We start from the raw sequence: 57,671 nt of genomic DNA on the forward strand, positions 1-57,671 counted from the left end.
TTATATTCCCCTGCTAAAATAGCTTCTTTTATATAATTTGCAACAATACCACTTAAATTCTCACGATTATTTATATATTTTTTTGCTAGCATAATCGTCCTCCTAATCTTACTCTATATCTTAATTAAATTAAATATTTACCCTCTTTTGTATATTTATTTAACAAACTAATATTTATTATTATACTCATAATTCTTAATTTGTATTTATTATACCACTATGATTGTCGACAATCAACAACTATTTTTAAATTTATTAATTTTTCTAATACCTAAGTAATAAACTCCCACTATTTATGAAAGTAGTGGGAGTTTATTACTAATCTGACCAGTCTATAGAATAGTCAAATCTTGATATTATATAAATTTATTAGCCTTTTCTGTAGAAAAATAAATCCATTAAAATAATTATATATTTCAATTAAGTATCTTAATCTTCTATATTTATATCCCAAAAATCAATTATATTTCTGCAGACTTAAAACCCTTACCTTTGACTTCTACCACATCTGTTATTGTAAAAAATGCTTTTGGGTCTACTTCGTTTACTATTTCCTTTAATTTAGCAATTTCTCTGGATGTAAGAGTACAGTAGATAATATCCTTATTTTCTTGAGTATATCCACCTTGCCCCTTTAAAAAAGTAACACCTCTATGTAATTGTTCTATAATAGCAATAGATAATTCCTTGGATTTTTCTGATATTATTACTACATTTTTTTGTATATTAAATCCTGTTTGAACTTTATCTAGTATTTGATATCCCATATACATAGATATTAAAGTATACATTGCGGATTTATATCCAAACAATAAGGAGGACAAAGTTATTATAACTGTATTAAACATCATCAATCCCGTTCCAATGTTTACATTAAGTTTTCTTTTTAAAATAGAAGCTACAACATCAAAGCCACCTTGACAAGTCCCATGTCTAAACATTAATCCCATCCCAAGTCCATTTAATACTGCTCCAAAAATTGATGCTAGAAGTATATCTTCTATTACAAAATATCGTGCAAAATCTTTAGTTATAGTAAGCCAAGATGAAAAGACAAGCATGGATATAAATGCATAGGTAATAAACTTTTTATCTAACATTCTAACACCTATTACAAATATAGGAAGATTTATTAAAAATACAGTTAAACCAGTAGTTATACCTGTCAGATATTGAGTCATTATGGCAATGCCTCCAACACCACCACTTAATAATCCACTTGGAACAAAAAATACGTTAAACGCCAAAGAACATAATAAGTTCCCAATTATTATAAAAAATATTTTAGTAAATATCTCTTTAATTCCTCCTAATGTTGATTGTCCAGTTTTATTAATATCCATTTCTTGACTCCTTTTATAATATTTTAATGATAAATGTATACCCAAATAATACTTTCTTATATACAAATTATATTAGTAATATCAAAATAAAAATCAACTTATTAAAATAAGAAGATTTTTATTTTATACTTAATTTAAGTTTCTAATATAATCTGTGGCTTCTTTAGATATCTGTAAGATTATCTTTATCCATTTGTCTTTATTTTCCTTTGTGAATCTTGATTTTGGTCCTGAAATAGAAATACATGCAATAATTTCATTATTTATTCCAAATATAGGTGCTCCAATACAACTAACTCCTAACTCCCTTTCTTCATCATCCAAGCCATATCCTTGTTTCTTTATGATATCCATTTCTTCCATTAATTTATCTTTATCTGTAATAGTCTTATTAGTATATTTTGTTAATTCAATGCTATTTAATATATGTTCCTGCTTTGCTTTAGGTTGATATGTTAATAAAATCTTACCAGAACCAGTGCAGTGTAATGGTGCAGAAGCTCCTATTTTGGTAAACATCTTCAATAATCTGCTGCTCTCTTCTTGAGCAATATAAACTATCTGATTATTATCTAAAATAGTTAAATTAGAAGTTTCTCCTGTTAACTCCTTTAATTTTCTTAAATAAGGTTTAAGTAATAAAGAAATATTATTTTGTCCATAGGCTAACATACCAATTTGCCATAATTTCAAACTCAATTTAAACTTTTTAGTGGTCTCATTTTGTTCAACAATATTACATTCCTTTAAAGTATTTAATAAATGATATGTTGCACTAACCCCATAGTTTAATGCTTCGCTTATTTCAGTAACACCTAATTCTCTATCGGATAATGCAATATGTTCTATAACATCAAAGGTCTTAATAACCGACTTTATTATTTTCTTTTGTTTTTCATCTGCCTCATTGTTCATATAAACCCTCCCATTGTTTATAGTTTATATATTTCTATTTAATAATTTACTTATAGTAAACTATTATACCATTTAACACAATTCTTTACCATATCAATCTTTATTCCATATCACCTTCTTAAAACAATAATAATTTACTTTAATATAATTTCTATAAAAAAGGTCATAAATATTTCATTATTTTTGTTATGAAATATTTATGACCTTTTTTATATATTTGAAATTAAATTAGAAATTATTTTATTTCTCATCATAAATTTATTAATCTTTTAACTATTAATTCCAAGTTTAAACGTGTATAAATATAGATAAAATCCAAATTACTTCCATCACTACTAAGCTACCCAAAGATCACACACTAACACATTATTATTTATATAAATATATACCAGATATATTAAACACTAATATATCTGGTATATATAAATTTTATTTTAATCCATTAATTCCTTTAATAATGTTGTTACTCCAACTCCAAGCTTAGTCTTTTTATCTATTTTATATAATGTTCTCTCTATTGCAGCAATAGCACTTACCATATCATGAGTATCTATGTTACCCATGTGTCCTAGTCTAAACATCTTTCCTGCATATGCAGCTAACCCTCCAGCTACTACTGCTCCTTCTTCTGCTAATATCTTTCTAAATTCTACATCATCTATTCCTTCAGGATAAATAGCATTTGATAATGTAACAGCTCTACATTCTTTATCTGCTAGTATTGTAAAACCCATAGCTTCTAGAGCACTTTGCATTGCCCTGGCATTTTTTCTATGTCTTTCATATCTATTTTCTATTCCTTCTTCTTTTATTATCCTTACTGATTCTTTAAGTGCCCATATCATATTTACTGCTGGAGTTGCAAAATATTTTGAAGGATCATTCATAATTGGAAGCCATTTATCAAAATCAATATAATATTCTGGAATTCTTCCAAGAGATTTTCTTCTTTCCATAGCTTTAGGACTTGCCCATACTACAGCAAGACCTGGAGCCACTCCAAAAGCTTTTTGTGATCCAGTTAAAAGAATGTCTATATTCATCTCGTCTATATATTCTGGCTCAGCTGCAGTAGCACAAACTCCGTCTACAATATAGATTACTTCTGGGAACTTTTTAAGCATTTCACCGATTTCTTTTATTGGAGCACAAACTCCTGTTGATGTATCTACATGAGTTACTGTAATAGCATTATATTTTTTTTCATTTAATTTAGCTTCAATATCTTTAACAGGTACAATTTTGCCCCACTCACTGCTTATAACATCTACGTTTATACCCTTTCTTTCAGCAAGGTCAATAAACCTATCTCCAAAGAATCCATTTGATACAATAAGTAAATTATCTCCTGATTTTAAAGTATTGGCTATTCCCATTTCCATTGCCATAGTTCCTGTCCCTGCAACAACGAAAACCTCTCCTTCTGTTTTCCATAGAGTTTTAAGGTCATCAATAAGCCCTTTAAAATCTTTTATAAAATTAGGATCTCCAAAGGCAACGGTTTCTCTGCCCATTTGATCCTGTATTGATCTTACTACAGGTGTAGGTCCTGGAATCATTACTAATTTACGATTTTTCAATTTAACTCCTCCTCTTTTTACTATTGTTAATTAATATTTTACCATGTTAAATATAATAAAGCAATGTCTTAATCCATTAATGCAAAAAATATTTATGCGACCATTTTATCTGTTATTAATTAAGTTTCTTAAATGTTAAAAAGATACTTTTCCTTTTAGTAATAAACACTATTAAGAAAAGTATCTTTTTTAATTTATTTCTACTTTATATTTGCTAATGCTTCAAGAAATGCTTCCACATCTTCTTTATATACATATCCCATAGTCCCTACTCTAAACATATCGTCAGCAATAGGATCTAATCCTCCATTAACTGTAATACCTTGTTCTCCTAAAGCCTGAACTATTGCCTTAGCTTTTCCTGGAGCATATACTGCAGTTAATGTTTTAGAAGCATATTTCTCATCTTTTGGAAATATATTATATCCAAGTTCTCTAATTCCTTCTATTATTCTCATTGTATTTTCAGTATGTCTTTTATATACATTATCTAATCCTTCTTCAAATATCATCTTTAAAGCTTCATCTACTGCAAATACATTATATACTGCTGGAGTATTTGGAGTTTGATTTTTCTCTTGGAATGCCTTTGCTTTCTTTAAATCAAAATAAAATTTTGGAATATTAGAATTTTCTACTGCTTTCCAAGCCTTCTCATTTAAAGATATAAATGATAAACCAGCTGGCACCATAAGTGCCTTTTGAGAACTAGATAGAACTACGTCTATATTCCATTCATCCATTCTCATCTCTAGTCCACCTGCACCACTTACAGAGTCTGTTATTAACAATACACTACTATCTTTTAAAGCCTTTCCAAATGCTTCTAAATCATTAGTTACTCCTGTTGCACTTTCATTATGAATTACAAATACACCTTTTGTATTAGGAGTTATATGATCCATTACCTTTTTAACATCTGCTGCTTCTCCTAATTCAAATTCTACTCTAATTACTTTTAACTGATATGCTTCTGCCATATTAGCAAATTGTCTACTGAAAGTTCCTAAAACTGGCACTACTACTTCATCTCCAAAGGAAAAACAGTTCTGTATAGCTGCCTCCATTGCTCCTGTTCCTGATGATGTTAATATATAAACTTCATTCTCTGTTTTAAAAAGTTTTTTCAATCCTTCCCTTACTCTTTTATGAATTTCGCAATATTCCTTAGATCTATGGGATATGGACTTTCTATTCATTGCATTTAAAACCCTTTCTGGAACCGCCGTTGGTCCTACCATCATTGATACTTCTTTTTTCATATTTTTTCCTCCTTTTACTATTGGTAAATTATATTTACTATTGTTAAATTCATTGTATCCCTTTCTAAGAATAATGTCAATGTATAAAATAAAAAAGATCTTCCTATTCTCATAAGAAAATCTTTTTATCATCTAATATTTATTCTTCATTCCACCAATTTACCTTCCCTAATAGCGGAATATCTTTGGACTTAAATATAGGATTTTTCCCTTCTTTCAACTGTTCAATATAATCTTTTAATACTGCAAATGTTATAGGGGATAATTTGGCTATTACCAGTAAGTTAATAACGGCTAAAACACCCATAAACACATCAGCTGTATCCCATACTAAGGAGAAACTGCCTATTGATCCAAAGAATACCATGACCAAAGCTAATATTCTATAACCCATTAAAAATAATGGATTTGTATCTAAGAATTCAATATTTGTTTCTCCATAATAATAATTTCCAATTATTGAACTATAAGCAAATAAGAATACACAGATTGCAATAAATGTACTGCCCCAAGAACCTACTTGAGAAGCTACAGCGGCTTGAGTAATTTGCACTCCTTTGAGTCCAGATGTATTTTCAAGAACTCCCGATAACAATATAGTAAATGCCGTAGCACTACATACCAAAATTGTATCTACAAAGACTCCAAGGCTTTGTATAAATCCTTGTTTTACTGGATGTGATGTATCTGCTGTTGCTGCTGCATTTGGAACACTACCCATCCCTGCTTCATTTGAAAACAATCCTCTTCTAACACCATTCATTATTGTTATACCTAGTGTACCTCCTGCTACTTGCGTAATTCCAAAAGCATTTTCAAATATTAACTTAAACATATGTGGAACTAAAGTTATATTTTTTATCATAATAAATACAGCAACACCTATATAAAGAGTGGCCATAATAGGTACTATTGTTGCAGATACTGAAGCTATTCTTTTGACACCACCAAATATTATATATCCAGTAATAATCACTAAAATAATTCCAGTAGTGAATTCTTTAATACCAAAAGCTTCACTAAATGCTCCTGCTATGGTATTGGATTGAACAGTATTAAATACAAATCCAAATGTTATTGTAATTAATACTGAAAAAATTACTCCAAGCCATCTTTTATTCAGGCCTTGCTCAATATAATATGCTGGCCCTCCCCTAAAAGTATCCCCATCTTTTACTTTATAAATTTGACCCAAAGTACTTTCAACTAAACTTGAACCTGCACCAATTAAAGCAATAATCCACATCCAAAACACTGCACCAGGTCCACCCGTTGCTATGGCAATGGCAACACCAGCAATATTTCCAGTTCCTATTCTTGAAGCTGCTGATATACAAAATGCTTGAAAGGAAGAAATCCCTTTTTTTCCGTCCCTTATCTCTGTTTCTTCAGTTAACAATTTAATACTATGACCTAATAGTGTAAATTGAACAAATTTACTTTTAAATGTAAAATACAATCCTAATCCAATTAATAAAACTATTAAAATATAAGAATAAAGCCAGTTGTTTAAAAGTGAAACAATATTTTCCATAATCTGTAACATAATATACCTCCTTAAATGATGTTTTTATTTTGTTCTCTTGCAATAATTATTAGCATTATATTGAACATTGCCTTATTATACTATGGTTTATTAATAATTGCAATAAGTTTATTTGATTTTTTGCAAGATTTTTATATTTTAATTCTTTTATTATATTATACTGAATATTCACTCTTTTATTCTGTCATCTGACCCCTTTCACAATAAAAGAAGAGAGAAACTCTCTCTTCTTTTATACCCAGGTAGCACATATAGTTTTATACATTTTAAAAAATATATTTACTGTGTCTATTTCTTCCTCTGATTTGTTTAATAGTTTATTTAAATCACTCCAATACAATTCTTCAATATCTATTCTATTCATCTTGAATATCTCCATATTCCATATTTACTTCCTCTTCCATTTCTATTACATCTTCCATCTCAGTTTTATCCACATTATCATTATTGTTTATGCTTCTCCATTCTTTATATATATTTAATTCTTCTGAAGTCTTCTTTATTACATATGCAATTACAGCTAAATCATCAATAAATCCTCCTACTAAGAAATCTGGTATTATATCCAGTGGATTTACTAAATATAACAAAGATATTATTATCATTATCATAGAGCCTTGAGATATTTCCTTATAATCACCTTTCATCCAATCCTTTATTAGGTCTATGAAAAGTTTTATATCATCCCAAATTTCCATCAAGGTTTTATTATTCTCAATTTTTTCTTTCACCGCATTTAATAAATTTTTCAATCTACTTTTATCAAAATAGATAGTATTAGCCTTTGCCTCTAAACTCCTTAAAATTTTTTCAACATCTATTTTCATTTTAAGCCTCCATCTTTTATTGTTATAATATTTTATCCATTATGGTATATAAATTATACCCTTTTATATTTTATTCAATTTGAAATTCATGGTTTTATTTATATAGGCATTTGCAAATGTCTATATAAATAAAACCACTCTGGTAATGGATAACATGATATGCTCCTGTCAAGTAGACAGTGGAAATAATAAAAACTTTATGCACCAACCATTTCATTATGATTGGCGTATATTTAATCAGCCAATTCTTCTATACTCCCACTTTCTTTGTATTCATTTAGTTCTTCTTCAAGTTTAATATTTAATAATTTGAGAAGCTCGTCTCTATTTACCTTCTCAACTATTGCTTGTTTTCCTGCTTTTTCAATTATCTCTGGTATTCTATCTCTTATTAATTTATTGTATTCTATAGTCTTCATATCTCCTAATCTACCTCTCTTTATTCTATTACGACTATTACAATATAATATCAAAAAATTCCAATTCTTTTCCTTATTTGTTCCTTATTTCATATACCTATGCTCACAAAAATACAAAAAACTAGGTTACTCAACCTAGTTTTTAATAAATTTTTCTAACTCTCTAATAAATTTCATATTATCTTTTCCATCTATATATTCTACTGGTACGTCTATGATTTTTAAATTTATTCCTTTCTTTTATGCCAAGACTAATAATTCTTCCATAAGTATACCCTTTATTCCATTGATACTGCAAGTTGGGCTTTCATTGATACCCATTAGTCCTACTATTTCATAATTATTATCTAGATACTCCCTCATCACATTTATGGTGTCTATAGATATATTTTTACAGAGAGTCCTATATTCTAGACTATCATATTGCTTCTTATCCATTGGTTCTCTTTTAATTCCCAAATGTATATATTCAGGACAAGGGAGTTGAATGAGAAATGAAAACAACTTTTTTACTTCTTTCCATCTATCTTATCCTTTCAGTATATCTTTTTGGAAGCCTTTGAATTAATAGTGCGACTATTAAACAACTTACTATCTTATCGATAAAATTGCTTGTAATTCTAGGAATAAAGGCAGCAGTAAAAATTTTTTGTCCTGATTGAACTAACCAAGTAAATATAACATCATTAAAGTCACCTGTAATACCTCCATATACATATGTAGCTATTGGTGTTCCAATTAAAGGTGCTACTACTGCAAGTACCAATCCAGTTATAACTGCTACTTTAAAATTAAATTTCCATTTTCTAGCCACTAAACCTACAATAATTCCAACTACTATATTGACTAATGCAAATGGAATGATTTTTGGTCCTGATATAATTCCTTGAATTACATTAGTCAGTCCTCCAGCCAATGCTCCATACCATGGTCCAAATATAGCTGCAGTAAATATTGTTCCTATGGTATCAAGATATAATAAAGGAATATTAATTATTCCAGCTACTGTCCCAAGTACTATATTTAGAGCTATCCCAAGTCCTGAAAAAATCAATGCATATGTACTATTTCTTTGATCCATAAATCCATCCTCCTACCATAATTTTGATAAATAAATTATAGTATATAGGGAACTTATTGTATAATTGATTATTGCTATAAATAAAATCACTCTATAGATAAAGTTTATATGATTGTTAGTATATTCTATTTACACATATAATACCCTTCTAAATCCAATGCATAAAATTCTTCTATATGAATTAAAAGCTCTCCTATTTCTTATTCATTTCTTATTTCTTATATCATAATATGAATTTACTTCTATATGTTATATAATAATAAGTAAAATAACGATTTTGGAGGCTGATAAAATATGACTAAATTTAAAGAGATTAGACCTGAAGAATTTAACTATAACCCATTTAAATTAATTGGCGAAAACTGGATGCTAATTACTGCAGAAAAAGATGGAAAAGCTAATACAATGACTGCTTCCTGGGGTGGTTTAGGAGTTATGTGGAATAAAAACGTGGCATATATAGTTATTCGTCCACAGCGGTATACTAAGGAGTTTATAGATAGTGCTGATTCATTCTCATTGACCTTCTTTAATGATAGTTATAAAGAAATACTATCTTATCTTGGAACAAAATCTGGTCGAGATGAAGATAAGATTAAAAAATCTAATCTTACAGTTGTACATAATGATAATACTCCTTATTTTGAAGAAGCAAGTATAGCGATTTTCTGTAAGAAATTATTTGCTCAGGAGTATAAGCCTGAGTCCTTCATTGACCTAGAGATTAATAAGAAATGTTATCCTAATTCTGATTATCACACATTATATATTGGAGAAGTAACTAAGATACTGGTACTAAAAAACTAGGTTATTCAACCTAGTTTTTAATAAATTCTTCTAACTCTCTAATAAATTTCTTATTATCTTTTCCATCTATATGTTCCAACGATACGTCTATGGTCTTTAAATTTATTCCCCTTTATAAGGATCTGCTATTTTACCTGCCTTAAGTTCTTCAATAGTTTCATTTACTTTATCTTTTAATTCTTCTTTTACATCTTTACCCCATTGCATATCAAGTACATCATCTGCCCAACCTAAGGAAGCACCAACTGGCTTTAATTCACCATTCACCAACTGCTCAACAGTGTTTTTAAATAATCCTGGTGTATTATAGGTAACAGATGAAATAACAGTATCTGGTGCTATATCATTCTGTGGAGAAATATATCCAACTGCCTTTACACCCTTTGATTTTGCCGCCTCTATTGAACCTAGACCAACTTGATTAGCACTACAAAATATAACGTCTGCTCCTGCTTCTGCCATTGCAAGAGCTGTTTCTTTACCTTTTTGTATATCTTCCCAAGAATTAACAAAGGTCTTTGTAACTTTAATTGAAGGATCAATTTCATGAGCTGCAACTTCAAATGCATCTAATGTACCAGCTATAACTGGAAATGGAAATGATCCTATAGCTCCTAATTGTTTACTTTCTGTATTCATAGCTGCAATTATACCTGCTATATATCCGCCTTCCCACTCTCTAACTCCTATACCACCAACATTTGGTTCTTGTCCCTCTTCGCTATTTATTACCATATAAAAAGTATTTGGAAATTGAGGTCCAACTTTCTTTGCTGCATCAAAGAATTGCGTTCCATGAGCAAATACCAAATCATATCCTTTTGTTCCATAATCTGTAAATACAGCTTCGAAGTCAGCTTGTTGTACAGATTCAATATACTCCATCTTTATACCCAAATCCTTTTCTACCAATTGTAATCCCTCATAAGCCGTAGCATTCCAGCCTTGGTCATTTATGGGTCCTGGTAATAATAATACTATTTTATAATCTTTTTTTTCATCTACTGAAGTAGAATCTCCAGCTGGTGTAGTTACTTCCCCTGAATTAGTAGTTGTTTCATTGTTTTCCTTTGATGAACATCCTCCTAATAAAGTAACTGTTAATACAAAAATTAGGAATAATGCTAAACTTCTTTTCTTTATAAACATTTTTATTCCTCCTTTAATTTTATATACTTTTAATTATAACTATGGATGATGATTTCTAATATTCACCCCCTTAAAATTCCACTAATTACTTTTCATATGGCCTTCCAAGAGCATTTGGAGATGTAGTACGTCCAACAATTCCTGTAACCGCCACTACAGTAAGTAAATATGGAAACATTAAAAGAAATTGATATGGGATATTAAGTCCTGACATTTGTATTCTTATTTGAAGTGCATCAGCAATCCCAAATATCAGTGATGCCATCAGTACTCCCTTAGGATTCCATTTCCCAAATATTACAGCAGCAACTGCTATAAATCCTCTTCCTGACACCATATTATCTACAAACATATTAAACTGTCCGAGGGATAAAAAGCATCCGCCAAGTCCTGCTAATGCTCCAGATACCAAGACACATATTGTTCTAACCTTATTGACTGGTATACCTACAGTGTCTGCTGCCATAGGATGCTCTCCAACTGTTCTAATACTAAGTCCAACAGATGTTTTATAGAAAATATAGTATGATATTGGTACTAATAAAAATGCTATATATACAAGTACAGTTTGCTTAAAAAATATTTCACCTATTATAGGTATATTTGAAAGTATTGGAATATTTATAGGTTCAAAAGCCTTTACAGTTATAGGTACAGTAGTTATGCCAAATAATGCCCTATAAAAAAAACTAGTAAGACCTACTGCCAATAAATTTATTGCAACTCCACTTACTATTTGATTTATTTTAATTTTTACTGTTATCAAAGCAAATATGGCAGATATGAAAATTCCACTTACTATGGCAACAAGAGCTCCAATCCAGTAACTCCCTGTAAAATAAGAACCTACTACTCCTGCAAAAGCTCCAACTAGCATTATGCCTTCTAGTCCTATGTTAACTACTCCTGACCTTTCTGAATACATTCCTCCTAATGCTGCAAATAGTATTGGAACTGAAAGTCTAATGGATGCAGATAAAAGAGCAATAATAAATGTCATATTTAATATATCTTTCATTAATCTAACACCCTTTCTTTAGAATTTAAAATCAGTTCAATCTTGGGTTTTAGCACATTTCCTGCAAGTACAAGTATGATTATCAAAGCTTGAATTACACTTACTATATTTGCAGGAACTCCAACTCCTCTTTGCATTGAATTAGCACCTGTTTGAAGCATACCAAGAAGTATGGATGATATAACTACTCCTACAGGATTTGCACTGCCCAAGAGTGCCGCTGCTATTCCATCAAAACCAACATTTTTAGAAAAATTATCAAGAAGTCTATGATGAATTCCGTTTATCTCAGTAAATCCAGCTATTCCTGCTAAAGCACCGCTTATAGCTAAGGAAATGATTATATTCTTTTTAATATTAATACCAGAATATTCTGCCCCATGAGGGTTATGCCCCACAGCCCTAAGTCTATATCCAAAGGGAGTTTTCCATAAAACAATATATACTATAACTGATATTAATATAGCTATAATAAATCCTATATGTAACCTAGTATTAGAAACAACATATGGAAGAAAGGCATTTTCTCCAATTAAATCCGTTTGTGGATAAAATCCACTTGACTCCCTAAGAGGCTTATCCACTAAATAACTTATGAGATATAATGCCACATAATTAAACATTATGGTGATAATTATTTCAGATGATCCAAATATTCCCTTAAGTATCCCTGGTATCATTCCCCATATTCCACCTGCTATTATTGATGCCAATAAGCAAAGTGGTATAGTAATAAATGGACTAAGATGGCCAGTCTTTAACCCTACAAATACTGCTGCCATAGCACCTGCAAACATTTGACCTTCACCACCAATATTAAACAGTCCAGTTCTAAAGGCAAAAGTAAAGGAAAGACCCGTTAATATAATAGGTGTAGCCTTCACAAAAATTTCTGCAATATTATAGATATTTGTAAAGTTCCCAAATATTAAGTATTTGTAAGCCTCTAGGGGATTTACCTCTATAAAAAGTAATAATACGCTTCCTATTAGCAATGCTAATAATACAGATACCATTGGTATTATAATTGTTAAAAGTTTGTTTTTATTAAATACCTTATTTAAAACTCTATTTTTATAATGATCCTCAGCATTATTCATGGCATTTCCTCCTAATTTGAAAATATTTAATTAGCTCCCGCCATCATCAATCCTATTGTGCTTTCTTCAAAATCCTTTTTATCCATTTGTCCTACTATGCTGCCTTTATAAATTACAGCAATCTTATCAGATAATAAATTAATCTCTGAAAGTTCTGTAGAAATAAGCAGTACTGCAGTTCCTTGTTCTTTGGCATTTATAATTTGTTGATGAATAAATTCTGATGCACCTATATCAACTCCCCTAGTAGGCTGTACAGCAATTAACAATTTAGGAAGTTTATCAATTTCTCTCGCAACAACTATCTTCTGTTGATTTCCTCCAGATAGTTTTCTAGCCTCCGCATTTCTACTTGAAGTTTTAATTGAATATTTTGAAATCATAGTATCTGCATGTTTATTTATTGAATTAAAATCAAAAAAAACTTTCTTTCTAAATGGATGTTTATAATAATCCTTTAAGATTAGGTTTTCACTAACTGAGAAATCTAATATTAATCCTCTTTTATGTCTATCTTCAGGAATATAGCCTACTCCTTTTTTTATTATTTCTGAAATGGTTTTACCTTTTATATCTTCTCCATTCAATAATATACTACCTGTAGCACCTTCCATTAATCCAACTATCACTTCCGCCAACTCTCTCTGCCCATTTCCATCCACTCCAGCAATACCTAAAACTTGCCCCGAACACACTCTTAAATTTATATTATCTAAGACTTTTATTCCTTTTTCCACCTCATAAGATAAATTTTTTATTTCAAGAACAGGCTCTCCCGGACAACAATTTTCATCTTGTTCCATAGCTGAAAGTTCTCTTCCTATCATAAATTTTGCAAGTTCAAGTTCATTTGTTTCCTCAGTACAAATTGTCTTTGTTATTCTACCATCTCTCAATACTGTAACTCTATCGCATACAAACATTACTTCTTTTAATTTATGGGTAATTAGTATTATAGACATACCATCATCTGCCATCTTTCTTAAGGTGGTAAATAGCTCTTCTGTTTCCTGAGGTGTTAATACTGCTGTAGGCTCATCCATTATAAGTAATTTTGCCCCCCTATATAAAGCTTTAACAATTTCAACCCGTTGTTGTTCTCCAACTGAAAGATCTGAAACCTTTGCATCTAAAGATATTTCCATACCATATCTTACAGCAATATCATTTATTTCTTTTTTAAGATTTTCTTCTTTGATTATAAAACCTTTTTCCTTCCCCATCCCCATAACAATGTTTTCTAATACTGTATGAACAGGTACTAACATAAAATGCTGATGTATCATGCCTATTCCTAAATCAATAGCATCTTTGGAAGATTTCAAATTAATCTTTTTATCCTCAAAAAATATCTCACCTTTATCTGGCTGATATAACCCATATAATACATTCATTAATGTAGATTTTCCTGCTCCATTCTCTCCCAAAAGAGAGTGTATCTCACCTTTTTTCACTTCAAAATTAACATCCTCATTAGCCACTAATGTACCAAAATATTTTGATATCGAGCACATTCTTAAGATTGTATTCATCTTATCCCTCCTATCCTACATTAAGTTATTATTCTATATGAATAAATTCTCTAAAACATTAAAATATCCTTTGTTATATTTATACAAAACTCAAGTTGAAAATTCAAAAAATTTAGATTATATTTTATATATTAATTATAGCAAAAAATAAGTACCATTTTTAATCAATAAAAATGGTACTTATTTGCCAAAATATTATTATACTAATAATGGCTGAATTTGCTTACCCTGTAATGCTTCTATTATAGTTGGCACTATCTTATCATAATGTGCAATCAATGAATTTGCTTTTTTAGAAGGATCATCTTGCCCAAATGGAACAAAATATACATTTTTTTTATCTAATAATATACCTAGATTTTTTGCATTTCCACTTAATCCATCATTTGTGGAAATTGCAACTACAACAGGTTTATTATTTCTTAAATGAGCTTTCCATGCCATAGATACTGGTGTATCAGTAATGGCATTTGCTAATTTTGCAATTGTATTTCCTGTACAAGGTGCTATAACCAGTATATCAAGGTATCCTTTTGGTCCTATAGGTTCTGCATCTTGTATTGTCGCTATTATTTCCTTCCCTGTTACTTTTATTATTTTTTCTTTCCATTCTTCAGCCAAGCCAAATCTAGTATCAAAATCATTAGCATTATAGGACATAATCGGATATACATCTGCTCCTTCATTAACTAATCTCTCTATTTCAACCAAAATAGTTTCAAATGTACAAAATGAACCTGTAATAGCTATACCTACTTTTATTCCATTCAATAACATATCTACTCCTCCAATTCCCCAATAATATTATAAATAGTATCTTTCATAATTCTTGCTGCAGTCATAGGTGCCACTTTTCCAGGCAACCCTAATGCCCAAACAGTATTTATACCTAGTTCTTCAGCCCTTTTAAAATCTACTCCTCCAGGTATAGATGCAAGGTCTACAACTAAACATTCTTTATTTAGTTTTAATAACATTTCTTCATTTAAAATCATAGATGGTATAGTATTAAATACTACATTCATTTCTTGAAGATAATCTTTCATTTCACTTAAATGTATTGGATTATATCCATAGGTACTAACCCAAGCTAAATCAGAATAATTCCTTGCCTCTATATATACATTAGCACCTATTCCTTGAAGCATTTTAGCTAAAATCTTTCCTATTCTTCCAAATCCCAATATCATAATATTTGATCCATGAATGGTAATTTCCATTTTTTCCATGGCTACTTGAATTGCACCTTCTGCTGTAGGAATTGCATTTAATACTGCCATTTCCTCTCTTTTAAGAAAATCTACAGTATCAATATTATAGTGCTTTGCAATATTAGATATTTCATTGGATATTTTACCTCCTATAAATACCTGATTTGAATTCATTTTATTAAATATTTCTTCTATTTTTATTTCTTTTGAATATAAAGGTGTATTTAATAAGATATTATCCTTAGAACACGGCAATGGTCCTATAACTATATTTGACTTTTCAATAGCTAAATCTAGGTTTTCACTTATTTTTAACCCATCAACCTTTAAATTATCGAAACCAAATAAATCAATATGGTTCCCATCTTCTTGAAGCAAATTCGCTAATTTAACACTTCTCTCATCTCCGCCTAATACTGATATTCTCATAACTTCCCCCCTATGCCAAATAAGATATTAAGTAATATATATTATGTATTTAGGTAATTAAAGTGCTTGTATAACCCTGTAAAAAAGCAATAATTAAAGAGCGTTTATGAATCTAGATTCACAAACGCTCTTTAATTATTGTTCTTGATTATCTGTATCTAAAGAAAAAGTTTTAAAATCTGCAGCTAATCCTTTAGCACTTGCCAAAACCGTTTATTTTATTAAATATCTATATATTTTTACGATTTAACAAAGACTTAGATGGTAATAATGCCTTTTTATTAAAATGTTGCCCTTTAAGAGTTTTAATAAACTGATTATTTGCTGGAGGATTTTTTTCATTTTCCAGTAGAGATTTATATCTAAAAAATATGCTTCCCTTCACTTCATCATATAAACTGTTAAACTTAAGTTGATTAGATATTTCTTCAGGATTTTTCCAACTTAAATTTTTGTTGTTTATATCTGCCTTTCTATAATTAGCATGTCCTATATATAAATTAACATCAGTGTCACGTACTACATCAGCCCACCAATTGACTAATTCTCCATAAGGTGCTGCTTTCTCATCAAAAGTCCAATAAATTTGTGGAGCTATATAATCAATCCAATTATTTTTAACCCATTTTCTAGTATCTGCAAATTGGTCATCATAAGAAGCCCTAGATGTTTTAGGTGTTTGAGAACCTATTCCTTCTATACTTCCCTCTGGATGAAACTCTTTATGACCCCATATTCCAAATGGACTGATACCAAATTGTACAGATTTTTCATTCTTAATATTATAAGATTCTATAGAATTGTGAATAGTTTCTACAAGCTTGTCCACATTATTTCTTCTCCACTCATCTCTATTTTTAAATCCAGTACCATATTTCTTAAATGAATTCTCCTCTTCTTTTGCATACCAACTATTACCTTTTTTAAAAGGATAAAAGTAATCATCAAAATGAACTGCATCTATATCATAGTTTTCCACTACTTCCATTACACTATCATTGATATGTTTAATTACTTCTGGTTCTCCTGGATTTAATTGTAGCTTACCATTAAAACTAAAAACATATTGGGGATTTTGTCTTGCCCAGTTATTAGGAGCTAAATCTGATAATTTCTCAACTCCAGTTGTTACTCTATATGGATTAAACCAAGCATGAAACTCCATTCCACGTTTGTGAGTTTCCTCTATCATCCACTTCAAAGGATCCCAACTAGGATTTAATCCCTGTTTACCAGTCAAATACTCTGACCAAGGGTTTATATTAGATTTATAAAATGCATCTAATTTAGGTCTAACTTGAAATATTACGGTGTTCATATTTAAAGCTTCTAAATTATCTAAAAGTCTTATGTACTCATTCCTATATTCTAATTCTGTTAATCCTTTTTTAGCTGGAAAATCTAAATTAAATACTGTAGACACCCATACTCCTCTTAATTGACTTTCTTGTTCTTTTACATACATAGGTATTTGTAAGGGCTTATCTTTTAATAAAATCATTTCATTTGAATTATATTTCTTTAAAAACTGCATCCCCATACTGCCTGAATTAGCATTAACACTAATAGTATTTAAAGTTATAGTTAAAACAGTAGCACCTATAGTTATAAATTTAAATATTTTCTTTCCCATTTCCATTCAACTCCAATCAAATAAATTTATGCCATTTTAAGAAATTATATTATACTTTGACTGGATTTTCAAATTACGATTCTATTACAAACATAATATTATTATAAATTTAGAAAAAAACATGTCTATTTAAACATTTTTTCTATTTCTTGAGGTTCAATAGGTTTACTAATTAAATATCCTTGAATTTTATCACATTTTTTTTGTTTTAAATAATCTAGTTGCTCTAAGGTTTCTACACCCTCTGCAATAGTCTTTATTTTTATAGATTTAGCCATATTTATAATAGTAGTTACAATAGTTTTTGAGTTTTTATTACTTAACATATCATTAATAAATGAGCGGTCTATTTTTAAGGTATCAATAGGAAAACGTGTAAAATAGGCTAATGAGGAATAACCTGTACCAAAATCATCTATAGATATACGAACCCCCATGTTCTTTAATTCTTTCATTTTAAGAAGTTTCTCATCTACCCTATCCATAGCTATTCTTTCTGTTATTTCTAATTCCAAGTATCTAGCCTCTAATCCCGTTTCTTCTAAAGTTTCTTTTACTATGTCAACAAAATTTGTTTGCTCAAATTGAATAGCTGAAACATTTACTGATATTATAATTGGTTGATAACCTTTATTTTGCCATTGTTTATTCTGTCTACAAGCTTCTTTTAAAGCCCATTTGCCTATTTCTATTATTAATCCATTTTGTTCAGCCATCTGTATTACTATTATTGGAGAAATATTTTTATGTAAAGGATTTATCCATCTAAGTAATGCTTCTGCTCCTATTATCTTTCCAGTTGATACTTCTATAATAGGTTGATATACTAATTTAAATTCATTATTTTCAATTGCATGATATAGTGCATTATCAATTTTTTGTTCTTCTTTAATTAATTTTTCCAATTCATAATTATAGAATTTATAATGATTACCTCCCATTTTCTTAGTTATGAGCTTTGCTATTGTAGCTTGATGTACGATTTCTTCTATTGATATATTATAATCCATGATAATACTTGCTCCAATACTTACTCTCATAACAAATTGATTATCATTAAGTTTCATATCTCCACTACATAAATTCCATAATCCTTTTATACGATTCTCAATACTTTCTATATCATCTCCATATAAAAACAAAATAAACTCATCACCTAAGAACCTTGCTACTAATTCTTCATTATTTAAAAATTCCTTGAGCCTATTTGAAAAATTATAAAGTACCATATCTCCAAAATCAAAGCCATAAATACTATTTATTCTTTTAAAATCATCTATGGATATTATTACAATAGATATTGCCATTTTTTTATTGCCTAACTTATTCATTTTATGAGGGATCTCTAAAAAGAAACCATTGCAATTATATAATCCTGTAACTTTATCTCTATAAGTTAAATCTTTTATTTCCCCTAACATTTTATTAAAGCTTTTTGCCGCCATACCTAATTCATTAGATATTGCTTCATTAGCCATTACATTGAGATTTCCATTAGCCGCTTTTTCAAATACTTCTTTTAATTCTAAAATTGGTTTGGATAAGCTTTTAGAATAAAAAAATGAAAATATAATTACTGATATTAATACAATTATAATAGCAGCTATTATAGTATTTTTAACTCCGTTTATATCATTGCAAATGTCCTTTTCAGAAATTGAAATAATATACATCCAATTAGGTGAATTGTCAATACTCCTAAAAAAGCCTAACATCTTTTCCCCATTTATATCTAAATATTCAATAACTCCAGAATCATCAGTTGAAATTTTACTTATTTGATTATCATCAATTATATAATCTCTTATATTCTTTTGTAATGGAGCATTTGAATCTGGGTGAGCAACTACTAAACCATCCCTATTTATTATCCATCCATATCCAGTTGTCTTTAAGTTTATATCTCTAACTATTTGATTTAAGAATTCAATATTTATTACACTATTCACCAAACCAATTACTTCATTCTTCTCATTACTAATACTATGAGAAACAATTAAAACAGGTTTATCAGATTCATGAACATATGGGATATACAATGGTTGTGAAATTACATATTTCTTTTTCTCAATAAAAATACTCTTATATTGTTCTTGACTTGAAATATCAAATTCGTCCATTAATGTTGACCATGCTTCGCCATTAGGAGATGCTATAGTCATATTTCTATATTTATTATCTAGTACCAGGCTAGGCAAATAAGTTTTTATTTTTTCCAAATCCATAGTTCTTATTATTGGAGATCTTGATATTATTGTTATTTGCTCAACAAATCCTTCTAATTCTTTAGCTACTTCATCTGCTCTAGCATCTACTATCTCACCATACTGTGCTTTAATATGATTTGGAAGTTCATTTAATTTTAAATCAGATAAAATAAGCAATAGTCCAAATAGTACTATTGACCCTATCATAAGATATATTAGTATTTGATTTCTAATGGATTTCATACTATTATCACCGTTTTTCTTTAAATAGTATTAGGTTTATGGATTAATACATTGTTTCAAAATATTATATCTATTTTTAGACTTTTTTCGACAAAACAAGTCCTAAAAATTACCTCTATATTTTAGAGGTAATTTTTTATTTACTTAACTATTAAGCTCTTATAATTTCTATATCATAACCATCTGGATCTGTTACAAAATAATATCTTGGTTTTTCACCTGGAAGTCCCATTAGTTCTGTAACTTCATATCCCATTTTTTTATGCATTTCTCTTGAAGCTTCTAAGTCTTTTATACTAAATGCCATATGACTAAATCCATCACCAATTACATATGGTTTTTCTGGATTATAGTTATATGTTAATTCTATTTCATGTTGTCCTAACTCATCGGATAAAAAGACCAATGTAAATTCATCTTCTGGAAAATCTTTTCTTCTAGTTTCTACTAACCCTAAAGCATCTTTATAAAATTTTAAAGATTTTTCTAAATCCATTACTCTTATACAAGTATGGAGCATTTTGAAATTCATTCTTTAAATCACTCCTTCTATAATTTACTTAATTATTTACATTATAGCTTATTTTATATAAATATTATAGCTATTTTCCTTATAAAATAATATTTTATATTATGGGAATAATAATTTAAAATCATTAGGAGGAGATAGTATGTCCATAATGGAATTAGATACTAGAGGATATGAAACAAATGATGTAAATAGCGTTGTTTTACGTACTTTTGATTCTTTACCTGTAGGTGAAAAAATGGTATTAATAAATGATGCAGATCCCTCTCATGTATTTAATCAATTAGAAGAAAAAAGATTTGGTAAATTTGAATGGGAATATATTGAAGAAGGACCCGATATATGGAAGGTATCCTTAGCTAAAAAATACCTTAACTATATATAAAGTAGATAGCAATTTTGCTATCTACTTTATTATTATAAAATTTTTTTATGCAATTTTACTTGTTATAGAGAAAACTTATGATATATAATAGCATATGTGTAATTTAATTTTAATAGAAGAAGGGAATTTTATGTTTGAAATTGTTAGTTATGAAGATGTAGACGAAAAAAGAATAAATGAAAATCATATATTAATAGATGTTCGTTCTCCTAGTGAATATAAATCTGAAACTATACCAGGTGCTTATAATATACCAATTTTCAATGATAAAGAAAGGGAGTTAATCGGTACAATTTACAAACAAGAAAGTATTGAAAAGGCAAAAAAAATTGGTATAGAAACCGCCTCAAAACATCTTCCAAATATCTATGAACAGGTTTTAGAATTTGATAAAAAATATAATAATCTTATATTTTTTTGTGCTAGAGGAGGTTTTAGGAGTAGCTCCTTAGTTTCTCTTTTTAAATCCATTGGCATAAACGCCATAAAGCTTGATGGGGGATATAAAGGATATAGGAAATATATAAACAGCCATCTTCCACAGATAGTAAAAAAAATTAAGTTTATAGTTCTCTATGGTAATACTGGAACGGGCAAAACTAATATTTTAAAATGCCTTAATGAAAAAGGAATTGATATTCTTGATCTAGAAGGTTGTGCTAATCATAGAGGTTCTGTCCTGGGGAATGTTGGACTTGGTGAACAAAATACTCAAAAAATGTTTGAATCCCTTGTTTATGAATCCCTAAAAAACAGAAAAACAAATCTTGTATTTGTAGAAGGAGAAAGTAAAAGAATAGGGAAAGATATAATTCCAGATTATTTATATAATGCTATGAAGAGTGGAATAAATATAAAAATTGAAGCTAATATAGAAAAAAGAGTTGACAATCTTTTCACTGAATACGTTCATGATACGGATAATGAGTTGATATCTTCATTGAATTATCTTAGAAAATATTTAGGAGATAAAAATATTGACAAATATATAGAACTAATTGCTAATCATGAATATAGACAAGTGATAGAGGAATTAATAATAAAATATTATGATCCTCTTTATGAGCATAATAATAGAAAATATAGTGCAGTTTTTAGCAGTAGTAATACTTCTAAAACAAGTGAAAAGATAATGGAATGGACTAGAACCTTTTTCGTCAATACAGAAGAAAATAAAACAGGGGCAAAGTAATAGCCCCTATTTTATTTTGTTAAAATGTCATATTACATCCTAAGCAGTTTTTACCAAATCTTCATCTATATCTAATATTCTATACGCAGTTTTAGCTGACAAATATACCAAAATCATTAATATATTAAATATAAAAAATACAGTTACAGTATATACATTTGGTGACATAAATTTTTGAAAAAATATTCTGGCAAAAGGTGGTTCATTTAGGTAGCAATAATTAGATTTAGTGAATATATTAAAAAAGTAAATAAACAAATGGTAAATATTAGTAAAGTATAAAATTGATTTTAAACTACTTTTATCTATCCTATGCTCATCAACCACTAATATATATACTATAGACCACAATAAACTAATATGTCCTAAGAAGTAGGAAATATTAGTATAATGGGGAAATGAGAATGGATATACATCAATAGGCATCATAATAACTAATATAGAACCTATAATTCCCCAATAACATCCTACATTTTTAAATATCTTTTTATCTGTTATAAAAGCAAGAATCGTAAAAATAATAGCAATCCTACAATTATATAGTGGCAAACTTTCTTTTATAGTGCCATATCCAGAAAAATAATACCAAAGATATAATATTACCTGTTGTAAAGACAAAACAATAATCATTAATATTTTAAATTTCCTTCCCATTTGGGAATTCTTAAGTTTTCTTTTATTTAACAATATAAATTCAATTCCCATAAACGCAATTAACACAATTACCAAATGTGCTAAACTCCATATTGGAAACACATATCCATCTGGATTGCCTCTAAAAAACATCTTAATCATTCAATAAATCCACTCCTACCTTGGTATAAACCCTACTTTTTTATATACCTTTCTCAGAGTTTTCATAGCTTGATATTCCGCCTTTTCTGATCCCTCCTTATATATCTTCTCTAGATAATCCTTATTTTTTCCTAAATATTCAAATTTATCATGAATAGGTGAAAGACCTTCTACTACTATCTCTGCTAAATCCTCCTTAAATTTTCCATATCCCTGACCTTCATAACGATTTACTATTTTTGATATTTCTTCATTTGAAAATATGCTATAAATTGTTAGTAAATTTTTCAACCCTAACTGCTCATCATTATAGGACATCAATCCTAAGGAATCTGTAACAGCCCTTTTTATTTTTCTTCTTATTGCATCTTTATTATCTAAAATCAATATATATCCATTTTCATCTAAATCTGATTTACTCATCTTTGCCTCTGGATTTTGAAGACTCATTATTCTCGCTCCAAATTCTTTTATCAATGGTTCTGGAACTTTAAATGTATCACTATATTTATTATTAAATCTTATGGCTAAATCTCTAGCTAACTCTAAATGCTGCTTTTGATCTTCTCCTACTGGAACTAAATCAGCCTGATATAAAAGTATATCTGATGCCATCAATACTGGATAAGTAAATAAAGCAGCATTTAAATTTTCTTCTGATTTTCTCGATTTTTCTTTATACTGAGTCATTCTATTTAATTGCCCCATATATGATATACTATTTAATATCCAAGTTAATTCAGCATGAGCTGGCACATGAGACTGAATAAATATAGTAGATTTTTCTGGATCCATTCCACAAGCTAGATACAATGCCAATACATCCAATGTATTTTTTCTAAGATCCTTTGGTATTTGTGGAACTGTAATAGCATGCATATCAACAATACAATAATAACAGTCATATTCTTCCTGTAATTCTACCCAATTTTTTATAGCTCCTATATAGTTCCCAATAGTCAATGCACCTGATGGTTGCACCCCACTAAATACAGTTTTCTTTTCCATTATAATCCCTCCTATAATAAAAACCCTTTCATCTCTAATAAAGAGACGAAAGGGTAATTTCCGCGGTACCACTCTTCTTGCTAAAAGCCAACTTTAATCCTATAAGGTGGATAAATCCTATATCTTACTTATTTCAGATATAAACTCACAAGTCCATTCATCATAATAGTATCACTAGGCTTCCACCATTCCTAGCTCGCTTTAGACCTTTTTATGATTACTATTCTTGTTCATTGCCTATTATTCATTATTATATATTATATACTATATGACTTTATTGTAAATACTTTTTTTAAAAAATATACATAATCATTCTTTTTATAATTATACAACATAAATATAGCTATTATAATTTTTTCTAACTACTTTTGCTGGAGCACCAACTGCCGTAGAATATGGTGGTATGTCTTCTAGGACTACAGAATTAGCCCCTATTTTAGCTCCCTTTCCAATAGTTATAGGACCCAGTATCTTTGCACCTGCACCAATTATAACATCATCTTCTATAGTTGGATGTCTTTTACTGCCTTTTTCTCCGCCTATTCCTCCAAGAGTTACACCATGATACATTAATACATTATCTCCTATTTCTGCTGTTTCACCTATTACTACACCCATTCCATGATCTATAAATAAATTTTTCCCAATTCTTGCTCCAGGATGTATTTCTATACCCGTTACCCTTCTAGCATGTTGTGATACTATCCTAGATAATATAAATCTATTTTTTCTATATAATTTATTGGCTATCTTATAATAAAATATTGATTTTAAACTTGGATAGCAGAATATTGCCTCAAAAAGATTCTTCGCTGCTGGATCTTTTTCTAGTATATTTTTTCCTTCTTCTATGAAAAATCTAAACATAGAATCACTCTCCATTAAATAAATCTGTAGATAAATACCTTTCACCTGTATCAGGAAGAATAGTTAGTACTCTCTTACCTTCACCTAATTTTTTTGCAATTATATTTGCAGCAGCAACATTTGCTCCCGATGAAATTCCACATAATATACCTTCTTCTAAAGCCAATCTCTTTGCATAGAAGTATGAAGTTTCTTCATCAATACTTAGTATCTCATCTACTATATCCTGTGCAAATATATCTGGTATAAAATTTGCACCTATACCTTGGATTTTATGGCTATTTGGCTCCCCTCCTGTTAGAACTGGAGATTTAGATGGCTGTACTGCTACTATTAATATATCTCTATTATATTCCTTTAACCTCTTACCTACTCCTGATACTGTACCTCCTGTTCCAACTCCCGCTACAAAAGCATCTATATCTCCATCAGTTTCCTCTAGTATTTCTACACCTGTTGTTTCATAGTGAGCTACTAAATTGTTTTTATTTCCAAATTGATTTGGAAGAAAATAATTATTATTCTTAGCTAATCTTTCTGCTAACTCTACAGAACCTGACATTCCATATTTCCCTTCAGTCAATATAATCTTTGCTCCATAAGCCTGCATTAGTTTTCTTCTTTCAATGCTCATAGTATCCGGCATAACTAATATTACATTATATCCCTTTGCCGCTCCCATCATAGCTAATCCAATACCAGTATTTCCACTTGTAGGTTCAATTATAGTTCCACCTTTAGTTAAAATTCCTTCTTTTTCCGCAGCTTCTATCATATACAAAGCTGCCCTATCTTTTACACTTCCAGAAGGATTAAAGGATTCAATCTTTACAAGTATTTCTGCATTGCCTTTTTCCTTAATATTATTTAATCTTACGATTGGTGTTTTTCCTACAGTTTCTACAATATTGTTTAATACCATACCAATACCTCCTAAAATATATTTTATACTTCAGACTATAAAAACAGCAGTCTTAATTTATCTCAAGGTATAATTCTATACCCCTATATGACTTGCAACAGAAATCACAAGTTTCGTAGATTTAATCCTAAGGAACACTTTTAATTATGAATTCTAAATTAAAGTTCCTTCTTGTTGTCTTTGCCTACCTGAAATTCATCTCATTCCGAGATAGAGAATAAAAAAACCTTTTACCCATGTATAAATAAATATACAGAGGCAAAAGGTAAGTTTCGCGGTTCCACTCTGCTTGAGGTAATCCCCAGCTCAATTCAAGTACTTTCATACTCTAGTTCTATAACGGGAACCACCGTATAAGTCTACTAAATTTTTCGACTTTATGCTCATTGGTGCACTTCAAATATATATCGTATAGATTCCTCCCACCAATAGAATCCTCTCTTAGATACTCCATATAATTTACTTTACCAATTCATAGCATTTTAGTATGTTTTAAATATTATATTCAAGTATAACATAATAGTTCACAAAAATAAAGTATTTTTTTATTTTTTATTTTAGTTTTTTCGGGTAAAATGATTGTGAGGTGATTAATTTTGGATTATATAAATGTATTATTAGTAGAAGACGAAAAAAATATTTCAGATGTTATAAACGCATATCTAATTAAAGAAAACTTTAATGTATTCTTAGCTAATGATGGACAAAAAGCTTTAGATTTATTTAGAAATAATAATATTCATTTGATTATATTGGATTTAATATTACCTAAAATTTCAGGCGAAGAAGTATGTAAAAGAATAAGAAGTATATCTGATGTGCCAATTATAATGCTAACTGCTAAAACCCATGAAGATGAAAGGATAGAAGGCTTATCCATAGGTGCTGATGATTACATATTAAAGCCCTTTAGTCCTAGAGAGTTAATTAGTCGAGTAAAAGCATTGCTGAGAAGGGCTTACCCTAATTCTAGACCTTCGGCAGAAAAACTTAGTTTCAATAATGGGGATTTAGAAATTGAAGTAGACAAAATGATAGTTAGAAAGAATAATAAAATTATCAACTTAACAACAAATGAATTTAAAGTATTATTAGCTCTTATATCTAATATAAACCATGTTCTTTCCAGAGAACAATTGATAGAATTTTCTCTTGGTTCTGGTTATGAAGGTTTTGATAGAACAATAGATACTCATATAAAAAACATTAGACAAAAAATTGAAAATAACCCAAAATACCCAAAATATATTCATACAATTTACGGTGCAGGATATAAATTTGAAATAGAAAAACAATAAGTTCACTTTATGGTGCCAGGCACCATAAAGTGAACTTATTGTTTCCTAATTATTCCCTCTTACTATACCTCTTCCTCTACCAAATCCCATTCCTCTTCCCATGCCAAGTCCACTACATCCCCTTGGCATAAATCCATTTTCAGCATGGAATTCTTCCATATACTTGAAATGTTCTTCCCATGATTTTGCTTCTTCTTCCGTTATTAATCCATTCTCCAATGCATTTTTTATCTGTTCCTTTTTATATTCAGTTCTTTCTTTAAACCATGCCTCTCTATCTTCTGTGCTTAAACTTATATTTCTATTTCCAGGAATTATAGTTGGCGTTTTTACTGTATCAGCATATGCAACTAAGGAACCAACTCCTAAACTTAATACTAAAGCTCCTGTTAATAATACTTTTTTCATAAAACATCTCTCCTTTCATTTTGTGATTTTATTATATCTACAAAATGTGAAGGAAATATGAAGAAAATAAAATTATCTTAAATTTCTTCATAATGACTTCAAAATTAACTGTTATAATATGATTATATAAAAAATAAAATTTTTCTATTGATTATAGTATAATCTTAAAAAATTCATATTGTCGTAGGTAGTCTATATTTATTATTTTTAACCTTCCTTGACAATTATTGGAGGAATATATATGAAACTTTCTAAAAAACTTACTCTTAGCTTTATATTTTCAATACTTACTTCTATCATAATTATTAGCATTATATCAAATTTAATGATAAATAATAGGTTTGAAAATTATCTTGCTGAAGAAAAGCAGCGTAAACTTAATCAAATATCTGATGAAATAAATAATTTATATAATAAAAATGGATATAAGCTATATCAAAGAGAAATCAATTCCTATGCTTCCTTAGAAAATATATATATTGAAATTAAAGACTTAAATAATAGGGTTTTATACAGTTCAACAAATAGAACTGGAATGAAAGGAATGGGTGGTATGCATAGACAAATGATGAAAATGCATAATATTCCTGAAGGAAATTATGTAGAAAAATCCTATCCATTGCTTGAAGGAAATAATGAAGTAGGAAAGCTAATTATAGGGTATATTGATAATTCTTATTTAACTGAATCTGCAGTTCTTTTTAAAGATACTCTAACTAAATCCTTTTTTATCTCAGCTGTATTTACAGTTCTCATGGGATTAGCAAATAGTGCCATACTATCTAAATCTTTAACCAATCCCTTATTAGAAATAAGAAATACAGCTGTTGAAATGCGTAAAGGTAATTTGAATAAGAAATCTAATATAAATACTAATACAATAGAAATTCTAGAACTATCAGATTCTATTAATTATCTAGGTGAAACATTGAGCAAACAAGAAAATATTAGAAAAAAATATGGGTCTGATATATCTCATGAGCTTAGAACACCTCTAACCACATTGAAAAGTCATTTAGAGGCCATTATTGATGGTATATGGGAACCCAGTCAAGAACATTTAAATATCTTGATGAAGGAAATAGATAGGTTGTCTAATCTAGTTGATAAACTTAAAGATTCTTTTAAGTTGGAGGAATTAGAACTTATTTTAAATTACACTAAGTTTAATATTTCTACAGAACTAAATAATATTATTACAACACTTAAACCTCTATATACTAAAAATGGTTTTTACATTGAATCTGAAATAGAAGATAATATTGAAATTAAAATGGATAAAGATAAACTAAAACAAATCATGTATAATTTACTTTCTAACTCTATTAAATATCTTAATGACGATGGTAAAGTTCTTATTATTCTTAAAAAAGATGAAACTAATGCCATAATTAAAATAATTGACAATGGCATAGGTATAGAGGAAAAAAATCTACCATTTATATTTAATAGATTTTATAGGGCTGATATTTCTATAAATAAAAGCACTAATGGTACTGGACTTGGCTTACCTATTGTAAAATCAATAGTTGATGCTCATAAGGGTACAATAAATATAAATAGTAAATATGGAGAATGGACTGAAGTTATAATAACTCTTCCACTTAATATTTAATTTTTAAGTTTTTCTTGTTCTTCCAATGTCTTTCTCCTAAAAAAGTAAACTATAACAGCTATTAAAGGAATAATAGTTTTAAATATAAAATAATAAATATATTCTGGAAATTTAATTGACTTTATTTCTACCATCATAGGATTAACTTCAGCTATATAAAAGGTTATTAATGCAACCATGATGCATACAATGTATAATAATATATTTCTTGATTCTTTCTTAAATATTTCTTTAAATGCATCAATAGATATGCATAAATATGTTATTATCTTAATTATCATGGCTATTATCCATATAAATATATAAATAGATTCTATTCTTTCAAATGTAAAATATGCTCTGATATTTCTAATATATGCTAAAAAAGGATAATTAAAATGTTTAACTTGCTCTACTCCTAAAGATGATTGTGTTGCTAACACTGTTCCCAATACAAATAATAATGAAATAATACTGGCTTTAATAAAAATTTCATTTATCCTTTTTTTATCTTCAAGACTGGGTACAATCATAGTTAATGAATATATATCTATAAAAACTAGACTCAACTGCATTGCACCAATATTGATATCTAAAAAAGTAGAATCCTTATATATAGGTAGTAGTAGCTTAAAATCCATATTATTATAACCAAGAAAAATAAAAATAATTAAGGAAACCAAAATTATTGGAACCATTAATTCTGAAAATCTCAATATAACTACTAACTCCTTAGAAACAATATATAAACAACTAGCTATTAAAAATAGTATAATTATATAAGTTTTCGTATCTGATAAAAATGAGGCTCTTATCATTTGAACTGAAATATAAGAGAAAAAAATTGCAATGGTAGCAAAGAAAATAGCATAAAGAATTCCTACTATCTTTCCCAATATTTTCCCCAATATTTTCTCCATATATCCAATAATTGTAAACTCCTTAAATTTATTAGCTAAAAATAGCAAAGGTACACATGTTAATATTGTATAAAAAAATGATAATATAATACTTATCCATACATCCTGGTTAGCTGGAGACATATAAACTGGAGACATAATAGTAAGTACAGTAGTTATTCTGCTAATAGTGATAATAAATATTGCTTGTCTTGATGAAACCTTTTCATTCATCTATATTATCTCCTTTTCCTTAAATTGCTAGGTGTATTTATAATTCCAGTCTTGACTATTTTTGTCTCTACATTAACAGTATAGGATATTTCCGGAAATATATTATTCCAGTCATTGGAAATCTCTTTCCACACCTTTGGATATTGTCGGTGAACTATTTCTCCAATGCTAAAGTTATCTTGTTTAAATTCCTTTTGTACCTTATCCATAGTTATAGAAATTAAATCTTCTACTTTTTCAGAGCAAGCCTTTTCAAGTATGCGAATAACCTCAAGATTGCTTATATCTATCCCTTTATTTTCCTCTCCTAAAGAACCACTTAATTTTACATTTATGTTAAGATGTATTTTGCCATCATCTATCTTTATATCCCTTTTTGTTTTGGTCTGTATAATCTCTACTGTAGTGAATTTCCCTTCATTTCCAATTATAGTATTACCTTTGTTTAATCCCTGAGGAGTATTGAATTTTATTAGTCCTCCTTCTATACGACCTGTTATAAAGTTGTAACCAAAGATTTCATCTGATGATAAATATCCAATGAGATAATCTCTACTCAATATTGCACCTCCTGCTACATCTAACATAAACTTTGCAGTATTGTCTTTGGATTTTTGCCGATCTACTTCCTTCTTTTCTATTTTAGTTACAACTCCTATAACAGGCTCATTACCTATATCATAATGATATTTATAATATTCAGACATACTTACCTTTAGGCATTTTCCATTATATTTAAAATCATTTAAAATATCCAATAAATAATCTCCTGATGATTGGCTCAGTTCTCCTTTAACACCTATTATTTCATAAGCTTTTGCTCCTTTTGCAACTAGAATATACATGTTTTCTTTTGCTTCACTATCTCTTAGAAATACATCCATAAACCCAGTAATACCTTTTTTAGCAAACTCTTCACCAAATATAAGTATATTATTATGAGAAAGAAATAATTTTCTATCAAAATTTAGCGTAATATTTCTAACTGCTTCAAATACTGTCTCACCTACACTTTGAGCAAATACACTACCTGTAGGATTAGGACTTATGCCTGATGATGAATTAGATGAATTATTGGATATGGGATTCATTATTTCACAAGTAATGATTATCTTATCATCTTCCAAATCAATTCCGATTGATGTAACTAGTGCCAAAGTTTGCAATTGACGGCTTCCTGTGCAAGATAATGAAAGTAGAGAAATTATTATTAAGTATACTGCCATAATTAGATTTTTTTTATTTTTTGTCATATATTTCATTCCTTTTTATTGCCTTTTTATTTGATAGAGCTCTTGGTCTATAATTTGTTTCCTTTACAGAACGCATAAAAATAAAATCTTTCATGCCTTCTTTATCATATGGAGCAATGGGATACATGTAAGGAACACCAAAGGATTTTAATGAAATAAGATGAACCAATATTATTGATATTCCGCAAACTATACCATATAATCCTAAAAAACCACCTAACAAAAGTATTATTAATCTATATATAACTATCATTTCCCTCTGACTGGGAATTATAAACTCTGATATTCCTGCAATTGCTATAACAATAACCATGATAGGTCCAACTAAACCTGCTTGAACAGCTGTCTGACCTAGTACTATACCGCTTACTACAGTTACTGCAGTTCCTATATTATTCGGTATTCTTAGTCCTGATTCTTTAATTAATTCAAAAAATAAAATCATAAGTAATGCCTCTACTAAAGCAGTAAAAGGTACTTCCTCTATATTCTTAGCCATAGATACAAGTAGTTTTGCTGGTATCATTTCTTGATGAAAAGTTTTTAATGCTACAAAAAAACCTGGTAAAACCACTGAAGTAATTAAAGCAAAAAGTCTTAATATCCTAAGAAATGTTGCATATTGCGGTCTTGAGTAATAGTCATCAGCCATTTGTAGGTTTTCTATAAATACTTTAGGTACAGTTAAAACATCAGGAGAGCCATCACAAATAATTGCAATTCTTCCTTCCAAAATTTTTCCAACTACTACATCAGGCTTTTCTGAATGTCCAATTGTACATATAACAGTTCTTGGAGCATCTTCAATATAACGTTCTAAATATCCTGTATCTAGGATACTATCTATTTGAATTTCTTGTATCCTTCTTCTCAGTTCATCTAATATTTCTTGCTTTACTATGCCATTTATATAAGCTAAAGAAATCTTCGTATTAGTTTGTACACCTAATGTATAATCTTCAAATACTAGTTTACTATTCCTAACTTTACGTCTTATCAGAACTTTGTTTACTTTTATATCTTCAATAAAACCTTCTTTGGGGCCTCTTACTACCCGTTCAGTGCCTGGCTCAGTTATTGCCCTGTTTTCCCACTTATTTAAATCAAAGATATATGCTAATTCCATATTTTCAATAAACAGAATTACTTCACCATCTGTTATTGGTTGAATAACTTCCTGTATACTAGATATTTTTTTAGTTTTTGAAATAAAAACTGTAGATAAAATATCTTGTGGAATTATCAAGTACTGAATTAACGGCTTTAATAAATCTTCATTTAATACTTTATTATCAATTAGTCCCTCTATATATACAACTAATGCCCTATCTTCAGACAAAGTATTAAACTCATATAATACTAAATCACTGGATTCATTAAATATTCTATTTATTTCTTCTCTATTGGATTCAATGCTCTTTGAAATCAAAGCTTACACCTACCTATTTTTATGCTTCTAGTAATTGGAATTATTGACAAATAACACAAAAAATATAATAGTCATTAGCGTTTTTGCACTAATGACTATTATATTTAAATAGGACAATATAGGAATCACTCATTATATAAGATTTATAAAGAATTATAATAGTCCTTTCATAAATAAAACTTATTATCTTGTAATTAAATCCTTAGCATGTTTTTCTGCCATAAATTTTATCTTCTCTACATCTAAGGTTTTCACTTCCCTCTTTTCCATTATTATCTTACCGTCTACTAATACAGTATCAACATCTGAAGCCTGAACTGAATATGCCAAAGAGGAAATAATATTATGATGTGGATAAAGATGGGGCTTATCTATATCTATCAACACTATATCTGCCTTCTTTCCTACTTCTATAGAACCTATTTCCTCATTCCATCCTAATGCTTTTGCTCCATTTACAGTTGCCATTTCTAAGGCTGATATGGCTGGAACCGATATTGCATTTAAATTAACAGCCTTATTTATAATAGCCGCTAAATTAATTTCTTCAAACATATTCAAATTATTGTTAGACGAAGAACCATCAGTACCTAATGCTACTGAAACTCCTTTATTTAACATCTGTGCTACTGGTGCAAATCCACTAGCTAATTTAAAATTACTACCTGGATTATTTACTGGAAATACATTCTTTTCTTTTATTATCTCAATATCTTCATCATCTACATGAACACAATGTGCTGCTATGGTATGCAAGTCTAATATTCCTAAATCATATACATGTTTAATTGGAGATTTGCCATATAATTTAAAGCTATCTTCTATCTCTTTCTTAGTTTCAGAAAGATGTATATGAATTCCTGTATTTAATTCTTTAGCCAAATTAAATGATTCTATTAGGAAGTCTGGACTACAAGTATAGGGTGCATGAGGTGCTACCATTACTTTAATCCTTCCATTTGCCTTACTATTCCAATTATTAAACAATTCTTTTGTCTCTTTAAGTTTAGCTTTGGCATCATTATCCTCTATTAATCCTCTTGTAAGTACTCCTCTCATACCAGATTCTTCTAACCCTTTACCTACTTCATCCATAAAGAAATACATATCACAGAAAGCTGTTGTACCTCCTTGAATCATCTCAACCATACTTAGTAAAGAGCCCCAATATACATCTTCTCCTCTAAGATTTGCCTCTGTAGGCCAGATTTTTTTTGTCAGCCAATCATGTAATGGTAAATCATCAGCAAAATTTCTAAGCAAGGACATACCTATATGTGTATGAGCATTTATTAATCCTGGCATAGCTATTTTATTTTTTCCATCAATTACTCTTTCCACCTGTATATCTTCTCTTATCTCACCAATGTGAGTAATTATATTATCTTTTATATATATATTTGTATTTTTTATTACTTCATTTTTCCCATCAATAGGTACCAAATCAATATTTTTAATTAACATACTTATCCTCCCCAATTTATTAATCTAAATCTATAGTTGTATATTTCACTATACTATATACTAAACTAGGTACTAAAATCAATTGAATTATAATACCAGGAATAGCAGTTGTAACTCCTCCTATGATAAAAAACATAGGATCCATCTTAACTTCAAAAAAAGCTGCTAATATAAATACTACAAATCCTGCCATTATCCTTCCAGATATCATAGATACTATTAAAGAAATTACAGAAGGCATTTTTAACTTCCTATATAATATTGAAGTCACTAAACCATAGATACCCAATTCAAAAATCATAATCACTGTCATTGGAAACAATGGAGGCATACCTGTAATTAAAGAATTAAGTATTGGTGTTAACATACCCAATATTAATGCCAAATAAGGTGGTAATAGAAATCCTCCTATTAAAACTGGAATATGCATAGGTAAAAATACATTCCCAGGAATTCCTGTTGTATGAAATATAGTTGGTACAATAATTCCTATTGCCAATAACACTCCAGCTATAACTAATTTTCTAGTATTGTTTTTTTCGTACATATAACCTCTTCCTTTCTGCAGATAGCAAAACTATCAATTATTATTTATTGATATAAAAAATTCCTTTATTCTTTGTAATAGTACTATAGGATCCTTCGTATCTAAAGAAAGCTTTTCTATAGGACAATAATCAGTTTTATCTCTATTTTTAATATATGAACAAGATCTATCCATAGTATATGGAATTTTATATTCTTCTAGAATTGAAAGTCCACCTTCTGATATCAATTCGCCATATACTTCTTTGATTCCAATATAAGTACATAGAATAGCTGCACCCTTACCTATTACCCTATCAGCCAATGAAGCATCATATGACCTTGCTTTCATCTCAGTAGCCAAAATATACATAGGTTTAATACCTTTATCCTTTGATTTAAAAACTACTTCACCATTTTTTACGGCTACCAGTGCTAAATCTTCCTTTACTAAAAGTTCCTTTGCTATGTCTATATCCTTCATATCCTCACCCTTTCTGTTTTTTATTCAATAGTCAATGCATTATTCTCAAAAATATCCTTTTTCTTAAAATACCAATAGGAAAAGAATAGTCTAAAACACATATCCATTCCAATACCTATCCAAATCCATAATATATCTGCATTGAATATATACGCCATTATCATAACGAACGGAACCCTAATAATCCAAAGTCCTATCCCTGCGTTTATCATAGGAACCTTTGCATAACCAGCCCCTCGCAAAGCTCCATTTAATACTCCTGATATGTTTTGAGGAAGTTGTGCAACTCCCATTACAAATAAATACATAGCTCCCATTCTAATAACTTCATCTTCTTTTACTAATAAGCTCATTATTTGTTTTGGAAATACAATAAGTATAAATGTAGCAAATATGGTTACAATTATAGTATATTTTATTAGTTGTTTAAGATATTTTTTTCCAGTTTCTTTATCTCTACTGCCTAAGGCATACCCTACAAATGTTGTTGCCGCAACCCCAAATCCTGTTGCTGGCATATATGATATAGACTCCGCTTGTAAGCCTAGTTGGTAGGCTGAATAAGCCAATTCTCCATAGGTAAGAATTGCTCTTGTAATAAATATGGATGCTGCCTGCCAAAAAGATGTTTCAAAGGATGTTGGAAGTCCAAGTTTAAGAATAATTAAAGCTTCATCGGATTTAAATTTAAAATCTAATTTTTCCCCCATATTAGATATGATTCCATTTTTCCCAAATAGCATTACTATACCGAATATAGCTGAAACAATATATGCAATATTATAAGCATATCCTGCTCCTAGTAATCCTAAGGATTTAATACCTACTTTTCCAGTTACTAAAATAAATCCCGCAGCAATATTAACTATATTTAATATACCAACAGCAATCATAGGAGTTCTTGCATTTCCCATTCCTTGAAGTATTCCAGAAACTAAGAGTATAATTGCTGCAAAAGGCAGTGACCAAGAAATTATTCTAAGATACAATGCTCCATTTGCAAGTAAATCTGGATTTGGATTAAATACTGTCAATAATGGTTCAGCAAACCAAAAAAGTAATTGTTGAAATATAATAGCTATTCCTATGGACAAAGTAAAAGATTGTTCAGAAATAGATTTCAGTTTTTTATAATTACCTGCTCCATGGGATTGGGCTACTAAAACAGAAGTGCCTGTTGCTATTCCTTTAAATATACCCCACAATATTCTATAAAGAACTGTAGCTATACCTATGGCTCCAACAGCATATGCATCTATTCTGCCAACCATTGCCATAAGTACAATTCCAGCAGTCATTTGTAAAACATTTTCCCCAGTAATAGGTAAAATCATAGATAATATTCTATTTCTAATTATCTTATTCTCTTGTAAAAGTCTTTCTTCCATTCTATATCCCCTTATAGTTAAATTTTATAATGTCCAGCCTAATAATTATAATATATTTCGATACTCTAAACAACCCAATATTTGTATTTAAAACCATACTAATACTATATCATGGGAATTGTAAATAATAAATATAATTTGCTTTTAATCCATAAAAAACAAAAAGTAAATGATAACAATTATCATTTACTTTTCGTTTTTCCTATGCTATACTATTATTGGCTCAAAATTATCGCGGCAAATAATTTTGATGGAGTGATAAATATTGGCAAAAATGATGGAACCTAGATTTAAACAATCTAGAAGATTAGGTTTAAATGTTTGTGGACATCCTAAGGCAATGAATAGAGCCACTAAAGGAACATCTAGAGCAGATAAAAAACTTACTGAATATGGAATACAGTTATTAGAAAAGCAACGACTTAGAGCATATTATGGTGTAATGGAAAAGCAATTTGCAAAATATGTTAGACAAGCAAAAAAATCCCAAAATCAAACGGGTCATGTACTTGTAAAAATCTTAGAAACAAGATTAGATAATTTAGTATATAGATTAGGTTTTGCTTCTTCCATTAGACAGGCTAGACAGATGGTAGTTCATGGACATATTCTTGTAAACGGGAAAAAGATAGATATACCTTCCTATATGGTACAAATAGGTGATACTATTGAATTAAAAGAAAAATCTAAAGACATTGAACTTTTCAAAGAAAACTTTAATAATTTCTTTTTGAATCAATATCCTTATTTAGAAAAAAATGAAAATAAAATGTCTGGCACCTTAATTAAATATCCAGAAAGAAATGAAATTCCTATAGAAATAGATGATCAGTTAGTTGTGGAATATTATTCAAGACTAATATAATATTAGAAACTAATGTAAAAAGCTCTCACATGAGAGCTTTTTCTTTTTCTCTTTAAACTATAAATAATTTATTAAATCTAAGAAAAATTATAACTATATTTATTGGAATAGACAAAATCCTCTACATTTCTTTACTTTACTCAATGGTTTCAAACTGTTTAGTTATGATTTTTTTCAAAACTTGAAACAATATTATAGTTGATATGCCAAATACTAAAGTCAATAATCCATAAATAAGATTTATATCTACCTTATCTATTATTTGAATCACAAAAAATACTAATCCACCTGCATATAAAGTCCCTACACCCATTCCCATTAATACATTTAAATTCTGCTTCATTGCCTTCTGTGGATTATCCCAGTCTAACATTGGTCTTAGTATATCTATTATCATTCCAAGCTGGGTCATGGGAATGCTACCTAAAAGACCTAGAAATATTATCAATATAATACTTAAAATATCCAATTTTACTATAAAAGTTAAACTTATTAATAAAGCGATTATACCTAATACTTGAATAGCTAGGGATGATAATACCCTGCCTATTATCTGATCCTCTACTTTTATAGGTAAAGTCCTTTGTATCCAAAAACATTTACCTTCCCTAGAAAAAGTTGTAGCTCCTATACTATTTAACATACCTAAGGCTACAATAAAACCTATACTTGCTAGAGTAATTAGTCCTGAATTAGCTCCTAGCATATCTATTACTTGAGACAATGATTCATCTCCACCTGCTATAGTTGACATTGCTAATATTAATGGAAATATAATTACTCCACCTACTGCATTTAATAGATATACGGGGGTCTTAAAAAGCATTATAATTTCCTTCTTAGCTAATGCTAAATATGGTTTAGTTTCTTTAGATAAATCTTTTACAGATATTTTTTTTCCCTTTCCCTTAGATGCAGATACTTCAATATTTCCTATTAACCCATCAAAAAATAAACTTTCTGATAAAAGTATCATAATAAGGAAAGAAATAATACTTACTACTATAAAAGATAGCAAATTAACCAATCCCAATATATTAGAATTATTTGATAAAGCCAATGCTCCCCATTTAGAAGGTGGAAAACTTGCTCCTAACTTCTTTACTAAAAAATTAGAGTCATTTATTAAATTTATAATAAATCCTTCCCCTTGAATTATAGCCTTTTGTGTTATGGTTTGAATTTTAACTTGAACATATATCATTGCCATAAGAAAAAATACTGCACTAATTGTTCTAATTAAATCTTTCTTTCTTCCTATATTCGTATATTTCATAAAGAGCATTATAAAAATAGATGATAATACTAAGGGTATAACAGGAAGCATAGCCACTAATAGTAATGAATAAAGCCAGTAAATAAGACCTTCTCCATTTTTCATTCCATAAATAAAGATAAATGGCAATATTATAGGTAAAGAAGTTAAATATTCACTAAGCATAAGAGTTACAAATTTTGAACCTAAAATATAGGACGGTTTAATGGGCAATGGTACTAGATTGGCTAAATCATTAGAAAAATAATATTTACTCATTACATAAAGCAGTCCAAATAGAAATATCATTATTTGTGAAACCAAAAATCCTGAAAGTAAAAACATAGACTTCTGTCCTATTTGATTATAGATATCATATATTTCATTTAAAGATTTTATAATCAGAAAATAAGTTGGTAAAAGAGATAACATAGCTAATCCAAAGACTATTAACTGCCATCTATTTTTCTTAATCTTAAATCTATATGCTATGGAGGATAAACCAAATGTAGTATTAAAATCGGTTTTGATTAATGAAATTATTTTACTCATCATTCAGTCAACTCCAAGAATATATTTTCTAAGGATTGTCTTTCCGTAGCATGAGCCCTTAATTCTTCCATTGTTCCAATGGCTACAATTTTACCCTTATTTATTATTGCAATTCTATGGCAAAGTTTTTCTGCCACCTCTAATACATGAGTGGAGAAAAACACAGTTTTTCCTTCCTCACACATTTTTCTCATAATTTCCTTGAGATTGAAAGCTGATTTTGGGTCTAGTCCCACCATAGGTTCGTCTAGAATAAATAATTGGGGGTCATTTAATAAAGCTGAGGTAAGAACTATTTTTTGTTTCATACCGTGAGAATAACTAGCTATTATATCCCCTATAACATCTTTTATATTAAATATTTCCAGGAAATAATTCATCCTCTCTTCTCTTTTATCTTTAGGAATTCCATACATGTCAGCTATAAAATTTAGATACTCAATACCTTTTAATCTATCGTAAATTTCAGGATTATCTGGTACATAGCTAATCATAGACTTAGCTATAAGTGGTTCTTTCCAAGCATCTACTGTGCCTACTTTTACCCTGCCACTGTCTGGTTTAAGCAATCCTACTATCATCTTTATGGTAGTAGTCTTACCTGCTCCATTAGGTCCTAGAAATCCAAATATTTCCCCAGGCTTAATATCTAAATTAATATTATCTACTGCTTTTACCAAACCCTTATTATAAGATTTAGAAACACCTTCAAGTTTTAACAAACTTCATTCCTCCTTGTCTATGTATTATACAGCCATTTCATTATATTAACTGTAATTTATGAAATTACAATATCCTTTTTTAATCCCTTTTATTTTTTAAACATCTACTCATTAATATTAATAAAATTATAATAATTATCTAAATATAACTTTTTATTATTTCTCCTTTATATAGAAGATAACCACTTTCTTAAATTATAATCTATAAAAGTGGTTATTGAAACTATTATATATTTAATTATTTATACCGTTTTGACACTCTAGCATATATTAACATCATTATACTCCAGTAAGAGTTCATGAAATTGATTATTGAGTATGATATTATTTCTATATTTTACTGATATAATATACTTATCTCTTTAGACCACATATCTATATCTTTATCAAAGTTAGTAATAATATTATCCAAAATATTGTTACTTTGTTTATAATATTCCTGAATAATGCGTAAATCTTTAACGGAGTTTTCATCTAATTTTATAAAATCTGTATCTAAACTGAATTCTTTTTTAATTTCTCTATAAATATCTCGTGTATCTTTCCATATAACCCGTTGATTTCCTTGTCTTATATTGTTTCCATACTTTTCAGATTTAATAATATCTATTTTCTCAATGATTTCAGTTAACAATACATTGATTTCTTCATGGTTAAAAATCAATCTCTTCAAATCTTCAGAACTTAATTCTTTATTGTCAATATCTTGTAATAATAACATATTGTTATTATCTATCAAAGATTTAAGTTCAGTAATATCTAATTTTATAGTTTGCTTTATATATTCGTAAATCCTAGAGTTAGTTCTATAAACATTATAGTAATTATAAAGCAAAATAAAACAAACGCCTATTATAATCAACACAATAGGTTTTCTTTTTAACATATTTAACCACCTTCTAAATCTTTGATAATTATGGAAATATTAACATGATTTTTTTATTCAATAACAATACCTTTATGCAACTTTTGTATTAATTTGTTCGATATAGTAACTGCCCCACACCTAGTGTTGCATGGTGCAGAAATTAGCCAGCCATCATTGTAACTAAAGTGTTTACCTCCATCTTGTTTTGATTCAAATATAGTTATGCTCATTTCTTCCATCATATCACTTATAAAAAGATTACCTGTTAAACCATTGATTTCTATACTACTCATATTATATTTATTAAAAGCATATTCATTGCGTTCTCTTCCACTACCATAGCATAGTTCTCCATCTACTATAATATCCCCTTTAAAAATATAATCCTTTGAACCATGCTCTTTTCTATATACACCTTTAACAACAATTTTAATAGGTATTTCCGAGTTTATATTATTTGACTGGTATTTTATTGCATCATATGTATAGTTTATATGGTATTTATAATTGTATTTGTAAATCCATACTATTGTTATGATTGCTAAGATAGCAATAACTATATATTTTTTTATATTGTTAAATATACAATTAAAACTTCTTTCCATATTTTTTGCCATCCTTTTCTCTCAATAATTAAAATAATCTATGATAAATAATGACTCTTCTCAGTAAGAGCCATTAGATAATTATTTTGTTAAATCTAAATTATCACAGTTAGAGTTTCTGTCTGAAACGGAAATTATTAGTTTATCTAAATCTATCGAATCTTTATTTTCTATATTTTGCAAATCTAATTTTCCATTTTTCATTAATTCTTCAACTTTTTCTTGTAAAATTTTATTAATTTCTTCATCACTAAGGTCTCCAAATATTTCTTCTTTATCTTTTTCACTATATCCAACAGTTACAACTCTTTTTACATTAGGCTCCATTTTCATCTCGTCTTTTACAATGAAATTACTTCCCCAAATTGAAATCGAAGTAAAAATCATTATTAGTAATACTCCAAAAACAATAAACGACTTTTTCATAAATCATTTCCTCCTTACTTAAAAAATAAAAAACCGTCATTAACTTAACATAACTATATCACGATAAATTATTAAATTCAATTATATATCTTTTTTCCATATTTATTTGAATCTATATTCATTAAGATAATTTCATCTTAATTTATCCTTATAATTATATAACGAAATTAGAAGTCATTTTGTGACACTTTATTTATACATTTATATTACATTTCCATAAGCATTGACTTTATAAATATATTTTTATTTAACAAAATACCATTAGAGACGAATAAATATTATTGCAAATGTCAAAATGAAAATTTTAGATTAAATATATTACTATTTGTCTAAGCTTATTAGCACTATAGCATAAGTGTTATATCGAAGTTTGTTGAACTTTAAAATATATATATTAAGTTTTTGCAATATATTTATAATAGCAAATCCATCAATATATCCAAACTCTTATAGTATAAAAATGCACCTCAAAAGTTAAATTTATCGTCTAACCTTTGAGGTGCATTTCATTTAAATCTTAATCCAATACCTTTTTCAAAAACTGTCCTGTATATGATTTCTTCACCTTAGCTACTTCCTCTGGAGTTCCTGTAGTTACAATAGTTCCTCCCTTATCTCCGCCTTCTGGTCCTAAGTCTATAATATAATCCGCTGTTTTTATAACATCTAGATTGTGCTCTATAACTACTACAGTATTTCCTCCCTCTACAAGCTGATTTAATACTTTTATTAGTTTATGAATATCAGCTACATGAAGTCCCGTAGTTGGTTCATCTAATATATAAATAGTCTTTCCTGTGGATCTCTTAGATAATTCCGTTGCCAACTTTACTCTTTGAGCTTCTCCACCTGATAATTCTGTTGATGATTGACCTATTTTTATATATCCTAGTCCTACATCAAATAAAGTTTCTAGTTTCCTAGATATTTTAGGTATATTTTTGAAAAACTCTACTCCTTCTTCCACTGTCATATCCAATACATCTGAAATAGTTTTTCCTTTATATTTTACTTGAAGGGTTTCCCTATTATATCTCTTTCCTTTACATACCTCACATGGTACATATACATCTGGAAGAAAGTGCATCTCCACTTTTAATATTCCATCACCGCTACAAGCTTCACATCGTCCGCCCTTTACATTGAAGCTAAATCTGCCTTTTTGATATCCTCTCATCTTTGCTTCATTTGTCATGGCAAATACGTCCCTTATATGATCAAATACTCCCGTATAAGTAGCAGGATTTGACCTTGGCGTCCTACCTATTGGTGACTGGTCTATATCTATTACCTTATCTAAATATTCGATTCCTTTTATTTCTTTATACTTTCCTGCTTTTGTCTTTGCACCATTTAGCTTTTGTGCCAAGGTTTTATGAAGAATTTGATTAACTAAAGAAGATTTTCCTGAGCCTGATACTCCTGTAACACAAGTAAATAATCCTAGAGGAATTTTTACATCTATGTTTTTTAAATTATTCTCCTCTGCACCAATTATCTCCAGCCATTTCCCATTAGGTTGTCTTCTTTCCTTTGGAACTTCAATTTTTTTCTTACCTGAAAGATATAAACCTGTTATAGACTCAGGATTACTCTTTATTTCATCAACTGTTCCTTCCCCTACTATATAGCCTCCATGAATACCTGCACCTGGTCCTATATCCACAATATGATCTGCTGCATACATAGTATCTTCATCATGTTCCACTACTATTAATGTATTCCCTAAATCAGTTAAATTCCTTAATGTTTTTAATAATTTTTCATTATCCCTTTGATGTAATCCAATACTAGGTTCATCTAATACATAAACTACACCTACAAGACTAGAGCCTATTTGAGTTGCCAATCTAATTCTTTGAGATTCACCACCAGATAATGTACCTGCTGTACGAGAAAGAGTTAAATAATCTAGTCCTACATCCTTTAGGAAATTTAACCTCTCTTTAATTTCCTTAAATACTTGTTGTCCTATGATTTGCTGTTTTTCTGTAAGAACTAAATTGTCAAAGAATTCTATTGCTTTAGTAATGGATAAATCAGTCAATTGGGCTATATTCAACTTATTTATTCTTACAGCCAATACCTCATCTTTTAATCTTCTGCCTTTACAAGTTGGGCAGGGATTTTCTGCCATATATTCATCTATTTTATTTCTCATATAATCAGAATTAGTTGCTGCATATCTTCTTTCTAAATTTGGAATTATGCCTTCAAATTTCCCTTTAAAATCTCTCATACCTTCTTCGTCAAAATGACTAAGAAATTTAAAAGAAATCACTCTATCTGTACCATATAATAATTCTTCTATAAACTTTTGGGGTGCATCCTTTAGAGGTTTATCTGTGCTAAAATCATTGTCCTCTGCCAAGGTTTTAAATATTTGATAATAATATGTGGATTCGTTGGAGCTAGAAAATGGTGCTATTCCACCTTCATCTATACTTAGGTTTAAATTTGGTATAACCAAGTCTTTATCTACCTCCTTATAAAATCCTAAACCATTGCAAGTGGGACACATTCCAAAAGGACTGTTAAAAGAGAACATCCTAGGAGATAATTCTTCAATAGCTATATTACAATCGGGACAAGATAGTTTCTCACTAAACATTATCTTTTCCTTTCCTATAAAATCTACTACAACAAGTCCATCTGCAAGTTTTAAAGCTGTTTCTAAGGAATCAGCTAATCTTCCTTCTATACCTTCTTTAATCACTATTCTATCTACTACTACTTCTATAGTATGTTTTTTATTCTTCTCTAGTTTTATTTCCTCTCCAATATCATACATTTCGTCATCAATTATGACTCTGACAAAACCTTCTTTTTTAATATTTTCTAGTATCTTTACATGTTCACCTTTTTTTCCTCTAATAATTGGTGCTAATATTTGAATCTTTGTTCTTTCTTCAAATTCCATTATTTTGTCCACCATTTGCTCTACTGTCTGGCTAGAGATTTCTTTTCCGCATTTATGACAATAAGGTGTACCTATTCTAGCATATAATAGTCTTAAATAGTCATATATCTCTGTAACAGTCCCTACAGTTGACCTTGGATTTTTAGATGTTGTCTTTTGATCTATAGAAATAGATGGAGATAACCCCTCTATATATTCTACATCTGGCTTATCCATTTGACCAAGAAATTGCCTAGCATAGCTAGATAAAGACTCTACATATCTTCTTTGTCCTTCTGCATATATGGTATCAAAGGCTAGAGAAGATTTCCCAGAACCTGATAATCCCGTAAAAACTATAAATTTATTTCTAGGAAGAGTTAAGGATACATCCTTTAGATTATTCTCCTTAGCTCCTCTTATTATTATTTCGTCCTTTGCCATTTACTTCACCTCTATTTTAGCTTCTTCTTTAATTCCATTATCTTATCTCTAAGCTCTGCTGCTTTTTCAAAGTTTAATTCTTCTGCTGCTGTAAGCATTGCAGATTCTAATCCATCTATCATTCCTTCTATTTCTTCCTTGGAGAATGTTTCTTCATATTTTACTTCGTCTTCTGCCACTATTGTTGCTTCTATTATTTCTCTTACACCTTTTTTTATAGACTGTGGTGTAATATTATGTTTTTTATTATATTCATCTTGAATATTTCTTCTTCTATTAGTTTCAGATATGGCTCTTTCCATAGAATTAGTAATTCTATCAGCATACATAATTACTTTTCCTAAAACGTTTCTCGCAGCTCTACCTGTAGTTTGGATTAAGGATGTTTCAGATCTTAAAAATCCTTCCTTGTCTGCATCTAATATGGCTACTAAAGATACCTCTGGTAAATCTAGTCCTTCTCTAAGCAAATTAATTCCCACTAAAACATCATGTTTCCCTAGTCTTAAATCTCTTATTATCTCCATTCTTTCTATAGTTTCCACATCAGAATGAAGATAAGTAACTTTTATTCCAATATCTTTAAAATAGTTAGTTAAATCCTCTGCCATTTTTTTAGTTAAGGTTGTTACCAATACTCTTTCTTGTCGAGCTACTACTTTTCTAATTTCATTCACTAAATCATCTATCTGGTGCTCTGTCGGTCTTACTTCTATAATTGGATCAAGTAAACCTGTTGGTCTAATAATTTGCTCTACTATATTTTCAGTATGAGAAAGTTCATAAGGACCAGGGGTAGCTGAAACATACAGTATTTGATTTATCATTGACTCAAATTCATTAAATTTAAGAGGTCTGTTATCTAAAGCAGACGGAAGTCTAAATCCATATTCAACTAGATTTGTCTTTCTTGACTTATCCCCTTCGTACATACCCCTTATTTGTGGTATAGTAACATGAGATTCATCTACTATTATCAAGAAATCATCTGGAAAGTAATCTATCAAAGTAAAAGGTCTTGAACCAGCAGGTCTATTACTCAAATGTCTTGAATAGTTTTCTATCCCTTGGCAAAATCCCATTTCTTCCAACATTTCTAAATCATATCTAGTTCTTTGCTCTAATCTTTGAGCCTCAAGTAATTTTTCCTTATCTCTCAACTCCTTTAACCTTTCATCTAATTCTTTCTCTATAGTTTCTATTGCTCTCTTAACCTTATCTTCTGTAGTAGCATAGTGAGATGCAGGGAATATTGAAACATGATTCCTAAGTCCAATGACTTCACCCGTCAAAGAATTAACTTCTACTATCCTATCTATCTCATCTCCAAAAAATTCAATACGAATAGTGTTTTCACTAGAAGAAGCTGGAAATATTTCTAGTATATCTCCCCTAACCCTAAAGGTTCCTCTAATAAAGTTAATGTCATTTCTAATATATTGGATATCTATTAATTTTCTCATTATTTCATCTCTATCCTTTTCCATACCTGGTCTTAAAGATACTACAAGATTTTCATAATCTATAGGATCTCCTAAACCATAAATACAGGATACAGATGCTACTATAATTACATCTCTCCTTTCAAACAATGCTGCTGTAGCGGAATGTCGCAATTTATCTATCTCATCATTAATAGATGCATCTTTTTCTATATAAGTATCAGATTGGGGTACATATGCTTCAGGTTGGTAATAATCATAATAACTAACAAAATATTCTACAGCATTGTTGGGAAAGAACTCCTTAAATTCAGAAGCCAATTGATATGCCAATGTTTTATTATGTGCTATAACCAAGGTCGGCTTTTGAACTCTCTCAATTATATTTGCCATAGTAAAAGTCTTTCCAGAACCAGTAACTCCAAGTAATACTTGGTGCTTTAAATTTTTATTTATACCTTCTTCCAACTTATTTATGGCTTCTGGTTGATCTCCAGTCGGTTTAAAACTTGATTCTATCTTAAATTTATTCATACTTACACCTCGTTATTTGAACATTTGTTCCAGATATACTATATTATATAATATAATATTATTTTGTCAAAGTATATTATATAAATATATACTATAGTATATCCATGACAAAATTCTATATTGAAGAAACTAGATTAATATAGTAAACTATCTTTAGGAGGCGAATTTCATGAAGCGGAATTTATTAATAATAATCACAGTATTTATTGCACTATTCTTTTTCGGTTGTGTTCCCAACAAAAAAGATTCCCTATTAACAGATGATGCAAGATTTGAAGAAGAAGAAATCAAATATGAAATTGAACAGATACTTTTCTCTAAAAGCTTTCAATCCATTGAACCTTCTGTTGAAATTATGACAAATAATAATAAGCTAAAAATATTAGCTTCTTTAGGATTAAGCGAATGTTCAGGTATCAATATCAATAGTATAATTAAAAAGGGTAGTGAAGTTAATATCCACGTTAGTGGAATTTATGATAAAAAACTTCCTCGTTTAGTAGTCCCTCAAGTAATTATGGAGATTAAAAAATCACAACTTAAAAAAGTTGAAGATTTAAAGTTTAATATAGTTTATGATGATTACGAACCCTTAAAAATCAAATATGGTATTAATGATGTACTAAATAAAATTCAATCCCATTTTAAAATTTCCACAAAAAACTCTCCGAATTTTAATCTCATTAGAGCTGAGGATAATACTATAGTATGGGATATATCATATAACAATATATTTGATAAGGACAATCCAGAAACTCCTTTAGTAAATTTATACGCAAAAGTTAATGCAAATACGGGCGATATTATAAATTCAGAAAAAGTATCTATTTCTTCTTCATTAGATAACGGTCATATTTTAAATTATGTTAATGATGGTCATATCTTATATAAAAAATCTCTATCTAATAAGGATACCAATGAAACTATTGAACAATTATGGGTTTATGACGATGCAAGTAATGAAAAAATCATGCTCTATTCTTCAAATTTTAAAATATCTTCTGCACAATTTAGTACAAATTTAAATTATGTTTCCCTTATAGAAGTAAGTGACAGTGGAACGGGATTATATATAATCCCATTAGAAGATAAGAGAGCATATAAGATATCCTTTGAAGATAAATTTAGTCCCCAAATAATGAAATGGGATAATAAAGGGATTTTATATTTAATAGAAAATGATGATCATAAGTCAATAATCTACTCTTATAATGTAAAAAACAACAAGACTAATATAATAGGTGTTCTCAACAAAAATATTGAAAACATTGTAGCAATGGACAATACCTTTTTAATAACTGAAAAAAATCAAGATATGGCTAATAAAATCATATCTCTAACTAATGATTGGAAGGAATTTAAACTTATAGGCTATGGATTTAATCCAAAGTTTGTGGATAAGAATATAATTTCTTATTTACACAAAGATGAGAAAAAAGATACTAACTCTTTAGTATTTTATAATAATGATAAAAATGCTAAGTCCTCTAATTTAAAATGTGATAATAATTTAAATTATGAAGCTTTTTCAAATGAAAAAATTCTAAATTATTCATTACTTCCAAAAGGTGATATTATCTACGTAAGGAAAAATGCTAACAATAATTTTACATTATGTGAATACTCCATTAGTAATATAAAGACTGAAACAATAGCTAATTTAATAGGTGATAAAGCATATTATAATGAAGAAAAAAAACTTATATATTTAAATATAGTATTACCCTTTGATAATGAAAAAACAGAAATGATTTACTCTATAGATTTAAATAAACTAAATTAAAAATCCCTAGGGACTATTATAAGTCCTAGGGGTTTTCTTTTTCCATAATATTTCTTTGTTGATAATCCAGATTTTATATTAAAAAATTCAACCTTCATTCTATTTACTTGGATTTTCATAATATCTTCTAAATCTTTATTATTATTTACTTCCACCCCGTTTATTTTAAGTAATATATCTCCTGTTTCCATTCCTATTTTATATGCTATTGTATTTGGTATTACTTCTAATACCTTTACACCTTTATCAAAAGATGTAGTAAATATTGGGGATCTGTTGTTTTCAATAGTCTTATTTCGCAAGATAATATACTCGTGTCCTAACAAGGCAAATAATGGTGGTATAAAAAGATTATCTATAGTCTTCGATATATATAATAGAATAATACTATATAAAAATAATATTATAGAGGTTTTTATCACCTTTTTCCTAGGATAAGATACTATAGAATAATCTCCATAACTAAGGATTGCCATAAGAGTAATGGGGTGAATTAGTCCATCACCAATAAATATTACAAAAGGAATAGGCCAAAATCGATTCATATTAAAGCCCCCAACAACCTGAGATTTTGTTTCAAAGAAAACAGGTACTCTATTTCTGCCTCCATCAAAAAAAATCAATATACTCTCAACTATATGAAGTACTGCAACTACAGACATTACCTGGGAAATTTGAATCTTTGGATATCCTATTATTAAACTTATTAAAGACACTATCCCTCCACCATAGGAAAAACACATATATCTAGGATTTATAAGGGATAAAAAAATTGCAACAATCAATACATACATAAAATCCTTAGGTATTACAACTACACCTAGATAAATAAATATTACAGTTGTAATTATGCCTCCAAATATTCCAAATATAGTTGATATAATTAATTTTAACAAGGCGGATTTTTTATATCCTAAAATCTCCTTTTCTATTTTTCCTATTTTTATATATTGGAAGTATATAATACATAGGACTGCAATAAAAAAAGGAGATCTTAAAGTATTTATAATGTCTATTATTGTAAAATACACAATCTGATATAAACCGTACATACTTTAATTCTCCTCTTTAAAGATTATTTAATTTTAGTTTTTATTTCTTCTAAGGCTTTTCTTAATTGATTATCTTCCTTTAAGTTGTTTACCCCAATTTCTTCAACACCATCTGTTAATTCCACCACTATATCTGGCTCAATTCCTATACCATGAATATTTATACCATTTGGCGTAAAATATTCTGATATGGTTAATCTCAATCCTGAGCCGTCATCTAAATCCTTAATCCTCTGTACTACACCTTTTCCAAATGTAGTTGTTCCAATTAAAGTTCCTCTCTTATGGTCTTTAACTGCGCCTGCAAGTATCTCTGATGCTGACGCTGATCCTTTATTAACAAGTAGAACTAATGGATAGTCAACCATTTTTTTATCTGACTTTAAATATTCTCTTTTCCCATCCTTAGTTTGAGTATATACTATATCTCCTTCTCCCAATAATTCATCTGCTATATCAGCACATACATTTAATAATCCTCCAGGGTTATTTCTTAAATCTATAATCAAGCCCTTTATATTACGTTTTCCTAATTTATCTAGTTCTATTTTAAAATCCTTATATGTTAGCTCATCAAAGGATGTAATTTTTATATATCCTATATCATCATCTATTATATTGGATTTTACCGTAACTAATCTTATAATTTCTCTAGTTACTTCAATATCAAATATATTGTTTTTGTTTTCTCTATTTTTTCTTAAAATAGTAAGTGACACTTTAGTATTTGGATCACCCTTCATTACCTTTACTGCCTCATCCATATTTTCTCCAAAGTATTCTACTCCATTTACTTTAATTATCTTATCTCCACTCTTTATTCCAGCCCTCTCTCCTGGAGTATCTTCTATTGGGGAAACTACAGTTATTAAATTATCATCTCCTGGAGTAACTACCACCCCAATCCCTGCATAAGTTCCACTGGTTTGTTGTAAAAAAGATTCAAATTCCTCTTTAGTCATGTAAGTAGAATATGGGTCTTCCAGAGATTGAAGCATTCCCTTTAATTGTCCATCTATTAATTTCTTCTCATCTACATCTCTTAAATAATTTTCCTTAACATAATCTTCCACCATCATTACCTTTGAAAACTCATTAAAGACTGACTTTAGTTTATTATATTCTGCTAAGGGAATATATGCTTTGTTGCTAAATGTTACACTCATTAAATTGGTTAGACCAAAAGTAATTATATTTGTAACTACTAATAGAACTACCATTAATCTTATGACTTTCTTCTTAGACATTTTCTCACCTCTATAATTTTTGGGTTATACAGCTATTGTATTTATTTTACATGAAGATTATACCATTTATTGTTTACATTAAAAAGTATAAAAAGCACATCATTTAATATAGCAATTATAGTATTTCCTATTTATACAGTTTACTTATAGCTATAAAATCCATATCATCATATTTTTTGGTCATTAGAAACAAATCATAAACTAAATTAGTAAACGGCAGCGGAATATCATCTACTGAATCTATAGCTGTTTTTATATCTTTCCTCATTAAGCTTAGCTTAAATCCACCTTCAAAGTCTTCTTGCTCAAGTTTATGTAAATATCTATTTAGTGAATATGAATTTCCTGAACTTTGACTTATTACATCTTGCATAATATTTAAATCAATTCCTTGCTTCTTAGCAACAGAAAAACCTTCTATTAATCCCATAGTATTTATAGCAATCATCATCTGATTAATTGATTTTAGAGTTTTTCCTGCTCCAAGTTTTCCTATATAATATATGTTTTGTCCAAATACGTCTAATACTTCCTTTATTTCATTAAAAACTTCTTCATTTCCCGACCCTAAAATAGTTAAGCTTCCATTGATTGCACCTTTAACTCCTCCACTAACAGGAGCATCTATTACCTTTACATTCTTACTTCTATAATATTCTTCTACTTTTATTACAGTTTCTGGTGAGCATGAAGTCATTTCAAGAATTATAGTATCCTTTTCCATATTATTGAAAAATGCTTCATCTAATAATACTGATTCTATTTCTTTATCGGATGGCAAAATGCTTATAACCATATCTACTCCAATTGGGATTTCAGAAATACTTTTCTTATTTTTTGCACCAAGCAGCTCCAGTTCTTTAATTCTATCTAGGGATTCTTTTTTACTACTATGTTTTGCTACATGAACTTCAAACCCATGTTTTAAAAGGTGTTTTGCTATGGGAAATCCCATAGCACCTAATCCTATAAAGCCAATCTTTTTAATAAACATATTATAAACTCCTTAATACTTTTTTATAATCTACTATTATACATTTGTTTTTTTATATCTATCAAAATAACCACTTATTCCAATTAAAGCTAAAATAATAACTATACCTCCAAAAACTACTCTAGAATTCAAAGGATCTGAAAATAAAACTATACCTAAAATCGCAGCTATTAAAATTCTACTGGCAGATACAATAGCACCTGTTGCATTATCTACATATTTATACCCCATAGTTATAAATACCTGACCTAATACTCCTGTTACTGCTGATAAAATTATGTCTAATAATACTTTTGTATCAGGCATTGCTAAATCTTTTATAACAAATGGTAGATTTATAATTGTTGCTAAAAGCATTACATAAAAAATTATAATATGAGATTCATCATACTTACCAGCTTCTTTTAGAGATAATATACTAATAGCGGCAGCAATAGATGATAAAATAGAATAAACATCTCCTATATTTACACTACTGAAATCTGGAAATGCCACTAAATAACACCCTAACATAATTGTACCTAGATATAAATAACTGCTTTTCTTTATCTTATCTTTATAAATTATAGGTGCTAATATTAAAACAAATACAGGATATGTCATTTGTAACATATTTGCATTTGTTATTGTGGTATATTGAAAACCAAGAGAAAAAAGCATTATTGATATACTATTAAAGGCACTTCTAATGAATATATGCTTAAATCTATTTGGTTTAAAGGATTTTTTTGTAATAACTATATAAATAAACATTACTATTGTACCTAATAAAAATCTACTAAATGAATTAACCATACCAGACATAGATGAATTCATAGTAACCATTTTACCAAAAGAAGAACTAGCTGCAAAACTTAATGCAGATAATAATACATATATTATCCCTATTAATGCTGAATTATTGTTTTTAATTGTTATCCCCTCCTAAAAATAAAAAAGTTCATAAAATAAGCTTAACATAACCCTGCCATATTGGCTAGAGTTATGTTATTTGCTTTTATATATTAAAAGATTAAATAAATATTAACTTTCTGCTTCTAATAACCATAGATATGCAATGGTAGATAATAGAGCAGACCCTATAGGTAATACCTCTTCATTAAATATAACATTACTATTGTGTTGTCCAAATTCATATCCTTCTTGACTATTTTTACCTGCTCCAATAAATAGATATGCATTATCTTTAATTTTCTCAGATATATATGAAAAATCTTCTGAGCCTCTCTTCACTACAGGTTCTACATTAATATTTATTTTATCTTCAAGTTTTTGTGATAATTTTAAAACTTTGTCAGTGAACTCCTTTGATGTTGTTAATGCCGGCAAGGATTTATCAACCTTAAATTCTGCATTTGCCATAAATGATTGAGATATTCCCTTTGTCATTGTTTCAAATCTTTTTAATAAATATTCTCTTTGCTTATCATCATATGTTCTTAATGTTCCTTTGATTTTTGCACTATTCGGTATAATATTAAAGGTACTATTTGCCTCTATAGAAGTTATGGAGAATAAAACATGACTAAAAGGATCAACTTCTCTATTTATTAAACTACATAGACTATTATATATATTAATAGCAACATTGATTGGATCTATGGTCTCATAAGCTCTTGCTCCATGTCCACCTCTACCATTTATGATTATTTCAAAACTATCATTTGATGCAAATGTCTTACCATATCCATAATCCAAATTTCCTAAAGGACTCTTTGCATCTACATGTAAAGCTAAGGCAGCACTTATATTTTTATCATCTAATACTCCCTTATCTAACATTCTCTTTGCACCAGTTCCACCTTCTTCATCAGGTTGAAACATAAGCCTTACTGTACCATTTAAGCTGTCTTCTCTTTCTTTAAGAATATTTGCAGCACCTAGTAACATAGTGGCATGTAGGTCATGACCACAACAGTGGGAAGACTCTATATCTGACTTAAATTCTAAATCATTTAGTTCGTACATAGGTAATGCATCCATATCAGCTCTTAACAAAACTGTCTTTTCTCCAGAGCCAATATCTGCAACTATTCCTGTGCCATCAATATCACGAAAATTAACACCTATTTCTTTAAGTTTTTCTTTTATATAAGTGGATGTTTTAATTGTGTTATATCCAACTTCAGCATTTTTATGAATATATCTTCTTGTTTGTATTAAATCATCCTTAATTTCATAAGCCTTATCAATAATGCTTTTTACATTTGGGTTCATTTTATCCCTCTCTATTTAACATTATTTCAATAACTGTATCATCAACAGATTTCATCCCTTTAAAGCTGATTTCTCTTAAGTTTCTTATACTTTCTTCTGCACTGCTACTAGCGATTCCGTTATGAGCTTTTATATTAGTGCCTTGAATTGCTAATAAAGCTGATTGTACAGCAGTTGAAGCTGCAGTACCTAGTTTAAGTGCACAACTTGGTTTAGCTCCATCACATATTACTCCTGCTTGGTTTGCAATTATGTTATTTATAGTTGGTGAAATATTATCTCTTCCTGATAATAGCCACGCTATTGCTGAACCAGAACCTATTGACGCAGCTAGACTACATCCGCATAAGTTTGATAATCTTCCAATATATTTTTTAACATAAGATGTAATTATATGACTAATGGCTAATGCTTTGGCTAAATCTTCATTATTTACTTCTTTAATTTCTTTATATGCAGCTATTGGCAGTATAGCAGTCAAACCATTATTTCCACTTCCACTGGAACTCATAACAGGCATGGATTGACCTGACATTCTAACATCTGATGCTGCTGCTGTTAGCATATAAGCTAAATTTCCAAGGTCTTTTGAAATAATGCCATTTTCAATGTTTTTATTATAACTATATCCTGTTCCTAAACCATATTTTGCTTTTATTCCAGCTTGAGCTACTTGGATATTCATTTCCATACCATCTAATAAAAACTTAATATCCTCATAGTCCATATCTTCAATTTCTTTAACAATAGTATCTATGGATAAGTTGTAAAATCCCTCATCAGGATTATCTTTTGTAGCTTTATCGGTTGCTTCATTTCTATTATTTAATACTTCATTACCATCTAATGATAAATAAACTATATTATCATGTTTATCTTCTGTTATAGCTGTTGCAATATGATTAGCATTTTCTACAATTGTTTTTATATAAACTGATTTATTGTTATCTTTAGCAACTTTAACATCTATTTCATATGTTCCTAATGCTTTCTCAGATTTTTTTAATTCTTCATCAGTAATCTTTCCTAGAATTTCTAATCCATATTTAGGAGATGTGGCTGCCCCCAAGGAGGCAGCAATATCTAATCCTATTTTATCAGTATTTGGTATTCCAACATCCATACCATTTTTATATATACCCTTGCTTACTTCTACTGTTATTTTTGAGATTTCCTTAGAATCAGCAGGTAATAAGTTTACTGCATAAGCTGTATTTAATGCAACTGCTACTGGTTCTGTACAGCCAACTGCAGGTTTTACTTCTCTTTTTAATATTTCAATAATTTGTTCTTTAATATTCACTTAAATTAACCCCTTATTTTATCTTTTGTTTCTTAAATTGTTTAAAATGGCCCTAAATTTATTGCTGCTGCAATTGCTACACATATAGCTCCAATAATTGTATTTGTAAGAATTATCTTCCAAATGTATTTAAAATATTTTGGATAACTAATACCTGCTATAGCTATTGCTCCTGATGTTAATGGTGACATAGGTAATAAAAGATTAGTAATACCATCACCATATTGGAAAGCAGCACAAACAGTTTGTTGAGTTATTCCAATTATATCTCCAATAGGTGATAATATTGGTATAGTAACTGCCGCTTGTCCAGCTCCTGAAATTATGAAGAAATTTGTAATATATTGAATAAAGAACATTGTAACTGCACCAAATACCTTTGATGTTCCTGTTAACATTCCTGATAATGCATATACAATTGTATCAATCATTCCTGCGCCTTCCATAATAATAGCGATCGCCTTTGCAAATCCAACTACCATTATTCCTCCAACCATTCCTGATGCACCTTTAACGAATAATTCCATCAATTTATTTGGTGAATATCTAGCAATAACACCAACTACTAACATCATCATTAAGAATATAGCTGGTACTTCTGTTTTAAAATCTCCTCCAGTTAATGCTGTATATACAACAAATGCCATACCTGCAAATACTGCTAACAAAATTCCTATGTTTTTAGCATCTAACTCAGGCATTACTTGCTCTTCTGCATCTTTCTTAGCTGCTTGCTCTACATCATATATAATACTATTTTTAGGATCTTTTCTAATACTCTTAGCATATTTTACTGTCCAAAAAGAAACTGAACAGTTGAATCCAATAAATGCAATGACTCTATACCATGCAGCGGAGAATAAAGGTAAACCAACTAATCCTTGAGCTGTACCTATTGTAAATGGATTAAATATACCGGATGCTAATCCAGCTCCTCCACCTGCAACTACTATACTAATTCCAACTAATGCATCTAATCCCATTGAACGTGCTAATAGAACTCCTAATGGAACGAAAGCTAAATAAGCTTCTAGTGTTCCAATAAATGTTGGTATTAACGAGAAAATAAATACTAATACAGGTATAAAATAAATATCCTTTCCTTTAGCCTTGGAAATAGCCTTGTTTAAAAATGCTTGAATAGCACCAGTACTAGTAACTACTGAAAAAGTACCTCCTACTATTAGGATTAAAAAACATATCCAACTTGTTGCTAAAAATCCTTTAGGTACAGCTGTAAATATATCCATTATAGAAGCTGGGTTCTTTTCAGTCCCATGGTATGAACTTGGATCAACTAATACTCTTCCTGAAGCTGGATCTTCAACACGGTCATATTGTCCTGCTGGAACTATATAAGTTAACAATGCTGCCAAAACAATTATACAACTAATTATTATAAGCGTATGTGGAAATTCCCTCTTTTTTTTCACATTAACAGTTTTCTCAGCCATTTTTATCCTCCTTAATCTAGGTTAACAGATTTT

55 protein-coding genes and 2 other annotated features (2 of these 57 running past the window's edge) are annotated in these 57,671 nt (G+C 29.1%); of the genes, 7 read left to right on the forward strand and 48 right to left on the reverse strand.

What is annotated here, in order from left to right; translation table 11 throughout:
• The 11 genes from BUB33_RS06505 to BUB33_RS06550 all read right to left on the reverse strand — a co-directional run.
• Window positions 1-92 carry the start of a GntR family transcriptional regulator gene (locus tag BUB33_RS06505; RefSeq protein WP_072974539.1) on the reverse strand. Its footprint begins 595 nt before the window's first position, so 92 of the gene's 687 nt are visible here — the first part of the coding sequence; the start codon lies at window positions 90-92; its stop codon lies beyond the left edge, outside the window.
• Between the two features lie 369 nt (window positions 93-461).
• Window positions 462-1,343 (reverse strand): YitT family protein, encoded by an 882-nt coding sequence (locus tag BUB33_RS06510; protein ID WP_072974541.1) that lies wholly within the window; start codon window positions 1,341-1,343, stop codon window positions 462-464.
• Between the two features lie 129 nt (window positions 1,344-1,472).
• Window positions 1,473-2,258, reverse strand: coding sequence for an IclR family transcriptional regulator (locus BUB33_RS06515; RefSeq protein WP_072974543.1), 786 nt, complete (start codon window positions 2,256-2,258; stop codon window positions 1,473-1,475).
• A 434-nt stretch (window positions 2,259-2,692) separates the two neighbouring features.
• The gene (locus tag BUB33_RS06520; RefSeq protein WP_115322188.1) at window positions 2,693-3,838 is read right to left on the reverse strand and encodes a pyridoxal-phosphate-dependent aminotransferase family protein; all 1,146 of its coding nucleotides are present in this window, start codon (window positions 3,836-3,838) and stop codon (window positions 2,693-2,695) included.
• 200 nt (window positions 3,839-4,038) lie between these two features.
• Window positions 4,039-5,100 (reverse strand): pyridoxal-phosphate-dependent aminotransferase family protein, encoded by a 1,062-nt coding sequence (locus BUB33_RS06525; RefSeq protein WP_072974545.1) that lies wholly within the window; start codon window positions 5,098-5,100, stop codon window positions 4,039-4,041.
• A gap of 139 nt (window positions 5,101-5,239) precedes the next feature.
• Window positions 5,240-6,646 carry an alanine/glycine:cation symporter family protein gene (locus BUB33_RS06530; protein ID WP_072974547.1) on the reverse strand — a complete coding sequence of 469 codons (1,407 nt, stop codon included), beginning with the start codon at window positions 6,644-6,646 and terminating at the stop codon, window positions 5,240-5,242.
• Window positions 6,647-6,878: 232 nt separating this feature from the next.
• On the reverse strand, window positions 6,879-7,010 hold the full coding sequence (locus BUB33_RS16755) for a hypothetical protein (RefSeq protein ID WP_268807665.1): 132 nt from the start codon (window positions 7,008-7,010) through the stop codon (window positions 6,879-6,881).
• On the reverse strand, window positions 7,003-7,473 hold the full coding sequence (locus BUB33_RS06535) for a YkvA family protein (RefSeq protein ID WP_072974549.1): 471 nt from the start codon (window positions 7,471-7,473) through the stop codon (window positions 7,003-7,005). Before BUB33_RS06535 ends, BUB33_RS16755 begins: the two co-directional genes overlap by 8 nt.
• Window positions 7,474-7,706: 233 nt before the next feature.
• On the reverse strand, window positions 7,707-7,892 hold the full coding sequence (locus BUB33_RS06540) for a nucleoside triphosphate pyrophosphohydrolase (protein WP_072974551.1): 186 nt from the start codon (window positions 7,890-7,892) through the stop codon (window positions 7,707-7,709).
• A 240-nt stretch (window positions 7,893-8,132) separates the two neighbouring features.
• Window positions 8,133-8,330, reverse strand: a complete 198-nt coding sequence (locus tag BUB33_RS06545; RefSeq protein ID WP_072974554.1) for a hypothetical protein — start codon at window positions 8,328-8,330, stop codon at window positions 8,133-8,135.
• A gap of 85 nt (window positions 8,331-8,415) precedes the next feature.
• On the reverse strand, window positions 8,416-8,973 hold the full coding sequence (locus BUB33_RS06550; RefSeq protein ID WP_072974556.1) for a CD3073 family putative ECF transporter S component: 558 nt from the start codon (window positions 8,971-8,973) through the stop codon (window positions 8,416-8,418).
• Between the two features lie 294 nt (window positions 8,974-9,267).
• On the opposite strand from BUB33_RS06550, the gene BUB33_RS06555 reads away from it, so the two are divergent.
• The gene (locus BUB33_RS06555) at window positions 9,268-9,780 is read left to right on the forward strand and encodes a flavin reductase (protein WP_072974559.1); all 513 of its coding nucleotides are present in this window, start codon (window positions 9,268-9,270) and stop codon (window positions 9,778-9,780) included.
• A 102-nt stretch (window positions 9,781-9,882) separates the two neighbouring features.
• Here the strand turns inward: BUB33_RS06555 and BUB33_RS06560 are convergent, their stop codons facing one another.
• The 10 genes from BUB33_RS06560 to gloA form a co-directional block, all read right to left on the reverse strand.
• The gene (locus BUB33_RS06560) at window positions 9,883-10,929 is read right to left on the reverse strand and encodes a BMP family protein (RefSeq protein ID WP_072974561.1); all 1,047 of its coding nucleotides are present in this window, start codon (window positions 10,927-10,929) and stop codon (window positions 9,883-9,885) included.
• An 85-nt stretch (window positions 10,930-11,014) separates the two neighbouring features.
• Window positions 11,015-11,947, reverse strand: a complete 933-nt coding sequence (locus BUB33_RS06565) for an ABC transporter permease (RefSeq protein ID WP_072974563.1) — start codon at window positions 11,945-11,947, stop codon at window positions 11,015-11,017.
• On the reverse strand, window positions 11,947-13,047 hold the full coding sequence (locus BUB33_RS06570) for an ABC transporter permease (RefSeq protein WP_072974566.1): 1,101 nt from the start codon (window positions 13,045-13,047) through the stop codon (window positions 11,947-11,949). Before BUB33_RS06570 ends, BUB33_RS06565 begins: the two co-directional genes overlap by 1 nt.
• Window positions 13,048-13,073: 26 nt before the next feature.
• On the reverse strand, window positions 13,074-14,579 hold the full coding sequence (locus tag BUB33_RS06575; protein ID WP_072974569.1) for an ABC transporter ATP-binding protein: 1,506 nt from the start codon (window positions 14,577-14,579) through the stop codon (window positions 13,074-13,076).
• Window positions 14,580-14,777: 198 nt separating this feature from the next.
• Window positions 14,778-15,356 (reverse strand): dipicolinate synthase subunit B, encoded by a 579-nt coding sequence (locus BUB33_RS06580; RefSeq protein ID WP_072974571.1) that lies wholly within the window; start codon window positions 15,354-15,356, stop codon window positions 14,778-14,780.
• A gap of 2 nt (window positions 15,357-15,358) precedes the next feature.
• On the reverse strand, window positions 15,359-16,219 hold the full coding sequence (dpsA, locus tag BUB33_RS06585) for a dipicolinate synthase subunit DpsA (protein ID WP_072974573.1): 861 nt from the start codon (window positions 16,217-16,219) through the stop codon (window positions 15,359-15,361).
• 135 nt (window positions 16,220-16,354) lie between these two features.
• On the reverse strand, window positions 16,355-16,426 hold the full coding sequence (locus BUB33_RS16890; RefSeq protein WP_072974796.1) for a DUF1657 domain-containing protein: 72 nt from the start codon (window positions 16,424-16,426) through the stop codon (window positions 16,355-16,357).
• Between the two features lie 22 nt (window positions 16,427-16,448).
• Window positions 16,449-17,852, reverse strand: coding sequence for a glycoside hydrolase family 10-like protein (locus BUB33_RS06595; RefSeq protein WP_072974575.1), 1,404 nt, complete (start codon window positions 17,850-17,852; stop codon window positions 16,449-16,451).
• 125 nt (window positions 17,853-17,977) lie between these two features.
• Window positions 17,978-20,302, reverse strand: a complete 2,325-nt coding sequence (locus BUB33_RS06600) for a bifunctional diguanylate cyclase/phosphodiesterase (protein ID WP_072974577.1) — start codon at window positions 20,300-20,302, stop codon at window positions 17,978-17,980.
• A gap of 151 nt (window positions 20,303-20,453) precedes the next feature.
• Window positions 20,454-20,834: a lactoylglutathione lyase gene (gene gloA, locus BUB33_RS06605; protein ID WP_072974579.1), complete on the reverse strand. Its 381-nt coding sequence runs from the start codon at window positions 20,832-20,834 to the stop codon at window positions 20,454-20,456.
• A gap of 139 nt (window positions 20,835-20,973) precedes the next feature.
• On the opposite strand from gloA, the gene BUB33_RS06610 reads away from it, so the two are divergent.
• Together BUB33_RS06610 and mnmH are read left to right on the forward strand one after the other, a co-directional pair.
• The gene (locus BUB33_RS06610; RefSeq protein ID WP_084725226.1) at window positions 20,974-21,216 is read left to right on the forward strand and encodes a DUF2249 domain-containing protein; all 243 of its coding nucleotides are present in this window, start codon (window positions 20,974-20,976) and stop codon (window positions 21,214-21,216) included.
• Window positions 21,217-21,346: 130 nt separating this feature from the next.
• Complete coding sequence (mnmH, locus tag BUB33_RS06615; protein ID WP_072974581.1) at window positions 21,347-22,408, forward strand: tRNA 2-selenouridine(34) synthase MnmH; 1,062 nt, start codon at window positions 21,347-21,349, stop codon at window positions 22,406-22,408.
• A gap of 39 nt (window positions 22,409-22,447) precedes the next feature.
• Here the strand turns inward: mnmH and BUB33_RS06620 are convergent, their stop codons facing one another.
• The 4 genes from BUB33_RS06620 to cysK all read right to left on the reverse strand — a co-directional run bounded on the left by BUB33_RS06620 (window position 22,448) and on the right by cysK (window position 26,000).
• The gene (locus BUB33_RS06620) at window positions 22,448-23,203 is read right to left on the reverse strand and encodes a YwaF family protein (RefSeq protein WP_072974584.1); all 756 of its coding nucleotides are present in this window, start codon (window positions 23,201-23,203) and stop codon (window positions 22,448-22,450) included.
• Between the two features lie 15 nt (window positions 23,204-23,218).
• A complete protein-coding gene (gene trpS / locus BUB33_RS06625; RefSeq protein WP_115322190.1) occupies window positions 23,219-24,211 on the reverse strand; it encodes a tryptophan--tRNA ligase in 993 nt (330 codons plus the stop codon).
• 38 nt (window positions 24,212-24,249) lie between these two features.
• Window positions 24,250-24,454 (reverse strand) — a binding site (T-box leader).
• An 81-nt stretch (window positions 24,455-24,535) separates the two neighbouring features.
• Window positions 24,536-25,078 (reverse strand): serine O-acetyltransferase EpsC, encoded by a 543-nt coding sequence (gene epsC / locus BUB33_RS06630; RefSeq protein ID WP_072974586.1) that lies wholly within the window; start codon window positions 25,076-25,078, stop codon window positions 24,536-24,538.
• Window positions 25,079-25,082: 4 nt separating this feature from the next.
• Window positions 25,083-26,000, reverse strand: coding sequence for a cysteine synthase A (gene cysK, locus BUB33_RS06635; protein WP_072974589.1), 918 nt, complete (start codon window positions 25,998-26,000; stop codon window positions 25,083-25,085).
• A 251-nt stretch (window positions 26,001-26,251) separates the two neighbouring features.
• Window positions 26,252-26,485 (reverse strand) — a binding site (T-box leader).
• A gap of 111 nt (window positions 26,486-26,596) precedes the next feature.
• On the opposite strand from cysK, the gene BUB33_RS06640 reads away from it, so the two are divergent.
• Window positions 26,597-27,298: a response regulator transcription factor gene (locus tag BUB33_RS06640; protein ID WP_200778150.1), complete on the forward strand. Its 702-nt coding sequence runs from the start codon at window positions 26,597-26,599 to the stop codon at window positions 27,296-27,298.
• 45 nt (window positions 27,299-27,343) lie between these two features.
• Here the strand turns inward: BUB33_RS06640 and BUB33_RS06645 are convergent, their stop codons facing one another.
• A complete protein-coding gene (locus tag BUB33_RS06645; RefSeq protein WP_072974593.1) occupies window positions 27,344-27,706 on the reverse strand; it encodes a hypothetical protein in 363 nt (120 codons plus the stop codon).
• Window positions 27,707-27,947: 241 nt separating this feature from the next.
• Between BUB33_RS06645 and BUB33_RS06650 the strand changes: the two genes are divergently transcribed.
• Window positions 27,948-29,321: a sensor histidine kinase gene (locus tag BUB33_RS06650; RefSeq protein WP_072974595.1), complete on the forward strand. Its 1,374-nt coding sequence runs from the start codon at window positions 27,948-27,950 to the stop codon at window positions 29,319-29,321.
• Here the strand turns inward: BUB33_RS06650 and BUB33_RS06655 are convergent.
• The 7 genes from BUB33_RS06655 to BUB33_RS06685 all read right to left on the reverse strand — a co-directional run bounded on the left by BUB33_RS06655 (window position 29,318) and on the right by BUB33_RS06685 (window position 36,976).
• The gene (locus tag BUB33_RS06655) at window positions 29,318-30,433 is read right to left on the reverse strand and encodes a GerAB/ArcD/ProY family transporter (RefSeq protein WP_072974597.1); all 1,116 of its coding nucleotides are present in this window, start codon (window positions 30,431-30,433) and stop codon (window positions 29,318-29,320) included. The two genes, BUB33_RS06650 and BUB33_RS06655, sit on opposite strands and share 4 nt — an antisense overlap.
• Before the next feature lie 5 nt (window positions 30,434-30,438).
• A complete protein-coding gene (locus BUB33_RS06660) occupies window positions 30,439-31,686 on the reverse strand; it encodes a Ger(x)C family spore germination protein (protein ID WP_072974599.1) in 1,248 nt (415 codons plus the stop codon).
• The gene (locus BUB33_RS06665; RefSeq protein WP_072974601.1) at window positions 31,673-33,115 is read right to left on the reverse strand and encodes a spore germination protein; all 1,443 of its coding nucleotides are present in this window, start codon (window positions 33,113-33,115) and stop codon (window positions 31,673-31,675) included. The genes BUB33_RS06660 and BUB33_RS06665 overlap by 14 nt, the downstream gene beginning before the upstream one ends.
• A 183-nt stretch (window positions 33,116-33,298) precedes the next feature.
• On the reverse strand, window positions 33,299-34,579 hold the full coding sequence (locus BUB33_RS06670; RefSeq protein ID WP_234950001.1) for an amidohydrolase: 1,281 nt from the start codon (window positions 34,577-34,579) through the stop codon (window positions 33,299-33,301).
• A gap of 19 nt (window positions 34,580-34,598) precedes the next feature.
• A complete protein-coding gene (locus BUB33_RS06675; protein WP_072974603.1) occupies window positions 34,599-35,126 on the reverse strand; it encodes an ECF transporter S component in 528 nt (175 codons plus the stop codon).
• Between the two features lie 33 nt (window positions 35,127-35,159).
• Window positions 35,160-35,588, reverse strand: a complete 429-nt coding sequence (locus BUB33_RS06680; RefSeq protein ID WP_072974605.1) for a DUF1893 domain-containing protein — start codon at window positions 35,586-35,588, stop codon at window positions 35,160-35,162.
• A gap of 20 nt (window positions 35,589-35,608) precedes the next feature.
• Window positions 35,609-36,976, reverse strand: a complete 1,368-nt coding sequence (locus BUB33_RS06685; RefSeq protein WP_072974608.1) for an MATE family efflux transporter — start codon at window positions 36,974-36,976, stop codon at window positions 35,609-35,611.
• A gap of 265 nt (window positions 36,977-37,241) precedes the next feature.
• Here BUB33_RS06685 and rpsD point away from each other — a divergent pair, with 265 nt between their 5' ends.
• Window positions 37,242-37,841: a 30S ribosomal protein S4 gene (gene rpsD / locus BUB33_RS06690; protein ID WP_072974610.1), complete on the forward strand. Its 600-nt coding sequence runs from the start codon at window positions 37,242-37,244 to the stop codon at window positions 37,839-37,841.
• 136 nt (window positions 37,842-37,977) lie between these two features.
• On the opposite strand, the gene BUB33_RS06695 is transcribed toward rpsD, so the two are convergent.
• From BUB33_RS06695 to uvrB, 7 genes are all read right to left on the reverse strand, one after another.
• Window positions 37,978-39,648 (reverse strand): putative ABC transporter permease subunit, encoded by a 1,671-nt coding sequence (locus tag BUB33_RS06695; RefSeq protein ID WP_234950002.1) that lies wholly within the window; start codon window positions 39,646-39,648, stop codon window positions 37,978-37,980.
• The gene (locus BUB33_RS06700; protein WP_072974616.1) at window positions 39,648-40,370 is read right to left on the reverse strand and encodes an ABC transporter ATP-binding protein; all 723 of its coding nucleotides are present in this window, start codon (window positions 40,368-40,370) and stop codon (window positions 39,648-39,650) included. The genes BUB33_RS06695 and BUB33_RS06700 overlap by 1 nt, the downstream gene beginning before the upstream one ends.
• A gap of 337 nt (window positions 40,371-40,707) precedes the next feature.
• Window positions 40,708-41,256, reverse strand: a complete 549-nt coding sequence (locus BUB33_RS06705) for a hypothetical protein (RefSeq protein WP_072974619.1) — start codon at window positions 41,254-41,256, stop codon at window positions 40,708-40,710.
• A gap of 53 nt (window positions 41,257-41,309) precedes the next feature.
• Window positions 41,310-41,855, reverse strand: coding sequence for a hypothetical protein (locus tag BUB33_RS06710; RefSeq protein WP_143154889.1), 546 nt, complete (start codon window positions 41,853-41,855; stop codon window positions 41,310-41,312).
• 69 nt (window positions 41,856-41,924) lie between these two features.
• Complete coding sequence (locus BUB33_RS06715) at window positions 41,925-42,269, reverse strand: hypothetical protein (RefSeq protein WP_072974622.1); 345 nt, start codon at window positions 42,267-42,269, stop codon at window positions 41,925-41,927.
• Window positions 42,270-42,786: 517 nt separating this feature from the next.
• The gene (uvrA, locus tag BUB33_RS06720) at window positions 42,787-45,612 is read right to left on the reverse strand and encodes an excinuclease ABC subunit UvrA (RefSeq protein WP_072974624.1); all 2,826 of its coding nucleotides are present in this window, start codon (window positions 45,610-45,612) and stop codon (window positions 42,787-42,789) included.
• A gap of 11 nt (window positions 45,613-45,623) precedes the next feature.
• Window positions 45,624-47,588, reverse strand: a complete 1,965-nt coding sequence (gene uvrB / locus BUB33_RS06725; protein ID WP_072974626.1) for an excinuclease ABC subunit UvrB — start codon at window positions 47,586-47,588, stop codon at window positions 45,624-45,626.
• 169 nt (window positions 47,589-47,757) lie between these two features.
• Between uvrB and BUB33_RS06730 the strand changes: the two genes are divergently transcribed.
• On the forward strand, window positions 47,758-49,371 hold the full coding sequence (locus BUB33_RS06730) for a hypothetical protein (RefSeq protein WP_072974628.1): 1,614 nt from the start codon (window positions 47,758-47,760) through the stop codon (window positions 49,369-49,371).
• On the opposite strand, the gene BUB33_RS06735 is transcribed toward BUB33_RS06730, so the two are convergent.
• The 8 genes from BUB33_RS06735 to BUB33_RS06770 form a co-directional block, all read right to left on the reverse strand.
• Entirely contained in the window at window positions 49,368-50,423 is a 1,056-nt protein-coding gene (locus tag BUB33_RS06735; RefSeq protein WP_072974631.1) for a PDZ domain-containing protein, read from the reverse strand. The two genes, BUB33_RS06730 and BUB33_RS06735, sit on opposite strands and share 4 nt — an antisense overlap.
• Before the next feature lie 23 nt (window positions 50,424-50,446).
• Window positions 50,447-51,670 carry a S41 family peptidase gene (locus BUB33_RS06740; protein WP_072974633.1) on the reverse strand — a complete coding sequence of 408 codons (1,224 nt, stop codon included), beginning with the start codon at window positions 51,668-51,670 and terminating at the stop codon, window positions 50,447-50,449.
• Between the two features lie 127 nt (window positions 51,671-51,797).
• A complete protein-coding gene (locus BUB33_RS06745; protein WP_072974635.1) occupies window positions 51,798-52,664 on the reverse strand; it encodes an NAD(P)-dependent oxidoreductase in 867 nt (288 codons plus the stop codon).
• Between the two features lie 36 nt (window positions 52,665-52,700).
• Complete coding sequence (locus tag BUB33_RS06750; protein ID WP_327191967.1) at window positions 52,701-53,582, reverse strand: DMT family transporter; 882 nt, start codon at window positions 53,580-53,582, stop codon at window positions 52,701-52,703.
• A gap of 105 nt (window positions 53,583-53,687) precedes the next feature.
• Window positions 53,688-54,881, reverse strand: coding sequence for a M20 family metallopeptidase (locus tag BUB33_RS06755; protein WP_072974641.1), 1,194 nt, complete (start codon window positions 54,879-54,881; stop codon window positions 53,688-53,690).
• A gap of 1 nt (window position 54,882) precedes the next feature.
• Window positions 54,883-56,184 (reverse strand): L-cysteine desulfidase family protein, encoded by a 1,302-nt coding sequence (locus tag BUB33_RS06760; protein ID WP_072974643.1) that lies wholly within the window; start codon window positions 56,182-56,184, stop codon window positions 54,883-54,885.
• Between the two features lie 41 nt (window positions 56,185-56,225).
• Complete coding sequence (locus BUB33_RS06765; protein WP_072974646.1) at window positions 56,226-57,638, reverse strand: YfcC family protein; 1,413 nt, start codon at window positions 57,636-57,638, stop codon at window positions 56,226-56,228.
• An 11-nt stretch (window positions 57,639-57,649) separates the two neighbouring features.
• Window positions 57,650-57,671, reverse strand: partial view of a uroporphyrinogen decarboxylase family protein gene (locus BUB33_RS06770; protein WP_072974649.1) — the final stretch only. The gene runs 1,016 nt beyond the window's last position; 22 of the gene's 1,038 nt are visible here — the last part of the coding sequence; its start codon lies beyond the right edge, outside the window; it ends in the stop codon at window positions 57,650-57,652.

Source organism: Tissierella praeacuta DSM 18095, from assembly GCF_900128955.1.
Taxonomy (GTDB): Bacteria; Bacillota; Clostridia; order Tissierellales; family Tissierellaceae; genus Tissierella; species Tissierella praeacuta.

Bases quoted from the DNA above. Each gene is read 5' to 3' on its own strand.
- trpS (WP_115322190.1), bottom strand. From the start codon at position 24,211: ATGGAAAAGAAAACTGTATTTAGTGGGGTGCAACCATCAGGTGCATTG.
- BUB33_RS06570 (WP_072974566.1), bottom strand. From the start codon at position 13,047: ATGAATAATGCTGAGGATCATTATAAAAATAGAGTTTTAAATAAGGTA.
- BUB33_RS06620 (WP_072974584.1), bottom strand. From the start codon at position 23,203: ATGATTAAGATGTTTTTTAGAGGCAATCCAGATGGATATGTGTTTCCA.
- BUB33_RS06610 (WP_084725226.1), top strand. From the start codon at position 20,974: ATGTCCATAATGGAATTAGATACTAGAGGATATGAAACAAATGATGTA.
- uvrB (WP_072974626.1), bottom strand. From the start codon at position 47,588: ATGAATAAATTTAAGATAGAATCAAGTTTTAAACCGACTGGAGATCAA.
- BUB33_RS06670 (WP_234950001.1), bottom strand. From the start codon at position 34,579: ATGTTAATTAAAAATATTGATTTGGTACCTATTGATGGGAAAAATGAA.
- BUB33_RS06535 (WP_072974549.1), bottom strand. From the start codon at position 7,473: ATGAAAATAGATGTTGAAAAAATTTTAAGGAGTTTAGAGGCAAAGGCT.
- gloA (WP_072974579.1), bottom strand. From the start codon at position 20,834: ATGAATTTCAAAATGCTCCATACTTGTATAAGAGTAATGGATTTAGAA.
- BUB33_RS06705 (WP_072974619.1), bottom strand. From the start codon at position 41,256: ATGTTAAAAAGAAAACCTATTGTGTTGATTATAATAGGCGTTTGTTTT.
- BUB33_RS06730 (WP_072974628.1), top strand. From the start codon at position 47,758: ATGAAGCGGAATTTATTAATAATAATCACAGTATTTATTGCACTATTC.
- BUB33_RS06655 (WP_072974597.1), bottom strand. From the start codon at position 30,433: ATGAATGAAAAGGTTTCATCAAGACAAGCAATATTTATTATCACTATT.
- BUB33_RS06740 (WP_072974633.1), bottom strand. From the start codon at position 51,670: ATGTCTAAGAAGAAAGTCATAAGATTAATGGTAGTTCTATTAGTAGTT.
- dpsA (WP_072974573.1), bottom strand. From the start codon at position 16,219: ATGAGAATATCAGTATTAGGCGGAGATGAGAGAAGTGTTAAATTAGCG.
- BUB33_RS06765 (WP_072974646.1), bottom strand. From the start codon at position 57,638: ATGGCTGAGAAAACTGTTAATGTGAAAAAAAAGAGGGAATTTCCACAT.
- BUB33_RS06755 (WP_072974641.1), bottom strand. From the start codon at position 54,881: ATGAACCCAAATGTAAAAAGCATTATTGATAAGGCTTATGAAATTAAG.
- BUB33_RS06575 (WP_072974569.1), bottom strand. From the start codon at position 14,579: ATGAATACAATCTTAAGAATGTGCTCGATATCAAAATATTTTGGTACA.
- cysK (WP_072974589.1), bottom strand. From the start codon at position 26,000: ATGGTATTAAACAATATTGTAGAAACTGTAGGAAAAACACCAATCGTA.
- BUB33_RS06595 (WP_072974575.1), bottom strand. From the start codon at position 17,852: ATGGGAAAGAAAATATTTAAATTTATAACTATAGGTGCTACTGTTTTA.
- BUB33_RS06565 (WP_072974563.1), bottom strand. From the start codon at position 11,947: ATGAAAGATATATTAAATATGACATTTATTATTGCTCTTTTATCTGCA.
- BUB33_RS06710 (WP_143154889.1), bottom strand. From the start codon at position 41,855: ATGGCAAAAAATATGGAAAGAAGTTTTAATTGTATATTTAACAATATA.
- mnmH (WP_072974581.1), top strand. From the start codon at position 21,347: ATGTTTGAAATTGTTAGTTATGAAGATGTAGACGAAAAAAGAATAAAT.
- BUB33_RS06525 (WP_072974545.1), bottom strand. From the start codon at position 5,100: ATGAAAAAAGAAGTATCAATGATGGTAGGACCAACGGCGGTTCCAGAA.
- BUB33_RS06530 (WP_072974547.1), bottom strand. From the start codon at position 6,646: ATGTTACAGATTATGGAAAATATTGTTTCACTTTTAAACAACTGGCTT.
- BUB33_RS06510 (WP_072974541.1), bottom strand. From the start codon at position 1,343: ATGGATATTAATAAAACTGGACAATCAACATTAGGAGGAATTAAAGAG.
- BUB33_RS06675 (WP_072974603.1), bottom strand. From the start codon at position 35,126: ATGTACGAAAAAAACAATACTAGAAAATTAGTTATAGCTGGAGTGTTA.
- BUB33_RS06650 (WP_072974595.1), top strand. From the start codon at position 27,948: ATGAAACTTTCTAAAAAACTTACTCTTAGCTTTATATTTTCAATACTT.
- BUB33_RS06695 (WP_234950002.1), bottom strand. From the start codon at position 39,648: ATGAGTAAAATAATTTCATTAATCAAAACCGATTTTAATACTACATTT.
- BUB33_RS06680 (WP_072974605.1), bottom strand. From the start codon at position 35,588: ATGAAGGATATAGACATAGCAAAGGAACTTTTAGTAAAGGAAGATTTA.
- BUB33_RS06645 (WP_072974593.1), bottom strand. From the start codon at position 27,706: ATGAAAAAAGTATTATTAACAGGAGCTTTAGTATTAAGTTTAGGAGTT.
- BUB33_RS06580 (WP_072974571.1), bottom strand. From the start codon at position 15,356: ATGTTATTGAATGGAATAAAAGTAGGTATAGCTATTACAGGTTCATTT.
- BUB33_RS06715 (WP_072974622.1), bottom strand. From the start codon at position 42,269: ATGAAAAAGTCGTTTATTGTTTTTGGAGTATTACTAATAATGATTTTT.
- BUB33_RS06685 (WP_072974608.1), bottom strand. From the start codon at position 36,976: ATGGAAGAAAGACTTTTACAAGAGAATAAGATAATTAGAAATAGAATA.
- epsC (WP_072974586.1), bottom strand. From the start codon at position 25,078: ATGTTTAGATTTTTCATAGAAGAAGGAAAAAATATACTAGAAAAAGAT.
- BUB33_RS06560 (WP_072974561.1), bottom strand. From the start codon at position 10,929: ATGTTTATAAAGAAAAGAAGTTTAGCATTATTCCTAATTTTTGTATTA.
- BUB33_RS06550 (WP_072974556.1), bottom strand. From the start codon at position 8,973: ATGGATCAAAGAAATAGTACATATGCATTGATTTTTTCAGGACTTGGG.
- BUB33_RS06745 (WP_072974635.1), bottom strand. From the start codon at position 52,664: ATGTTTATTAAAAAGATTGGCTTTATAGGATTAGGTGCTATGGGATTT.
- uvrA (WP_072974624.1), bottom strand. From the start codon at position 45,612: ATGGCAAAGGACGAAATAATAATAAGAGGAGCTAAGGAGAATAATCTA.
- BUB33_RS06540 (WP_072974551.1), bottom strand. From the start codon at position 7,892: ATGAAGACTATAGAATACAATAAATTAATAAGAGATAGAATACCAGAG.
- BUB33_RS06600 (WP_072974577.1), bottom strand. From the start codon at position 20,302: ATGAAATCCATTAGAAATCAAATACTAATATATCTTATGATAGGGTCA.
- BUB33_RS06735 (WP_072974631.1), bottom strand. From the start codon at position 50,423: ATGTACGGTTTATATCAGATTGTGTATTTTACAATAATAGACATTATA.
- BUB33_RS06545 (WP_072974554.1), bottom strand. From the start codon at position 8,330: ATGGATAAGAAGCAATATGATAGTCTAGAATATAGGACTCTCTGTAAA.
- BUB33_RS06555 (WP_072974559.1), top strand. From the start codon at position 9,268: ATGACTAAATTTAAAGAGATTAGACCTGAAGAATTTAACTATAACCCA.
- BUB33_RS06660 (WP_072974599.1), bottom strand. From the start codon at position 31,686: ATGACAAAAAATAAAAAAAATCTAATTATGGCAGTATACTTAATAATA.
- BUB33_RS16755 (WP_268807665.1), bottom strand. From the start codon at position 7,010: ATGAATAGAATAGATATTGAAGAATTGTATTGGAGTGATTTAAATAAA.
- BUB33_RS06515 (WP_072974543.1), bottom strand. From the start codon at position 2,258: ATGAACAATGAGGCAGATGAAAAACAAAAGAAAATAATAAAGTCGGTT.